A 45252-nucleotide genomic window follows, 5' to 3' on the forward strand; every position below is an offset into this window, starting at 1 on the left:
CGATGCCCGGCCCCGCATCAACGCCTCCCCGAATTGCCTCAAATCAATGATGGCAAATTTGGTTCCGGGTGACTAGCAACAATTCCCAGGTGATGGGGACTTGTTGTCCTTGGCAAAGGCTATTGGTCGCAACGAATGCAAATGGTGCGTGGCAACTGTCGTTGTACAAAGCAGCTTTCATCAGCCAAGAGCCAACGTAATCGACGTTTTTCCATTTAGACGTGATGCTTCCGAATACGCGCTCAAGGTCTTCTTTTTCTTGTGCTTCCTGTTTGCGCGCACCTTTGAACGGAGGGTTTCCGCAAATGTAGGTCTCCCCACCTTCGTTCTCGAAGTCGATCTCGGCTTGATCCACGGGTGACATGAATAGGTCGTCGGCATGATGCTTCACGCCCGTTCCCGTGGGCGGACAGATGCTCAGCCAGTCGAGCCGCAGGGCGTTGCCGCAGGTGATCCAGTTCATGGCATCGAGCGGCAGAAACTCGGCAAGCGCCTCCTTCTGCCCTCGATAAGTTACGTCGCACTGATACTCAGCGATGATCAGCGCCAGCCGCGCGATCTCGGCGGGGAAGTCTCGCAGCTCGATCCCGCGAAAGTTGGTCAGCGGGATGTCGGTGCGCCGATCAGCTTCGCCGCGCCGTTTGTTGATCTCGGCCTCAATCGCCCGCATTTCCTTGTAAGCGATGACCAAGAAATTTCCCGAGCCGCAGGCGGGGTCGAAGACCCTGATCTTGGCCATGCGGCCCCGCAGATTGAGAAGCTTGCGGGGATTGTCCCCTGCCTCGTCCAGCTTCTCGCGCAGGTCATCGAGGAAGAGTGGATTGAGCACCTTCAGGATGTTCGGCACGGATGTGTAGTGCATCCCCAAAGCGCCACGTTCCTCGTCATCGGCGACGGCCTGAATCATCGAGCCAAAGATATCGGGATTGATCTTGGTCCAGTCGAGATTGCCGATGTGCAGCAGGTAAGAACGCGCGATCTTGGAAAAGCGCGGCACGTCCGTTCCGCCCGAAAACAGCCCGCCATTGACATAGGGAAAGGCATTTGCCCAACGGGGGATGCCCGCGGCGGCGCGATCGGCCGTCTTGGTGTTCATGACCTTGAAGAGCATGCTGATGACCTCATGGGTGTTCGAGCTGTCCTTCTCGCTCATGCGCTCGATCGTGCCGGTGAACTGATCTGCTTCCGTGAAGATGTCGGTGTCTTCGGCGAAGAAGCAAAAGATCAGCCGCGCCATGAAGTGGTTCATGTCGTGGCGGCGTGCGGCGGAGCCCCATTCAGGGTTATCCTTTAAGAGTTCGACATAGAGCCGGTTGAGACGCCCCGTCGCCTTGATGTCGAAGGCGCTCTCTCGTATTTGCTTGACCGTGCTGATCCCTGCGAGGGGCAGGAAGAACCCGAAGTGATCGGGGAAGTCTCCAAAAGCGCAGGCGATCGTCTCGCCCGTGGCCAGGTCTTCGGCCTCAAGATCGGTGCCATCGGTGGCCAGGACGAATTTCGCCTTAGCCTTGGCGGTAGCCGGGCTTGCCTTGAGCTGCGCCAGGGTGGTTGTGACCTCCCCTGCCCCGCAAACCTTCAGATGGATGTTGTTGGTCTGAAGAACGCCGCCCTGGTCGGACTTGTTCGACGCGCCAGCGCGCAGACGCTTGATCGTGGCCGGTTTGTTACCGAAGGCTTCAAGAAAGGCGAACGGGAACTCTTCTGCATCGAAAAGCTGCTCGGCCAATGCCGATATGTCGATGCGTGGAGCCCGGCACCGATTACGGCAGAGCATTTCCACGCGAGGGTCTCGGATGGCAGGACGGTCACGGTCGCCGTATCGAACGATGATGTGCCCGTGGCGTTTATCGAGCTCGAGGCGGACGGTCACATCGATTGCTGCTATTGTCCCCCCGATTTCGCGGGATCGGGCGTCGGCAGGGCCCTGTTCCGACATGCTCGGTCACAGGCCATCGCAGCCGGTATCACACGGCTTACCATCGAGGCGAGCGAGGCCGCACGCCGCTTTTTTCTGCGCGAGGGCTTTCTTCTGATTGCGCGCCGGGCGTTCGAGCTACGCGGTGTGATGATCCACAACTATTCGATGGAAAAGCAGCTTGATGAGGGTGCCGAGGCCCAGGAGGCAGCATTGTAACGCCAGTCTTGCACGGGTGGCACGGGGGCTCTGAAGCAGTTCGCTGGAAACACTCATAATTTCGGGGGATGCGTCTTCCTGCAGGACCCGTCCAAATGCGCAAAGTGCGCGACACAAGGCGGCGCTCCTCAATCCATTAGGATCAATGACCTAAGTTGGAGAACGTTGGACCCCGGTCCCGTCCGCTCCGCCAGATACACCCCACGCCAAAAGCGTGGGTATTTTTGAATCCAATTTTAATCGATGGATTAGACAAGTTTTGCGCGCTTTCGACTTGAACGGATTTGCCATATCCCGAACGGTTTCCTCAGCAGGAACCGCACCATCGGTGTTGGACTGACTGCGAAAATCATGCCCCTCAAAATTGGCGCAGATCGCCGTCAGATGTTGCTTCGGATATCACGCCGCCGTCGATCTTGACGCGCATACAGGATGCAGTGCTAACCATGCTGGCCATCGGCGCAACCCTCGCGATCTGGAGTACGGCGCTTTACAATCCGAGACTATCGACCCTGGCAACTTTCTAATCATATGCAGTGCATCGGTTATTGCGTTACGATTTGCGGGGTACGGCATGAAGAAACGCGGCTTTTTCGCTTTGGCGGGCTTGGTGCTGGCCGGGGCTTTGGCATTCGGCGGCGGCTCGGGCACCCCGCGCCCCGATCAGGTCGGGTATTTCAAGTCCGAGGAAGGCAACCGCGTGATGGCCTACACCGCACCCGAGGGCATGACCGAGGCCGAGGGCCGCGCCTTTCTCGGCGAGGTAATGCACAGGCCCGGGCGGCTGACCTTTGCCGTGATCTACCCGCAAGGCACCGCGCATCCGGGGCATCGGCTGACCACGGCCCCCGATTACCTCACCGCCGCCGGGATGCTGGATTCCGCGCCGCATGATGGTTGGGTTTGGGGCGTGGTGATCGACATGGCGGGTTCCGCCAATTTCGATCTGAGGTAAGCGGCGTTGGGCAAGGTCGAGGTCGCCTACCCTTCCCCGGTCAGAACGTCGGGCAGGACGGCCGACCCGCCGGGCTGGCGATCTTTGCAGCCATCGAAGGCCTCCAAAATCCGCGCCGTCGGCACGCAGTTCCGGGCTGGAAAAGCCCCTTGGCCTTCGAGGCGCAGGCCGCGTAATCAAGCGTGACAGGTCCTCAACGAGCAGGACCCGAGCGGCTGGACGCATGCTCTTGGGGCGCGCGCTTCGCGTTCGATCGCGCAAGGCAAAGCTCCGTCACAGCGGCCAGAACAGCAGTATCGCAGGGACGCCAACGGCAAGTACGACGATTTCCAGCGGCAGGCCCATGCGCCAATAATCGCCGAAACGGTATCCTCCGGGGCCGAGTATGATGGTGTTGTTCTTGTGCCCGATGGGCGTGAGGAAGGCGCAGGATGCCGCGACTGCGACCGCCATCAGATAGGTGTCGGGGTTCGTTCCGGTGGATGCGGCCATCGAGATGGCAATGGGTGCGGCGATCAGCGTTGTCGCAACGTTGTTGAGCAAGTCCGACATCGTCATCGTGACCAGCATCAGCGCCAGAAGGGCAAACCAGGCCGGGTAGCCCTCGGTCAGATCCACGATCTGTCCTGCGATCAGGTCGGCCCCGCCGAACGCGTCGAACGCTTCTGCAAGGGGGATAAGGCTTGCCAGCAGCACGATGACCTTCCACTCGATCGACGAATAGACCTCGCGCGGGCCGACCAGACCGAACGCGACAAAAGCCACGACCGCGGCCGCAAGGGCAACCGACAAAGGCAGCCATCCGAACACGGCAACAGCGATGGCCAAAACGAAAATGGCCGCCGACAGCCCGGCTTTCCCACGCTGCATCACCTCGGTTTTGCGCCCCTCGATCCGATGCACGCCCAGCCATTCCGTGGCAGCATCGATGCGCTCAGGCGTGCCAAGCAACAAAAGCACGTCTCCGCTGCGTATCGTCAGATTCCTGACACGGTCACGAAATCTCTGTCCGCCACGCGCGACCCCCAGAAGCGTGACCGAATGACGTTGCAGCAAACGCAGCTCGAGGGCGGTCCGGTTCTGTATCCGCGCACCATCGGGAACAATGGCCTCGACCAGTGCAAGCCCGGTCGATGTGACACCGCCCTCGTGTTTCTCGGAACCGGCAAAATCGAGTTTGACCTTCCCCATGAAGCTTTCGATCGCCTTGGGATCGCCTTCGACGACCAGGAAATCGCCGGGGCGCAGAACTTCGCGATGGGCCGTGCCGGGGCGCCTGCGCCCGCCTCTGATCAGGCCGAGAATATGAATATCGGCGGCTTCGGCCTGGGGGTAGAGATCGCGCACCATCAGTTCCCCGTCGGCGGCCTCTCCTATGCGCAATTCGGCCAGGTACCGCCCCTTGCTGAGTTCCGCCCCATACGCGGCGAGCGAGGCCCGCGCCGGCAAGAGCCGCCAACCGACCAGAGAGACGAAGGCAATACCCGCGACGGCGACGGCCAGGCCGACCGGGGCGAAATCGAACATGGCGAAAGGTGCGCCGAGCGTATCCTGGCGATACTCGGATATCACGATATTGGGCGGCGTCCCGATCAGTGTGATCATGCCGCCGAGGATCGTGGCAAAGGACAGGGGCATAAGGCTCTGGCTGGCAGCGCGTTTCGCCTTTTCCGCCGCCTCGACATCAAGAGGCATGAGAAGTGCAAGCGCGGCCACGTTGTTGATGATCGCCGACAGCCCGGCGGCGAGTGTCGCCAGCACGGCGATATGAAGGGGAAGCGCGCGCGCGGGATCGACAAGGCGCATCGCGATGAGTTCGACGGCGCCGGAGGCCGACAGCCCCCTGCTGACGATGAGAACAAGCGCGATGATCGCGACGGCGGAATGTCCAAACCCCGAAAAGACATCCTGCGATGGCACAAGCCCGAGGGCCGTGGCGAGGATCAGCGCCGCGAACGCTGCCAGATCGTAGCGGATGCGGCCCCATACCAGCACGACGAAAACCGCTCCGAGAACCACGAAGATCAAAATGAGTTCTGTCGACATATCCCTGACCATAACCGGTTCGATGCAGGGAAAAAGGGGCAATCGCCTTACAGATTTTCAACCGAAGCCATGCAGTCTATTCTCGCAGGATGTTTCGGAGCCTGCTTCCCCTGACCGCCCTTTTGATGGGCTCGGCGTTTCTTCTCTTTGCCGGTGGCGTCAACTCTCTGATCCTTCCGGTCCGCGGCGAGGCAGAGGGGTTCACGGCCGCTTCGCTGGGCTTGCTCGGGACCGGCTGGGCGGTCGGCTATGTCGGAGGCTGCCTGCGCACACCTGCATTGGTCGCGCGCGTGGGCCATATCCGGGCCTTCGGGGCCATGTGCGCAATCGCGGCGATCGCGGTGTTGCTGTCGCTGGTGCTGATCACCCCGTGGGTCTGGATCCCGGTTCGGGCCTTGTCGGGCTTCTGTTTTGCCGGGGCGGCCATGATCGTGGAAAGCTGGCTGAACGAAAGAGCCGACGCGAAAACGCGCGGGCGTGTGTTCGGCATCTACACGATGGTCAACCTCGCCGCGACGACCGCGGGCCAGATGGTGCTGACACTTGGCGATGCAAACGGCTATTTCTTCTTTGTGCTTGCGGCGATGGTCTATTGCCTGGCCTTGCTGCCCACGGCGATCAGCGCCACCAACACGCCGTGGCCGCTGACCCAGGTCTCTCTCGATCTGCGCAAGCTCTGGAGCAACTCGCCAATTGCGGTCTTTTCCGTTCTGATGGTCGGGATCTCGAATGCGTCCTTTGGGACCCTGGCCGCGGTTTATGCTGCCCGGATCGGTCTGTCGCTTGGCGAAATCGCGCTTTTCGCGAGCATTCCGATCCTGGCCGGAGCGGCGAGCCAAATCCCCGTCGGCATTGCGTCCGACAGGTTCGACCGTCGGAAGGTTCTTGTTGTCATCACGGTCATCGCAATTTTCGCCGATGCCTTGTTCCTGTTCGTCGGCGTGACGAACCCGAGCGTCGCTCTGGCCCTGGCCGCATTGTTCGGCGCAACGGTATTCGCGATGTATCCCGTGATCGTGGCGCATGCTAACGATCATGCCGAACCGGGTAATTTCATTCAGGTCAGCGGGGGCTTGCTGCTTGTCTTCGGAATCGGTTCGATCATCGGACCGACGGCTGCGGGTTTTGCGATGGCCTCTGTCGGTGCGGCCGCGCTCTTTGCCGTCACCGGCCTGGCGCATATCTCGCTCGTCCTTTTCGCGCTGCTCAGGCTGCGGGTCGCGCCCGCTGTTTCCGCAGCCGACAAGGGGGTGTTCCGGGCGAATCCGCTTGCTCGCGCCTCGACCCCCGAAACGGTGGCCCTCGGCGCCGACCAGGCGGAGCTCGATGCAGATCATGAGCAAAGAGCCGCTATGGACGAAGCTGGTGCCGAGCCGACTGGCAAAGAGTAAGCGCCGGGGCTTGTTCGCGCCGCGCCAACCATCCGCTAGAATCGTCGGCGAATGCGCACGGCGGCCCCTTTTCGACCCAGACAACGCTCAGGAAATTTGGCCGTTTCCGCAGGGCCCACGAAGCGTGAACCGCCGAACCCGCAGACCAAGCCACCCTCAGCCGATGCGCATCAAAAGCGCGAGGACGTCCGAGCGGTGCAATACCCCCACGACGCTGGTGGCATTCAAGACCGGGAAAACGCGGTGACGGTGCTGAATGAACATCTCGGCGACACGGATCACTTCGTCGTCCACATCGACGGTGATCACCTCGCGCGACATGTAATCGCCCACCTGCCCGGTCCATTCCCGATGATAGCTCGCATGGAGCGCCGGCGTGAAACAGTCTTTCTGGGTCAGAATGCCAATCAGTTGTCCATCCTCGCTTAGAACCGGGGCGGCGGCAGCGCCCGCATCCACCAGGACAGCGACCGCCCGCCGGATGGGGGTTTCCGCAGAGAGGGTGGGAATATCGTCGCGCAGGATGGCGCCAACCCGGAACTCCGTCATGGCTGTGCCTTTGCCGTGGCGCGCCGTTTCAGGGGACAATCGGCGCACTGGCCTCCGGCACTCTCCGCCGCGCCGCAGCTTGTCCGCACAGGACGCTTGTTCAGCACGAGCCCGAGACCAAGACCGCCCGCCACAAGCACGAGGATCGCGAGGGTGAAAAGGAACTCCATCATGGGTGTTTATCCTTCACAGCATGAACTCCGATATCCGGCCAGTCGCCACTTGCCGCAGGCCGCCGCGGGCTTCGCTCAGGAACAGGGCGTCGATACCTTCCGCCAAGGCCAGCCGCGGGCCAGCGACGCCACCTGCCGCAAAAAGCGCGGTCGCCCAGCCGTCGGCGGCCATTGCATCGGGTGCAACAACCGTGACAGAGACCAGCCCGCCGCGCGCCGGCTCATGAGTGGCCGGATCTATGATATGGCTATAGCGGCGCGGGTTGAGCACATAGCTTTGTTCCCGAACACCCGAGGTGGCCACGGCACGGCCGCGCGGCAGGCGAAGCGCGCCGACAACCGGCCCCGATGCGATGGGCGACGCGACAGCCACCTGCCATTCCCGTCCGTCGGGGTGTGAGCCGAGCGCGATCAGTTCGCCGCCAAGATCGAGCAGCGCATCCTGGACCCCGGCGCCCTGCAACAACCGCGCCGCCCGATCGAGCGCCCAGCCCTTCGCGATACCGCAAAGGTCGAGCGTCAGATCGGCACGGTCCTTGGTGACCCCGTGGGGCCCCACGCCGATTGCCTCCCAATCGGGTTCGCCTCCGTGGTTGATCGGGCCGAACCCCCATCGCGCCACAAGCGGACCGACCGTCGGATCGAAGGCGCCTTTACTTTGGCGCGCGATCTCCAGCGCTGCCGCCGTAACCACGGCAAGCGCGGGGTCGCGTGCGTGAATGCGCGCCGGGCCGGTATTGAATCGACTGACCGCGCTGTCGGCCCGCCACGGTGACAAGCGCCGATCGATATCGTCGAAAAGCGCCTCGATGTCAGGAACCAGGCGCGCGATGCCAGCGCCCAAAGGTGCCACGATTTGCCAACCGGTTCCGAAGGCACGGCCCGAGACCAGTTCGACGTCAGTCGCCGCCGCAGCGCTGTTCATGGCCAAGGCGGCGCCGATCATGCCAAGCGCGGCGCGCCGTGAGGGATGATATCGAATCGTCATGATCGCTCAGGCTCCAAAATCGTCATAAAAGATCGAGGCGGGTTCCACGCCCAGACGTCCCAACGTCGACAGGACGGCCGAAATCATGACCGGCGGGCCGCAAAGGTAATACTCGCACTCTTCAGGCGCGGGATGTGCCGCCATCCGGGCGCGCAGCGTCTCGTGGATAAAGCCTGTCGCACCGGTCCAGCGATCCCCCGGCGCGGGATCGGACAATGCCGGGATCCAGGTGAAGTTTTGGTGGCGGCGGGCAAGCTCGGCGAATTCTTCCGAATAGAAGAGGTCAGCAGCGGACCGCGCGCCGTAGAAATACCAGATCCGGCGGGTCGTGCCGCGCGACAGCTCTTGATGGATCATCGCGCGCAGCGGCGCCATACCCACACCGCCGCCCACAAACACCATGTCGCGATCCGTCGGTTGCACATGAAATTCGCCGAACGGCCCCGAGAGCGTGATCTCGTCATCCGGCTGAACCGAAAACAGCCACGATGAAACGCGCCCCGGAGGGATGGTATCCTCTTTCCCCGCGGGCGGAACCGCGAGCCTGATGTTGAAAACTGCCCGCCGGACATCCTGTGGACGGCTTGCCAGCGAATAGGCGCGCGTGACCTCGGCATCCGACGTAACGCGCAGCGCCCGCCAGCCCGCGATCTCCCAGGAGTCGCGAAAGGCCGGCGGAATGTCCAACGTGGCGAAATCGAGCCGGTAAGGAGGGGCCGTGATTTGCATGAAGTCGCCGGCGCGGAACTCCGACGATCGGTCCTGGGGAAGATCGACCACGATTTCACGGATGAGCGGGGCCAGCATCCGGGTCGAAACGACCTTGCAGACAAAGCCTCCGCCAGCGCTCAGAATGTCGTCCGGCACCTCGACCGCGCAATCTCCACGCAGGCTTGTCTGGCAGGCAAGCCGCATATGGGCGCGACGGTCACTGGACGACAGAACGCCGCGTTCGGTCGCCTGCGCCTCGCCAGCGCCTTCGCCAGTCACCCTGACCCGGCAGAGACCGCAGGTCCCCGAACCGCCGCAGGCCGCCGGGATCGCGATCCCGGCGCCTTGCAGAACACCCAGCAAGCGGTCACCGCGTCTGGCTGCTATGTGAAAGTCATTGTTCACAACGACGTCGAGCTCGATGTCGGGCACAAGCCGCCGCCGCACCATCAACAACCCGCTTGTCAGCCCGACGATCAGGACCACGATTGTGAATGTCCCAAGAAGTGCCTCTGTCATTGCGCCGCCGCCATTTGCGCGAATGAGGCGAAGCCGAGCGACATCAGACCGGCCAGAACGAAGACAATGCCGAGCCCGCGCAAACCGTCGGGAAGATGCGCATAGGCCAGCCTCGTCCGGATCGCAGCAAGCATGGCGACCGCCACCGCAAAGCCAAAGCCGCTTCCAAGCCCGAATACAACGGATTGCGATAAGGTGTAGCTGCGCTCGACCATGAACAGGCTTCCCGCAAGGATGGCGCATTGTACGGTCAGAAGCGGCAGAAACACGCCAAACGCCCGGTGAATGGCCGGAAAGAAACGGTCGAGCACCATTTCGAGAAGCTGCACCGATGCCGCGATCACGCCAATGAACGCGATCAGGGCGAGATAGGACAGATCGAGGTCCGGCAGCCCTGCCCAGGCCCAGGCGCCCGGCGCCAGAAACCCGTGGTAGATCAGATGATTGAGCGGAACAGTAAGCCCCAGAACGCCGGTCATGGCGATACCGAGCCCAATGGCGGATTCCGGACGTTTCGACAAAGCCAAGTAGGTGCACAGACCCAGAAACAACGTAAGCGGCATGTTGTCGACAAAGGCGGCCGCCAGGAAAAGGGTCCCAAGCCCGGTCATTCCGCGGGACCCGTCGCAAGGGGCGGCGTGTGCTCGGGCGCCTCGACCTGATCCGGATAGAGGCTCCGCACCGTCCAGACCAGAAAACCGAGAAGGAAGAAGGCAGATGGCGCAAGCAACATCAGGCTGAGCGGTGTGAACCAGCCTCCGGCATCGGCCATCGGCAGCACGCCATAACCGAACAATTCGCCTTTCCCGAAGAGTTCGCGCACGGCGCCTATGACGATCAGGATGAAGGAATACCCAAGACCATTGCCGAACGCATCGACCATCGCGGGCATTGGCGAATGATGGCGGGCATAGGCCTCTGTCCGGCCAAGAACGAGGCAATTGGTCGTGATAAGCCCGACATAGACCGACAACGCCCGGCTGATATCCGCGAAAAACGCTTGCAGGACCTGATCGATCACGATCACCAGAGAGGCGACGATCAGGATCTGGATGATAAGCCGGATGGTGTCGGGAATATGCCGCCGGATGAGGCTGACAAGGCCGGCCGCAAGGGTCAGAACGACCGTCAACGACAGCGACATGGTCACGGCGGTGGCCAAGGTCGTCGTCACCGCAAGGGCCGAGCACAAGCCGAGGATCTGAAGCGTCACCGGGTTTTGCCGGATCAGCGGGTTCGTGAGCGTGGCCCGGAAGTCAATGCGCTCGCCCATCGCTCAAAACTCCCCGTCTTTGACGGCCTCCAGAAAGGGCCCGTATCCATCCTCACCCAACCAGAAGCGCACCATGTGCGTGACGCCCCGTCCGGTTCGTGTCGCGCCTGTGATCCCGTCGACCTCATACTCCCCGGAGCCCGGTCCGCGGGCGACCCTGAAGCGCACGTCGCCGCGTTCATCCGCCACCTTCGTGCCGGGAAAGCTCGCCAGCCAGGCGGGCTCTTCGATCCGGCCTCCCAAACCCGGGGTTTCGGACTGGCCAGTGATGGCAAGACCCGCGACCGTGTTCATGTCAGCCCCGAGCGCCAGTATCGCGTCGATCCGTCCGCCATAGCCCTGACCCGATATCGGCAGAAGCACCAGCGAGATGCGATCACCTTCGCGAAGCAGGAATATCTGCACGAAATCGGGCCGTTGACCGAGCCCGGCCAGATCCTGCCCGGCATCGAGCACTGTCCAGTTGTCAGGATCGGCGAGCGCCGCATTCAAGGTTTCTGGCGCCACCTCTGCCGCGGCACGGCCGGTTTCCAGATCGATGACGACAGTGGAAAGCGTGCCCCCAGAGCTCTCTAACAGCGTCGCCATGCCGGGGATCCCACGGACCAGCGCGGTGATCCGGGCCTCTTCCTCGGCCGCCCGGTTGGCCGCCTGGATCGGGCGCAGATAGACCGTGGCGCTGCTGACAAGCGCGGCACAAACGGCCGAGACCAGGAAGGCGATGAAAAGCGTCTTGGCCCGGCTTTCGTTGGGCAGCGCCAATATGCGCCGGAGCGGGTTCCAATCATGATCGGCCATGGCGTTTCCTCCGTTGCGCGACCCATACGGACAACGCGGCCTCATCCAGAAGCGGTGCAGAAAGCGAAGACAGGAAAGCCGCGGCCACGGCGATCTGCACCCCAGCGGCCCCGGCCCAGCCGTTTGCGAATAGCACCACGAGAGCGGCGAAAACTACGCCGTTGAGCCAGCGGCCCAGCGATGTAGACGCGCTCGTGACGGGATCGGCAACCAGCAGGACAAGCACAATCGCCGAGGCCACCACCACCGGTTCGGACAGATATCCAGCGGCAACGGCGCCTGCCCCCAGGATCCCCGCACCCATCAACACCGATACCGGCATCGTTCCTGTTGCGATCCCGATCAGTGCGGCCGGAATCGCGGCCCAGGCGACCGGCAGATCGAAAACCGGCCACTCGAATGACGGAAATCCGAAGCCAAGAAAAGACAGGGTAACCGTCGCCGGGTTGACCACGTTCCGCCCCCAGCCGCCAAAGACCAATTCCCCCATGACAACGCCGAAACTGAGCGCGAGGGCCATGCGAAACACGCCAATTTCCTCAGGCGCCAGGATGGCCACGGCAAGTGCTGTCGCAAGACCGTAAAGCGACGGAGGCTGCGCGCGGGCCAGCATGAAAACGAGATGCCAAATCGCAACCACAAGAAGCGAGAGGCCAAGCCTTGAAAAGGCCTCTTTGCCCTCGTGCCCCACCCAGATCAGCGCTATCGGCAGATACGCCGCGAGGAGAATCGCGGCGACCGTCTCGCGGTTCCAAAGTCCGCGGATCATGCTGCGAACTCGTTCTGGATGCGGTCCAGCATGCCGCGAAGCTCGGCGGCGAGCTGACCGCCTTCGCTGAGAACATAGTCGGCGAGCGCGATGTCCTCCTCAAGCAGAGACAGGACACCCAGCTTCATCGCGGTCTCGTCGTCGCCCGCGCTGAGCGCGCGCACGAATGGCGTGGCTGGCAGCACGGCGCCGAACGCGTGGGTCAAGGCCGCCGTCGGAATCGCCGGTCGTCCCACCACCGACCTCGTCAACGCCGCCACCAGCCAATGCGCGGCACGCGGCGACGTCTCGGCGCGGGGAAGCACAGTGACCTGCCGGTGGCGCGGCGCAAGCCAGCGTGCCGCATGCCCGTCCAAGGGCGATCCGGACATGAGCAGGTGCGGGCTTGGCAGAACGATGCGCTGCGTCAGTTGCCTCAGGTCGGCGCCGGGATGGGTGCGGACCCAGCACGACCTGCGAAGCGCGCTGCCTGAAATATGGACGAGCCGGGTCATCGGCAATGTCCCGCGCGCCAACAGAGCCCCCAGGGCCGCGACGTCCTCGGCATGTACGTCCCAGACCGGCGCATCCAGACCGGCTGGAAAAAGCTGGTGGATACGAATGCCCGCAGAGCCTTGGGGGTGGCGCGCGCCGCAGATGACCTCGTGTATCCTGGCATCCCCGGACATGCCGGCGAGCATCGGGGGGCCGGCTGTCCGGCAGAAAAAGACCGGGCCTGCCGTCAAGCGGGCCAGCGCCGCCAGTCCCCGGGCGAGATCCTCTTCGCGCCCCTTGAGAGCGAGGCGGGGATCGGGGGCGAAGGGACGCGTATCGGCTGCCATGACAAGGATGGCCGCAGGCGTTTCGGCGTGATCGGGCATGCCGCCAAAGGGCCGCCGCCTGAGCCTGGGCCAGAAACCGGCGCTTTGCATCAGACGTTGCAGGCCGCCCGGGGTCGCTGCCCTGTCCGTATCGTGGTGTTCGACGGCGTCGCTCTCTTCCCGGAAAAGCACGATTTCCGACAGTTTCCGGCCCGGCAAAAGCGAAACCCTCCCAACCCGTCCCGCAAATGGGGCAACGAAACAAACGTCGGGCGCATGGCGCAAGCACGCGACGGCGGCGCCTTTTGCGACAAAGTCGTTCTCTGCCACCAAAGGCGTCACCCGCAGCGATTGACCGGTTTGCGTTCGGACCGCCGCCTCTTCGGTCACGATGTCCTCGATCTCCGAAACCTCGGGCGGAGAGCGGAAATCTGGCGTCAATCCTGCCCCGAACGCGAGAAAAGCCATGTCCAATCAGGCTCCCGTCATCTCCCTGGCAGGCGTCCGCCTTCAAGGAGTTACAAAAAATTGCTGAAACCGTAGCATATTTGTGGTCCCTTGGAAGGCACCGCAAAAATTTTTCAGCGAGAGACGATATGACAAGGATTTTGACTTCAACCCGTTCCTCAATGCTGCTGGCCATTGCGATTGCGGCCGCCTTATCGGCCAACACAAGTCTGGGTCAGAACCAGGCCGAAGAAGACACCGCAGAAAATGAGGAAGCGATCATACCATTCGCGCTGCCGAAATCCGGCCCCTTTACCCCGGCAGAGATCAGCATCGACAACAATCAGGCGATCACCGACTGGTTCCGCTCGGCGCATGCCAATTCGGCGGCCGAAGCGTTCAGTCATTGGGACGAGGATGGCGAGATCCGCCCTGCCTGCGCGACGTGCCACTCGGGCGAAGGGTTTCGCGATTTCCACGGGCTCGACGGAACCGAGGCGGGTGTGGTCGACGGTCCCATCAATGTAGGTGGCGTCGTCGATTGCGGAACGTGCCACAACGCAGGGCTGGCCGATATCAAGGAAGTTACCTTCCCCAGCGGACTGGTACACCCGGTTCAGGGTGTCGAGGCATCCTGTCTGACCTGCCACCAAGGCCGCAGCGCCGGCGTGGACGTCGAGACAGCCATCGCAACGCTGGACCTGGATCAGCCAAGTCCGGAACTGAGCTTTATCAACCCGCATTATGCGACCGCAGGGGCGACCTGGCTGGGCGGCTATGGCGGCGCGGGTTATCAGTATGATGGTCTTGAATACTCGGGAAGGTTTTTCCATGCCCGTCCGGTTTCCAGCTGCAACTCATGCCACGAACCGCACACTCTCGAGGTGGCCTTCGAGCCGTGCACAACCTGTCATCAGGCCGACAATCCCCGGGACATCCGCATCGCCCGGCAAAGCTACGATGGCAGTGGCGACACCTCTGTCGGCATCCGGTCGGATATCGACGCCAATGCCAGCAGGCTTCTGAACATGATCCGGGCCTATACCGGCGATGTCGTGGGCGTGCCGGTCATTTACGACGGCTCGCGGTATCCGTATTTCTTTTCAGATGCGAATGGCGATGGGATCATCGACGTCGAAGACGGCGCGCCTGTGCGCTACGGGTCCTGGACACCGCGAAGCCTGAGGACCGCCTACAACTGGAAGCTGGTCACGGCGGATCCGGGGAACTATGCCCACAATCCCGAATATTCTCTCGAGCTTCTGTACGACTCGATCGCGGACCTGAGCGGCCCTCTCGGAATCGATCTGGAGGACCTCGATCTTCGGCGTTGAACATGGGTGCGGGGTCATCGTTCGGGATTTTAACTGGCAGAATGCCTGATGGGGGCGTCATCGCCGTGCGTCCCTCTTAAACCCTTGTGTGCCAGAGCGATAAGAATGTTCCCCGGCTGCCGCTGCGATATCGTCGGTCGGTATTTCGACTTGCGGCCCGGCGGAGAAATGACCCATGCGCACCGGCCTCGCCCACGCTCTCCAGATCGCCGCCGTGGCGGCAGCGGGCTGGGATCCGGCCCTCGGGCTACGTGGCGGATACGCTGGAGCCCGCGTTCTGGAGCGTGGAACGCTCTGGTGGGTCGGGGTCCACAAGGTGGTTCTGTTCAGGGTTTCATGCGCTACCCGACGCGTCCTCGGCCGCCGTCATCCGCCCGGGAGGACACCAGCGTCCGCATCAGGTTGATCGCCGCTTGCGTGCCGTCGATCACCGGCACGGGGCAGTCCCGCGCGAGGCTGGTTGCCAAGCCGGCCAGCGGCCCCCCGCCCAGAACGATGCTCGCCGCGCCGCGTGCGCACATCTGCCGGCAGAGCGCGGCCAGGTCGTCGCGATAGCGATCCTGCACGGTCCCGGGGTCGCCGAAATCGTCGCCGGGTACGTACGTAATCCCCAAGAGCGCCTGCCCCAGCCCGGATTCGTCCACCTGGGCCTGCAAGCCCGGCACAAGCTCCTTGCCGAAGGTCACGATCCCGAAGGGGCCGCCAAGCGCGCGCACGGCGCTGAACGCCGCGCTGGCGATGCCGAAAACCGGAATGTCGCCCCGCAATGCGCGTACATCCCTTGCCCCGGTATTGCCGAACGAGGCCAGCACGATGCCGTCGCAGGGGGCGGTGTAGCCTTTGACCGTATCCACCACGGCGCGTCTGGCCTCTTCGGCATCCGCCTCGGTGACGATCAGTTCGGGGCCGTCGGCCGGGCAGATCGTCGTGAAGGCATCGCCCGGCAGCGCCACCGCCTCGGCGGCCGCTCCGATGCGTTCGGTCACGCCGCGCGACGTATTGGGATTGAGGATCAGCAACCGCATCACAGGATCACCGAAGGCAGCCAGAGCGACAACGCCGGAATGAGGTTGATCAACACCAGCGCCACCAGCATCGCGCCAATGAACATCAGCATCGACGGTACGATTTTGGCGATGGAGATCTTGGCGATGGCGCAGGTGATCAGCACCACCGACGCCACCGGCGGCGTCTGTTGCCCGATCCCGAGGTTGATCGTCAGGATCAGGCCGAAATGCACCCGGTCGATGCCCAGTTGATCGGCCAGCGGCAGAAAGATCGGCACCAGCATCAGGATCGCGGGCGTGCCGTGAATGATCGTGCCCGCAAGCAGGAAGAAGACGTTGATGGCCAGCAGCACCACCCAGTAATTCTCTGAAATCCCCAGGATGCCCTGCGCGATCTCCTGCGGGATGCGCTGGTTCGTCAGATACCAGCCCAGAAGGGTCGAAGTCGCCACGATGAACATCAGCATGGCCGAGCGTTTGCCCGCGATGCGCAGCGTATCCACCAGCGTGCCCAGCCGGACGGTTCGGTAGACCACCATGGCCAGCACGATGGACCAGAAGGCGGCGATGGCCCCGGCCTCGGTCGCGGTGAAGACGCCGCCAAGGATGCCCGCGAGCACCAGGATCGGCAGCGTCAGCGGGATCGCCGCATCCTTGCCCGTCTCGACCACGCGGGCCAGCGAAAAGGCGCCCTCGGTCGGGTAGCCCCGCTTGACCGCGATGGCATAGGCCGTGCCCATGAGCAGCCCGCAGACCAGAAAGCCCGGCACGATGCCCGCCGCGAAAAGCTCGGCGATAGAGGCGTTGGCGACATAGGCGTAGAGGATCAGGTTGAGCGAAGGCGGCACGATGATCGCCATCGTGGCCGAGGTCGAGGTCACCGCCGCGGCAAAGGCCGCGGGATAGCCGCGCTTGCGCATCTGCGGGATCATCACCGACCCGATGGCGGCGGCATCCGATGTGGCGGTGCCCGAGATTTCGGAAAAGAAGAGCGAGGTCAGGATGTTGACATGCGCCAGCCCGCCCCGGATGTGACCCACCAGCGAAGAGGCGAAGGCGATCAGCTTTTCCGCGATCCGGCCCTGGTTCATGATCTCACCCGCGATCATGAAAAGCAACGCCGCCACCAGCAGGTAATTGTTGGCCCCGCCGAAGGGGATAAGGCCGATGATCTGCGGCACGACCGCCGGGTCGAGCAGGATCATCACCGCCGCCGTGACCCCCAGCACGAAAGCGATGGGAAGACCCGCAATCAGCAGGGTCACAAGCAGGATCAGGATGATCCATCCGGGGTCCAGAAACATCACGCGTCGCTTTCGGGCAAAAGGTCCAACGGGTCGATCCGGCCTGTCACGATCCCCACCAGCCGGGTGGCGCAGAAAAGCGCGATCAGCGCGCCGCCGAGCGGCATCGCTCCGCGAAAGAGCAGCATCGGCGCGTCGATCGAAATCAGCGAGCGGCCCGCGAAACTGGCCGCGGCGATGCCGCCGTACCACGCCAGCATCGCGCCGAAGCCCCCCATCAGGATCAGGTTCAGCGCGGTGACGGCCCGCTGCAGGCCCGCGGGCATCACCCGCAGGACCGCGTCAAAGCCCAGATGCTCGTTCGTGCGGGTCAGGTAGGCCGCGCCGATGAAGGTCAGCATGGCCAGCAGATGGGCGGGCAGCTCCTCGCCCCAGGACACGCTGTCGTTCAGGACGAACCGGGCGAAGACCGCCCAGTTCAGAAGCAGCAGCAGCAGACCGGCAAGCGCCACCACCATCGCGTCCAGAAGCGCGCCAAGCCAGCGGTCGAGCGTGGCTATGATCGTATCCAGACGCATGAAGATGGCCCCTGCCCCGCCGCTTACTCGATACCGAGCGCGGTCTTGGTCGCCGCGATCATGTCGGCGCCGATGACATCCACGAAGGTTGGGCTTTCGTAAAGCGGGGCGGCGGCGGACTGGAACGCGGCAAAGTCGATCTCGTTGATCTCCAGCTTGTCGGCCAGCGCGGCGATGGTTTCGGTGTCTGTCGTCTCGCCCCAGTCAAAGGTCCAGGACGCCATGTCCTTGGCCACCGACATCACGGTGCCCTTAAGATCCGCGTCAAGCGAGGCGAGGAACGGCTCGCCGATCACCAGGAAGGTCGGCAGATAGACGTGGTTGGACAGCGACATATACCCCTGCACTTCGTAAAGCTTGGCGGTATCGACGACGTTGGCGGGGTTCTCCTGCCCGTCGATGGTGCCCTGATCCAGCGCCGAATAGACCTCGCCAAACGACAGCGGCGTGGCGTTGGCGCCCAGCGTGTTGAACATCTCGACCCGCTGGCGGTTCGTGGGCGTGCGGATCTTGAGCCCTTCGAGGTCGGCGGGCGTCACGACGGAGCGCACGTTGTTGGTGATCTGGCGGAACCCGTTGTCCCACATGGCGGCCAGCACCATGCCGGAGCCGTCGAACCCGTCGGCCAGCATCTCGCCCGCGGGGCTGTCGATGAAGGCCTGCACGGCGGCGCGATCCTCGAAAAGATAGGGCAGATCGAAGATCGAGGTGCGGTTGTTGATCTGCGACACCGCAGAGGCCGAAAGCGATGCCTGGTGCGTGCCGAAGCCCAGCCCCTGCAGCACGTCCTCTTCCTTGCCCAGCGTGTTGGACATAAAGATCTGCACGTCGATTTCACCGGGGGCCGCGGCCTCGAGGCGGGTTTCGTATTCCTGCAGGAAGACATGCGCGAATGAACCCTCCGGCAGCGAAGAGTTGATCTGCATGACCGCCTGCGCCGACGCGGCGGCAGGCAGGACGGCGGCGCTGCAAAGCGCGAATAGGCTAATACGGGAAATGGTCATGGCACGGTCCTTTCAATCGGGATGAGGCGGAACGATTCGAGTGTCTTGCGTGAAATTGATTTTCCACAAGACGAGTCTATGAAAAATGTTTTTCCGGGAGTTTACACGACGCGGCTCCTCAACTGCCGCGAAATGCGGCAGACCGAGGGTCATGCGTCACTGATTTTGTGCGCCGCGCGAACGCTCGGCGCGGTCCCCGACAAACCGTCACAACTCGTCAAAGCGCCTGTGGGCTTCTTCGATGGCGGCCATGCGCCCCCGGCCCGAGGCACCGGAAAGCTCGATCGTGCGGGCGCCGACAAGATTGCACACCGCCATGCAACCGACGTGATTCATCAGGGGCCCGCTGGTCGATGTGGCGCAGGTCAGATGCCAGTCGGCCTCGGCCAACGCGGGGTCCGGCCTGTCCTCCAGCACCGCAAGCGCCGCCTTCGAGGCGCGGACGGCCGCGGCGACGGCGCCCACCAGGCGCGGCTTGCGGCGCAGCGCGATCAGGATGACCACGTCCCCGCCCGCCAGCGAAACCAGGCTTTCGGCCATCGTCTCGCCCGCGCGCGGCAGAACGGTGACGTTGGCCAGAACCTGCGAGGTCTGCCAACCCAGATATTGCGCAAAGGCCTGCCCCGCGCGAAACCCGATGAACCACACCCGCGGCGCGGCGATCATCGCCTTCGCCAGATTGTCGATCACCGCCTCGTCCAGCGCGCCGTAGGTCAGGTCCAGGTTCTGCTGCGACGTCTCGAAGTGCCGCGCGACCGCCCCGTTGCCCGTCGGCATATCCGACGAAAACCGCAGCAACGCGGTCCCGGCCCGCTGCTCGTCGCGGACCGCGCGGCGCGCCTCGTCAAAGGACGCATATCCGATCCGGCGAACGAACCGCGACACGGTGGCGTTCGACACATTGGCAAGTTCGGCGATCTCGGTCGCGGTATAGCCGGCCATTTCCCCGGGAAAATCCAGAACCAGATCGGCGAGCTTGCGCTCGCTGCGGTTCAGTTCTGGCAGTGCATCGCTCACGCGGGCCAGAAAGGGTTTGTTTGCATCAGTGGTCATTCGCGCACGTTGCGTGGCTTGCGCAGGCGCGTAAACAGATTTCTGACCAGAGCGCCGCGGATCGCAGGTCTTGGCGGCGCGCACGTAAGCGGCAAATGCAGCCACCCCGCGCAAGCAGGGTCGCATCCGCACCGAAAGCGCCATGTATCAATCCCGCCCGGAGTATGGCACAATTCCGCAGCGAACAGAGGGAGGACGCAATGACAATCCGGAAGACACAAGGGCGCGGACGCCTCTACGACAGTATTCTCGACACCGTGGGCGACACGCCTTGCATCCGCGTGAACCGGCTCGCGCCGGACCACGTGACGGTCTATGTCAAGTTCGAGGCGTTCAACCCGGCGGGTTCGGTCAAGGACCGGCTGGCGCTCAACATCATCGAGTCGGCCGAACGCGAGGGACGGCTCAAGCCCGGTCAGACCGTGGTCGAGGCGACATCGGGAAACACTGGGATCGGGCTTGCGATGGTCTGCGCGGCCAAGGGCTATCCCTTGGTGGTCACCATGGCCGACAGTTTCTCGGTCGAACGGCGCAAGCTGATGCGCTTTCTGGGCGCCAAGGTGGTGCTGACGCCGCGGGCGCAGAAGGGTTTCGGCATGTACACCAAGGCCAAGGAACTGGCCGAGGCGAATGGCTGGTTCCTGGCCAGCCAGTTCGAGACGCCCGACAACGCGGCCATTCATGAAAACACGACCGCGCAGGAAATCCTGGGGGATTTCGCGGGCAAACAGCTGGATTACTGGGTGACCGGCTATGGCACCGGCGGCACGGTGACCGGCGTGGCGCGCGTGCTGCGCAAGGAACGGCCCGAGACCAAGATCATCCTGACCGAGCCCGCCAACGCGGCCATCGTCAGCTCGGGCTATGTCAACACGCGCAACGAGGCCCATCAGCCCACCGAAAGCCATCCCAATTTCGAGCCGCACCCGATCCAGGGCTGGACCCCCGATTTCATCCCGTGGGTGCTGCAGGAAACGCTGGACAACGCCTTTTACGACGAGCTGGTGCCGATCCCGGGCCCCGAGGGCATCGAATGGTCCCGCCGTCTGGCCGCGCAGGAGGGCATCTTTACCGGCATTTCCGGTGGCTCGACCTTTGCGGTGGCGATGCGCCTTGCCGAAACCGCGCCCGAGGGCTCGGTCTTTCTGGTGATGCTGCCCGACACCGGCGAGCGCTATCTTTCGACCCCGCTTTTCGAAGGGGTCGAGGAAGAGATGACCGACGAGGAACGCGCGATTTCCATGTCGACACCCTCGGCGCAGATGGCGGCCGAGTAACGCGCCCCACCCCGCGCCGGTTCAGTGCATCGGCGCGGGCGAGGCTGCCTCGAAAGTGGTGGGATAGGTCACCGTGGTCGTGTCCTCGGCGAAGTCCTCGAAGGATTTCAGCCACATGGTGCCCGGCCAGCGCAGTTCGACCTGGTGGCGCAGCGGGTGATAAGCCGCCGTGTAAAGCGTGCCGAAGCCGCGGTCGAAGGCCAGCGAATACAGCGGCGGCTTTAGAAAGGCGCTGACGAAACGGTCCTGCGTTTCGGGATGCAGGGTCAGCCTTTGCAGCAGAAAACGCTCGCGCTCGACCGTGGCGGTGACGCGTGCGTGGCTTTTCCACTCGACCCGTTCCTGATGGTTCGTGGCGACCGCGGCACGGGTGATCACCGGCGGCCGGTCTGGCGCCAGATAAGCGGTCAGAAAGCGGCGCTTGGCGTCCAGGATCGTGACGTTATAGCTCATGTGGCAGGGCACGCGTTCCAGCACGCGGCGGGCCTCTGCGGTGGTGGTGCAGGTCTGCAGGATGTAGCGCAGGATCAGCGGCACGCCGAACCCCGTTCCCGCCTCTTGCCGCCCGCCGAAGGTCAGCGAAGCCACCAGCCCCGCGTCGTTCATCCCGTCCACAAGGCCGAAAAGCCCGTCTGACATGCCGATGACCTGCCGCCCCTGCCAGCGCGTGCGCAACAGCACCGCGTCGACCGCGTGCGGGTTGTAATCGTAGTTCCGCACCAGCAGCGGCTCGTCCCCCGACCAGATCGCCTGGCTGCATCCGGTCAGATAGCGCGGCGGGCAGTAGACGCTGAGAAACCGCGCCTCCACGTCGCCACCGCCGGCCAGTTCGCACAGCCGGTCGTAGATCGGCATCAGTTCGGGCATGTGGGTTTCCAGCGCGCGGCGGCATTCCAGATAGGTCGGCCGGCCGGTCAGCCCCTCGCGCGCCCACCAGGCGAGATAGGCGGCACGGTATTCGGCAAAGAGCCCGGCCCACTTGGGGCCAGGCTCGTCTTCCGAGATCGCTCTGAAGGTCAGGGACATGCCACCTACATTATCTTGAACGCCGGGTCCTGGAAAGCCTGCGCCGAGGGCAGCGGACGTGCCGAGAAGGCCGACTTGATGCCGTCGATCCACTTTTTCGACTTGTCCGTCAACTGGAAGTTCTTGGTCATCGACCGCCCGCGTGTCACCAGGATCCCCAGATCCGCGCCCTCGTAACGGTAATCGCCGATATCCGAGATGCGCAAAAAGAACGCCTCGTCCTCGGTTTCCACAGCGCGGCGGTGATAGTCGAAGCGGTCATAGACCACACGCCCGTCCGGCAGCATCTTGTAGATGCCCGATTGCGGCGCGCCGGTGATGATGTCCACGCTGTCGTCGGTGTGCTTGATCACCATCTGAGACCAGCTGTCGATCATGTCCGGGTCGGCCCAGCGGGCGTTCAGTTCCTCTACATCCAGCTTGAACGGCTTTTTCGAAAACTCCAGCAGATGGAACAGGAAAAGCGGCGCGTCCGCATGGGCAAAGGCCGCGTGGTTGGTCATCGACGAGGCGCCGGTGATGCGCGGGTTCAGCTCGCCCAGCCAGATATCGCCGGTCTTCTTGTCGATCAGGAAATCGAGCTCGAAATACCCGCGATACCCTTCCTTGCGCAGCTGCTCCCCGAATTTGAAGGTCAGCTCGCGCGCCTGCTGGCGTGTCTTGGGCGGGAAGGCGGTCGAAAAGATCTCGTTCCCGCACCAGCCGCCGCGATAGGGCGTCAGTTCGTTGAAGCCCACAAGTTCCGTCATCAGCGGGCCGACGATGGTGCCTTCGGAGGTGGCGCAGGCCTCGATCGCCGAGCCGCGGCAGTCGATCCGCTTCATGATCTTGATCTCGCCCTCGCCGACGATCTCGTGCTCGTGCTTGCGGAAATCGGCCTCGGACTTGATGAAGAACGTCGTGTGGCCTGAGTCGCCGAAGGCCGATTGCAGCACCAGATCGTGGCCCAGCCCGGCCTTTTCGCAGACCTCGCGGAGGTGTTCGTAGCTTTTGACCTCGGACAATGTGTTGGGCACCGAGGGCACGCCCGCCTTGTTGCCGACGCGCACCGTCTCGATCTTGTTGTCCATATGCGTGCGCAGCTTGGCCTTGGGGAACCAGACCTCGCCGCCCAGCTCCTTGACCAGCTTCTCGGTCTTTTCGTCGAACATCAGGAAGACGAATTTCGGCTTGCCGCCGCGCGCCTTGACGTAATCGACCACCTCTTTGTGCTGCAGCAGATAGTTGTTGATGTCTTCGATGGACTGAAACTCGTCATGCGGCAGTTCCGAGGGGCACAGCACGTTGGGATGCCGGCCGTCGAAGCAATCCATGTAACAGATATACTTGAAGTTCTTCACCCACTCGTCGAGACCGAGCAGGTTGAAGTTGGTGGCCGACACGAAATAGATCGGGTCGTTGTTGGTGTGGAAGTACCGCCGAATCTCGGAAATGTTCTTAAGTGTCTTCTTCGGCATCTTTCATCCCTCTCCGTTGTTTTTCTTCATAACTTTCTCCAGGGCCTCGGGCGTGAACACGCGCAGGCCCAGGTCCGGGCGGAACCCGTGAATCTCGCTGACATCGAGCGCCCGCATGAAGGTCATGATCTCGGGGCTGATGACCTGGCCGGGCACGAGGATCGGAAAGCCCGGCGGATAGGGGATGATGAAACTGGCCGAGACCAGCTCCTCCCCCGCCTCGAGCCGCTTGATCAGCGCCTCGTCCAGCGCGAGGTAGTCGCAATTGTCCTCATCGTAGGACAGAAAGAACGCCTCGCGGATGTCGCCCTCGGGCGTGTCGGCGCCAGAGCGGAACGCATCGTGGAAGCGGCTGAAATCTGGCAGCGGCGGGACGTGTTCGACCAGCGCCGCCACGCGGTTCTCGAACGACCGCTTTTCCATCTTCGAGGCGTCGTCCAGCAGATCGTCGAGCTCGTTGGCGATCTCGACCAGCACCTCGATCAGATAGGCGACCGAGCTGCGCGTGGTGCCGATATTGGTCATGAAAAGGACCGTGTTGCGCGACGTCTTGTTGATCTGGATCCCGTATTTGTCCATCAGGATCTTGGTCTTGAACGTGTCGCCGTCCCAGCCGGTGCCGCCCACCGCAAGCGTGATGCGCGTGGGGTCGAGCACGAATTCGTCCTGCCCCCAGGTGGCCCATTTGTCGATCCAGCCTTCCTTTGGGTCGTAGTAGGATTCGATCCCGCTCTGGCGGTATTCCTCGGGGATCATGTGGCCCGAGGTCAGCACCTTGAAATACTTCTGCAAAAGCGGATGCGTGGCCACCGCGCGGCGGATGGACATCGCGCTTTCGACCTGGCGCTGGACGAATTCGAACCCTTCCAGCTCGACCTGACGGCGGCCCACGTCAAGCGACGCGATGATCTGATAGTTCGGGCTGGTCGAGGTGTGGGTCATGTAGGCTTCGTGGAAGGCCTGTTCGACCTCGCCCTTGAAGTCCTGATCGTTGACATGGATCATCGAGCCCTGCCGCAGCGAGGTCAGCGTCTTGTGCGTCGATTGCGTGGCGTAGACCCGCACGCGCGCATCCGGCGGCGGCACCAGGCGGGTGTCCAGCCAGGTCTCTTCGTCGGCGTCCTCCAGCTCGGCCTGCTGGCGCTCCCAGGCCTCGGCGGTGTCGGGCTGGCGCAGGGTCTCGCGCAATGTGTTGGCCACGCCCATGGCGGTGCGCTGGCGGTAGGTGGGGCTGAAGCGCGCGAAGGCGAACCACGCCTCGTCCCAGAGAAAGATCAGGTCTTTCTTGATGGCCAGGCATTCCTCCATCACGCGCTGCACGTTGTAGACCAGCCCGTCAAAGGTGCAGTTGGTCAGCAGAACCATGCGCACGCGATCCAGCTTGCCCGCCGCCTTGAGCTTGAGCAGATGATGCTTGATCTCGCGCACAGGGACGGCGCCGTACATCGAATATTCGTGCAGCGGATAGCTGTCCATGTAGACCACATTGGCCCCGGCCAGCACCATGCCGTAATGGTGCGACTTGTGGCAATCGCGGTCGACCAGCACGATGTCGCCCGGCCTGACCACCGATTGCACCACGATCTTGTTGCAGGTCGAGGTGCCGTTGGTGGCAAAGAACGTGTGTTTCGCGCCAAAGGCGCGCGCGGCCATGTCCTGGGCTTCCTTGATCGGGCCGCGCGGCTCGAGCAGGCTGTCGAGGCCTCCGCTGGTGGCCGAGGTTTCGGCCAGAAAGATGTTGGGGCCGTAGAACGCGCCCATGTCCTGGATCCAGTGGCTGCGGCTGATGGATTTGCCGCGGCTGATCGGCATGGCGTGAAAGACGCCGGTGGGCTGGCGGGAATATTCCTTGAGCGCGGTGAAGAACGGCGTCTTGTAGCGCCGGTTCACGCCCCGAAGGATGTTGAGATGCAGCTCGAGGAAATCCTCCTGATTGTAGAACACCCGACGGCAGCGCCCCAGATCGAGCCCGGCGATATCCTCGGCCGAGCGGTCGGTGACCAGATAGGCGTCAAGCTCGGGGCGGATCTTGGCGATCAGGCGACAGGCCTCGGGGCCGTATTCATGCGGCTCGATCGTATCGACGCCCTCGTCCTGCTGAAAATGCTTGAGGTACTGGCCCAGCACCGGCAATTCGTTGCGCGACTTCAGCGTCAGCCCCGGGCGCACGACCACGGCTTGGACGTTGTAGTTGAACATGATGCCGATCAGCGCATCCTCAAGCGAGGGCACGACCACGGGTTCGTAGATGAACGGATCCTCGGTGCGGCGCATTCGCAGCAGGTTCTGCCGCAGGAAACGGTCCTGATGTTCGTTGACCTCGTCGACGATCATCACCTCGAAATAGGGCCGCCCCAGCGCGCGTGCCTCGGGGCTGAGCGAGGATTCGTCCTCATAATCCTCGTTGTCGCTTTCACCGGCGCTCAGCGGGATCGTGCGGCGGCGATAAGCGCCCGAGGTCAGCGCGCGCGCCACGCGCCGCACGCCGGTCGACAATTCCTCGATATTGCCGTTGTGCAGCTGCCGTTGCAGGTGCTCGAAGGCTTGCGCGCCCGGAAACGCCCAGTAGCGTTCGATGGGTTCCAGCGCCTCGAAGAGCGCCTCGGCTGTGGCGATCAGTTTCTTGCCCCGCCGCCCGTCCGCACCGTGGCGGTGCAATCCTTCCGCCGCCTCGCGCAGGGCGCTCCAACGGTCCGAACGCAATTGCGTCGCGCTGTAGTAGTCACGGATGGACGAAAGCTTTCCGCCCGAAGATTGCACGTTCATGTCTTTCCTCCCTGGCGGGTCCGGCGGGTTGCGCCGGACCCTTTCTTCAATCCGCTCCCGTCTTGCCGTGGAATACGGAGAAATTATGCGGCGGCACCGCCGGCGTCTCGACGTAGCCCACAGCCGTTCTGGGATCGGCGGCGGCGAGCCCGCGCGCGCTGCCCTGACGCGGCATCTCGAGCGGGCCCAGCGTCTGCAGATAGGAATCCGCGCCGCTGGTGCGGTCGTAGACGGTGAAATCGGCATCGCGGTCGCGGAAGCTCTTGAGCACCTGGCCCAGCCCCTTCATCCCGGTTTCGCGCTGGCGGCGGACCTGGTCGAGATCGACCTCGATGGGGAACATGTCCTCTTGTCCTGCCGACTGGTGCAGCACCGTCGCCGCCGGATCGACGACCAGCGACCGCCCCACCCCACCGGCCGCCAGGCCGTTGACGTCGAAGACGTAGCACTGGAACTGCGCGGCGGTGGCGCGCGCGATGGCCAGCTCGGCGTCGCGGTCGGTGGTTCCGGTCAGCACCGGGTGCAGCAGCACCTCGACACCGGCGCTGGTCAGCTGGCGCGTGGTTTCGGGGAACCAGATGTCATAGCAGATCGACAGGCCGAACCGGCCCACGCCGGGCACGTCGAAGACGCAGAATTCGGTGCCCGCGCTGATCCCGGCCTCGTAAGGGCGGAACGGGAACATTTTGGAATATTTGGCGACGATGTCGCCATCGGGGTTGATCACCACCGAGGTGTTGAAGATCCGCCCGTCCTCGGCCTTTTCGAACATCGAGCCCGGGATCAGCCAGATGCCGTAGCGCCGTGCGTCGTCCTGAAACTGCGACAGCGCGTCGTTCGGGAACGGCTGGGCGTATTTGTCGAGCGGGCCATAGGGTGCCAGTTCCGAGAAAAGCACCATCTGCGTCCAAGGGAACCGGGCCATCAGAACGTCGATCCTGTGGCGCATCGCCTCGACATTGGAATGAAGCGCCGCGACGTGCATCTGAACGCCGGCAATCGCGAAGGGGGTCATGTTTTCATTGTCTCCGTTGGCGGGGAACTGCTCTGTTCCTCCCCGCAAACCATTGTTGTTTTCAAGCGATGGCGCGCTGGTGTCAGCGCACCACCAATACGGGGCGATCCGCGTGGCGCACGACCCGGTCGGCATTCGACCCCACGAGGAACGTCATCAACTCGTCCGGCGGATGAGACGCCATGACGATCACGTCGGCGCCCACATCGCGGGCCGCCGACAGGATATGTTCGGGCACGTGCCCGTGGCCCACATGGGCCTCGGCCTTGGTGCCCTCGGGCACATGCTCGGCGACGAAGGCATCCAGATCGGCCTTCATCTTTTGCAGCGCCTGTTCCTCGAACCCTGCGGGCAGGTACGACGCGATGGCCGCCGCGCCGAGGTCATGCACGATCCCCAGAAGGTGAAGCGTGCCCCCCGCGCCCACCAGCTTGAGGCTCATGGGCAAGGCCTTTTCCCAGGATGCGGGGTGATTCAGGTCGATCGGCAGTAGCACATTGTCGAACATGGTCGGGCCTCCTTCAGGCGGTTGCGCTCTGCGGCTGCGACCGGCGGCGCTGCATCAGCACCACCAGCCCCAGCACCAGCAGCGCCGGCAGGTACATCAGGTATTTCGACGGCTGCGAGGCCGGGACCTGCACCTGCGTGATCTGCTGATCCCAATCGAGACCAGCGGCCTGCGCCGGGCTGCCGAAGGTGACGTTGTCGATCATGATAACGCCGCCGTTGTCGATATATTCGACCCCCGCCGTCAGCAGCCGGTCGGCGCCGGTCTCGCCCTCGGGCACCGGCAGAAGCGCGGTGAACGTCACCGGATCGCCCACGGCATTCAGCCCGTCGATGGTCAGCCGGATGTCCTGTCCCGGCTCGGCATCGGCCATGGCCTGCTCGATCTGCGCCGGGGGCACGTCCGCGAACGGCGACACGACCATGTCCATCCAGAAGCCCGGACGGAAGAGCGTGAAGGCCACCAGCAGCAACAGCACCGTTTCGTGGATCATGTTGCGCGCCAGGAACCAGCCCTGCGTCGCCGCCGCGAACAGAAGCATCGCGACGGTCGCCGTTATGAAGACGAAGATGCCGTGTATCCAATCCACATCGATCAGCAGAAGATCGGTGTTGAAGATGAAGAGGAACGGCAGCGCGGCGGTTCTGAGCGAATAGAAGAACGCCACAACCCCGGTGCGGATCGGATCGCCGCCCGACACGGCCGCCGCCGCAAACGACGCCAGCCCCACCGGCGGCGTCACGTCCGCCATGATGCCGAAGTAGAACACGAAGAGGTGCACCGCGATCAGCGGCACGATCAGCCCGTTCTGCTGGCCCAGCGTCACGATCACCGGCGCCAGAAGCGCCGACACCACGATGTAGTTGGCCGTCGTGGGCAGACCCATGCCGAGGATCAGCGACAGGATCGCCGTCAGCACCAGGATGGCCATGATATTGCCGCCCGACAGCACCTCGACCACATCCGCCAGCGCCGAGCCGACGCCGGTCTGGCTGACCGCGCCCACGATGATGCCGGCGGTCGCCGTGGCGATGCCGATGCCGATCATGTTGCGCGCGCCCGCGACCAGACCTTCCAGAAGGTCGATAAAGCCCTGGCGGAACGCCACGCCGATGTCACCGGCGTTGCGCATCACCGCAAGGATCGGGCGCTGCGTCACTAGGATGAAGATCATGAAAGACGCCGCCCAGAAGGCCGAGAGGCCCGGCGACAGACGGTCCACCATCAGCGCCCAGACCAGCACCACCACCGGCAGGATGAAATGCAGACCGGATTTCACGGTCGGCCCCGGCTTGGGCAGCTGGGTGACCGGCGCGTTCGGGTCCTCCAGCTTGAGCTCGGGCTGCTGGGCCGACACCCACAAGAGCGCGACATAGACCGTGACCAGCAGCACAAAGACGATATAGCCCGCCGTCTCGGGGAAGGCCGGACGGATCCAGCCCATCAGGTAATAGACCGCGAAGGACAGCGCGCAAATGGCCGCGATGATGAACGAGGTCGAGATCAGCCAGGCGACCAGCGGCTTGGGCTCGACCGCGCGCGGCAGGCCCTGCATGTTCGCCTTCATCGCCTCAAGGTGCACGATGTAGACCAGCGCGATGTAGCTGATGACCGCGGGCACGAAGGCGTGCTTGACCACGTCGAAATACGGGATGCCCACGTATTCGACCATCAGGAAGGCCGCGGCCCCCATCACGGGCGGCATGATCTGGCCGTTGACCGAAGAGGCCACTTCGACCGCGCCGGCCTTTTCCGAGGAAAAGCCCACCTTCTTCATCAGCGGAATGGTGAAGGTGCCGGTGGTGACCACGTTGGCGATCGACGAGCCCGAGATGAGCCCCGTCATGGCCGAGCTGACCACCGCCGCCTTGGCAGGTCCGCCGCGCATGTGGCCCATCAGCGAAAACGCCACCTGGATGAAGTAATTGCCCGCGCCGGCCTTATCCAGCAGCGAGCCGAAGAGCACGAAGAGGAACACGAACGAGGCCGAGACCCCCAGCGCGATGCCGAAGACACCTTCGGTCGTGATCCACTGGTGGTTCACCACTTCGGACAGCGAGTTGCCCTTGTGCGCGATGATCCCGGGCATGTACGGCCCGAGGAAGGTATATGCCAGGAACACCGTCGCCACGATCATCAGCGCCGGGCCAAGCGACCGGCGCGTCGCCTCGAGCAGCAGCAGGATGCCGATCACGGCAACCACGTAATCCTGCATGATCGGCGCGCCGACCCGCGTGGCGATGTCGTCGGAAAAGACGATGATATACAGCGACGATGCGGCGCCGAGGATGGCCAGCGCCCATTCCCAGGACGGGATGCGATCCTTGGGCGAGCCCAGCAGAATCGCGCCGATCACGCCAAGCCCGATCAGCGGTACCCACCAGACCGGCGTTCCCACCTTGGCGCCGACCATGAAGAAGACGGTCAGCAGCGCCGGGATGACCAGCGCCAGGCCCATCTGCGCGGGCGTGCGCTGCGACGGATAGGCGAGGAAGGCCAGAAACAGCGCAAAGGCCAAATGGACAGACCGGGTGTCGGCCTGGTTGAAGACGCCGAAATTGAACATGAACGGCAGCGGCGAGGCGACCCAGAGCTGGAACAGCGACCACGCCAGCGCAGTCACCAGCAGAAAAGTGCCGATCGGTCCGGACGGGCTGCGCCCCCCGGTGTCGGTGGAGGCGACCAGTTCGTCCAGTTCCTCCTGCGACAGACCGCCTTTTCCGGCAGCCTCCTGTTCGACGGCAGCGGATTGAAACTGCTTGTCGTCATCGCTCATGGCGTGTCCCTTTCATCGCATCCGGTCCGGCGCAGGTTGTTCCAAGCGCATCTTTGCCGTTATTGGCCAAAGCACGCCGAGGGGCTTCGGCAAGGGCGAGGGGCCGGGACGGCCCCCCGCAAGCGCAGAGTTTCGGCTGCGGCCGATTACATCCAGCCGCGCTCTTTGTAGTACTTTTCGGCGCCCGGGTGCAGCGGAGCCGACATGCCGGTCGAGATCATGTCCTCTTCGGTCAGGTTCTCGAACGCGGGGTGCAGCCCCTTGAAGCGGTCGAAGTTCTCGAAGACGGCCTTGACCACCTCGTAGACCACGTCATCCGGCACGCTGGCCGAGGTCACGAAGGTCGCCTTCACGCCGAAGGTCTTCACCGGATCCGGGTTGCCCTTGTACATGCCGCCGGGCACGGTCGCCCAGGCGTAATAGGGGTTTTCCTCGACCAGCGTCGCGATCTCGGGCGTTTCGACCGGGATCAGCTTGGCGTCGACCGTGGTCGTGGCTTCCTGGATCGAACCGGCCGGGTGACCAACGGTAAAGATGATCGCGTCGACGTTGTTGTCACCCAGAGCGGCAGACTGTTCGGCCGACTTCAGCTCGGAGGTCAGCGCGAAATCGTCGGTGCTCCACCCCATCGCGTCCATCACGACGTCCATCGTGGCGCGCTGGCCAGACCCGGGGTTGCCGACGTTGATCCGCTTGCCCTTGAGGTCGGTAAAGCTCTCGATGCCGCTGTCCGAACGCGCGATCACGTTGAACGGCTCGCCATGCACCGAGAACACGGCGCGCAGGTCGGGGAAGGCGTCGCCTTCAAACTGCGACGAGCCGTTATAGGCATGGTACTGCCAGTCGGACTGGGCCACGCCCATGTCCATGTCGCCCGCCTTGATAGCGTTGATGTTGGCGATCGAGCCGCCGGTCGACGGCGCGGTGCATTTCAGATTGTGATCCGCCGATCCGCGGTTCACCAGACGGCAGATCGACTGCCCCACCACAAAGTAGACGCCGGTCTGCCCGCCCGTCCCGATGGTGATAAAGCGTTCCTGCGCGGCCGAGGCCGTCGCGGTTATTGCAAAGGTCGCGGCCAGTGCCGCTTTCGTGAACTTGTTCATTAGTCTCCCTTTCTTGCGCTTTTGTTTTGACTTCGGCAAAGCGCTGCCGCCTGTTAGCGTATCACCTCGGAACGGTAGTGCAACCGCGCTCGCCGAAAACGACCCCACAGCACCCGTTTGCGACACTCGTCCTGGGCGAAACGACCATTTACTCGACGTCATCCGCCTAAAAACTCGGCGGCGTGCAGGTGCTGACGATCACGCATTTGCCGTCGCCGATGTTGCGGAACCGATGGGGGATTCGGCTGTCGAAAAGATAGCCGTCACCGGGGTTCAGCACGCGCACGCTGTCGCCCACCGTGACCTCTATGATGCCTTCGATGACCAGCCCCGCCTCTTCGCCTTCGTGGGCCAGCATGTCGGGGCCGGTATCCGCGCCGGGCGGATAGACCTCGTGCAGCATCTGCAACGCGTGGCGCGACGCGTCGCCCACCTGCCGCAGCGACACCCGCGCGGCCCCCTTGCCCAGTCCGATATCCTGCGGCGACAGCTCGACCAGTTCGTCGGCGGTGTAGAAATATTTGGGTACGCCGGCCTCTTCGACCTCGATGAAGAATTCCGACATGGTCATCGAAATCGCGTCCAACAGGCTTTTGAGCGAGGCGACCGAGGGGCTGGATTTATTCTGTTCGATCAGGGAAATCGCGGCGCTCGTCAGGCCCGCGCGCGCGGCAAGGTCGCGTTGCGACATGCCTTTCGTCTCGCGGATTGCCCTCAGCCGGCCACCAATGTCCATGCACGATTCCCCTTTGCGGACCGATAAGAAAACTTGACAGCGGAGCGTGACCAAGGTCAAGCGTTTTTTAACCGCCTGTTTTCCATGCAAAATTAGCGCGAAAAGATGAAATTGACAAATAAACTCGCCATACGATAAGGATTCTTATCATCGACCATCCCGAACCGGAGTGTCCCGCCATGACCGCCACCAAGAAAACCGCCAAGCCCCGGAGCCGCGCAAGCACTGCCGCGAAGGCCAAGAAGGCATCCGCCAGCACGGCCACCAAGGCCAACGCCGCCGTCGCGCCCGAGATCGTCACGCCCGAGGCCGCACCGGCCGTCGCCGCAGTCGCGCCCGCGCAAACAAACGCCGCTCTCTGGGCCCGCCGCGAGGCCGCCGTTGCGCGCGGTGTCGGATCGGCCGCTCCGGTCTTTGCCGCCCGCGCCGAAAACGCCGAACTTTGGGACGTCGAAGGCAAGCGCTACATCGACTTCGCCGGCGGCATCGCCGTTCTGAACACCGGCCATCGTCATCCGGGCGTCATCGCCGCGGCCAAGGCGCAGGAAGACCTCTACACCCACACCTCTTTCCAGGTCGTCCCCTACGAGCCTTACGTCGCGCTGGCCGAAAAGCTGAACGCGCTGGCGCCGGGCGATTTCGCCAAGAAGACGCTGCTGGTGACCACCGGCGCCGAGGCCGTCGAGAACGCGGTCAAGATCGCCCGCGCTCACACCGGCCGCCCGGGCGTGATCGCTTTCAACAGCTCGTATCACGGTCGCACGCTGCTGACGCTGGGAATGACCGGCAAGGTCAACCCCTACAAAAAAGACGTGGGTCCCTTCCCCTCCGACATTTTCCGCGCGCCCTTCCCCGATGACCGCGCCGGAATCACCGTCGAGGATTCGCTGAAGGCGCTCGAGATGCTGTTCCTTACCGATGCCCAGCCCGACCGGGTCGCCGCGATCATCCTGGAACCCGTGCTTGGCGAAGGCGGCTATCACCCGGTGCCCGCCGAGATGTGGCAGGCGCTGCGCGCGATCTGCGACAAACACGGCATCCTGCTGATTTCGGACGAGATTCAGGCGGGCTTTGGCCGCACCGGCACGTGGTTCGCCATCGAGCATTCCGGCGTCGCGCCTGACCTCATCACCTGCGCCAAGTCGATGGCGGGCGGCTATCCGGTGGCAGGCGTCATCGGCCGCGCCGAGGTGATGGACGCGCTGGCCCCCGGCGGGCTGGGTGGCACCTATGGCGGTAACCCGGTCGCCTGTGCCGCCGCCCTCGCCGCCATCGAGGCAATCGAGACCGAGGGCCTGCTGGCCCGCTCCACCGCTCTGGGCGAGACCATGCGCGCGCGCTTTGCCGACATGGGTGCCCGCGTCGCCCCCTACCGGATGTGGGACATCCGTGGGCTGGGCGCGATGCTGGCGGTCGAATTCGTGACCGATTTCGACACCGCCGTGCCGGACGCCGCCTTTACCAAGTCGGTGATCGGCCACGCGCTGAACCGCGGTCTGATCCTGCTGGCCTGCGGCATGCACGGCAACGCGGTGCGTATCATGGTCCCGCTGACCGCGTCGGACGCCATCATCGAAGAGGGCATGGCCATCTTCGAGGCCGCGCTGGCCGACGCCGTGGCCGCTGAATTCCAGCACGCCGCCGAGTGATCCAGGATAAAGGGCGCGGGTCCTGACTCCGCGCCCTTTGCCACAACGCTTCGTCCGCATAAACTGTGAGAGTCGCGCGACGACCATCACAGGAGACGCCCCATGTCCCACATCTTTCCCCGCCACACCCGCCAGCAACCGCCCGTCGCTGTTGGCGGCGACGGCTGTTACCTGATCGACGCCAGCGGCAAGCGCTATCTCGACGCCTCGGGCGGCGCGGCGGTGTCCTGCCTTGGGCACAGCGACCGCGCCGTCGTCGACGCGATCAAGACCCAGATCGACACGCTGGCCTTTGCCCATACCGGCTTTTTCACCTCGGAACCGGCCGAAAAGCTGGCCGATCTGCTGATCGCCAACGCGCCCGGCGATCTCGACCGGGTCTATCTGGTGTCCGGCGGGTCCGAGGCGACCGAGGCCGCGATCAAGCTCGCGCGCCAGTATTGGGTCGAAAAAGGCGAGCCCAAGCGCGGCCGTCTCATCGCCCGCAAGCAAAGCTATCACGGCAACACCATCGGGTCGCTGTCGGCGGGCGGCAACGAATGGCGGCGCGCGCAGTTCGGGCCGCTCTTGCTGGACGTCAGCCACATCGACCCCTGCTACGAATACCGCTACCGGCGCGACGACGAGACCGCCGAGGATTACGGCCTGCGCGCCGCCCAGGCGCTGGAGGACGAGATCCTGCGCCTGGGCCCGGAAACCGTGATGGCCTTCATGGCCGAGCCCGTGGTCGGCGCCACCGCCGGCGCGCTGGCGCCCGCGCCCGGCTATTTCAAACGCATCCGCGAGATTTGCGATAAATACGGCGTGCTGCTGATCCTCGACGAGGTCATGTGCGGCATGGGCCGCACGGGCTCGCTCTTTGCCTGCGAACAGGACGGGGTCGCGCCCGACATCGCCTGTATCGCCAAGGGGCTTGGCGCGGGCTACCAGCCCATTGGCGCGATGCTCTGCACCTCTGAAATCTACGGCACGATCGAAGCCGGATCAGGCTTTTTCCAGCACGGTCACACCTATGTCGGCCACCCGACCGCCGCCGCCTGCGGGCTGGCCGTGGTGGGCGCGATCCTCGACCGCGGTCTGGTGGCGCGGGTCAACGAACAGGGCGACAAGCTGGCCGCGCGGCTGCAAGACCGCTTTGGCCAGCACCCGCATGTGGGCGATCTGCGCGGGCGCGGGCTCTTCCGCGGGATCGAGCTGGTGGTCGACCGCGACAGCAAGACCTCGTTCGATCCCGCCAAGGGTGTCGCGGGCAAGATCAAGAAGGCCGCCTTCGAGGCCGGGCTGATCTGCTATCCGATGTCGGGCACCATCGACGGCAGGACCGGCGACCACGTCCTGCTGGCCCCGCCCTTCATCATCGAGGATCACCAGCTCGACGAGCTGGTCGACAAGCTTTCGGGCGCCATCGAGGCGGCGATCTGATGCTGAGAGAACATCAGCGCTACGCCACCTTCGCCGGCGCGGCCGTTCTGACGGTACTGTCTTTCCTCGGGCTCTTCATTAGCGGCTGGTTCGTCCTGCCGCTGGCGCTTTTCGGCGTGTTGACGGCGATGGGCATCTACGATGTCACCCAAACCAGACACGCCATCCTGCGAAATTACCCCGTGCTGGGGCATATGCGGTTCCTCTTCGAGGGCATCCGCCCCGAGATCCGCCAGTACCTGATCGAGAACGACGCCGACGAAGAACCCTTCTCGCGCGAGCAGCGCAGCCTTGTCTATCAGCGCGCCAAGGGGGTCGAGGACAAGCGCCCCTTCGGTTCGCGCCGCAGGGTCTATGACGCGGGCTACGAATGGCTGACCCATTCCGCCATGCCCACCAGGATCGACGACAAGGATTTCCGCGTTCGCGTCGGCGGGCCGGACTGCAAGCAGCCTTACGATCTGTCGCTCTTCAACATCTCGGCGATGAGCTTTGGCGCTTTGTCGGCCAACGCCATTCTCGCGCTCAACACCGGCGCGGCGCGGGGCGGCTTTGCCCATGATACCGGCGAGGGCGGCATCTCGCGCTATCACCGGCAGGGTGGCGGCGATCTGATCTATGAAATCGGCTCGGGCTATTACGGCTGCTGCACCGACGACGGGCGTTTCGATCCAGAAAAATTCCGCACACAATCCGCCGATCCGCAGGTCAAGATGATCGAGCTGAAGCTGAGCCAGGGCGCCAAGCCCGGCCACGGCGGCATGTTGCCCGCGGCCAAGATCACCCCCGAGATCGCCGAGGCGCGCGGCATCCCGATGGGGCGCGACTGCATCTCGCCCGCCGCGCATCCCGAGTTTTCAACCCCCACCGAGATGATCGAGTTCATCGGCCGGCTGCGCGATTTGTCGGGGGGCAAGCCGGTGGGTTTCAAGCTCTGCATCGGGCACCGGCGCGAATTCATGTGTATCGTCAAAGCGATGCTGGAGACCGGCATTACCCCCGATTTCATCGTGATCGACGGCAAGGAAGGCGGCACCGGCGCAGCCCCCGTGGAATTCGCCGATCACATGGGCATGCCGCTGGTCGAAGGCCTGACCTTCGCGCACAACACCCTGCGCGGTGCGGGTCTGCGCGACCGGATCCGGATCGGCGCGTCGGGCAAGCTGGTGTCGTCCTTCGCCATCCTCAAGATGATCGCTCTGGGGGCGGATTGGGCCAATTCCGCGCGCGGCTTCATGTTCGCGGTCGGTTGCATCCAGGCCCAGGCCTGCCACACCAACCATTGCCCCGTCGGCGTCGCCACCCAGGACCCGCTGCGCCAGAGGGCGCTCGACGTGGGCGACAAATCCGAACGGGTCGCGCGCTTTCACGCCAACACGATGCACGCCGTCGCCGAGCTGACCAGCGCGGCGGGTCTGATGCATCCGGGCGAGTTTCTTCCGCATCACCTGCTCTTGCGCGAGGGCGAGCGCACGATGGTCACTGGCAACGAAATCTATCCCTATATGCCCGAGGGTTTCCTGCTGGACGATAGCGAAGATGACCGTTTCGGCTACAAGATGCGCTGGCGCCGCGCGGCGGCCGACAGCTTTCAGCCGTTCGACACCGAAACGCGGCGCGGGCCATGAGCAGCCGGTTGCCGCCGCTGGACGACGACGCCTGGTCTGCCGAGATCGCCGACATGAAGGATGGCTTCGCCGGGGGGCTCAACGTCTATCGCGTCATGGCCCATCACCCCGCGCTGCTGCGCGCCTGGGCGCCGCTGCGCGCCCATGTGGTGACCCGCGCGGCCTTGGGTCCGCAGCTGTCCGAAGTCGCGATCCTGCGCACCGGCCACCGGTTGGGGTCGTCTTATGAGTGGCACCAGCACATCGACCGCGCGCGACGGCGCGGGCTGGAGGATGCGCGCATCGCCTCCATCGCGGGGCTGCTTGAAGGCATGGCGCCGGTTGATGCGCTCGTCGCCGGGGCCGTCGACGAACTGATGGACGACCATAAACTTTCGGCGGGCACTGCCGAGGCCCTGTTCGCCAAGCTGGGCAAGGACGCGACGCTCGACCTGATTGCGACGGTGGGCTTCTATTCGGTGCTTGGCTGGATCCTGAACTCCTTCGACGTGCCGCTCGACGACGACATCGCCGAGGCCTTGCGGCAGCACCCGTTCGCCCACTGAGAGACGGCGCGCCGTTTCGCCCCGGTTCTCGCAACGCAAACTGCGCCCCTGAATTGTCGCCCGTCGAAATCCGGAACCGGACGGAAGGGTCTGCCGCAATGTCCTTCGCTCTGGATCAGATGCTCGCCGAGGATTGCGCCGGAATGCGGCGGCGCGCCGCCAACATGACCAAAACGCGCGCGATCCCATTACGCGTGGCCACATGCTCAGGCCGCGCGGGCATTGGCGACGTCTGGGACATGCACCGAGGTGGCGTCGTCGTTCAGACGAAAGCGCTGCACCAGCGTGGCCAGGTTGCCCGATTCGGTGCGCAACCGATGGGCGGCAGCGGTCGTTTCCTCGACCATCGCGGCGTTTTGCTGAGTGACCTGGTCGAGGTTTCCGACGCCGATGTTGATCTCCTTGATGCCTTGCGCCTGCTCGTTGGCGCCTGTCGCGATGCCGCTGACGAGTTCCGAAATTTCGTTGATCCGGGTCACCACATCGTTGAGGTCGGTGCCCGCCTGACCCACCAGAAGCGCGCCTTCCTTGACCCGTTCGGTGGAGCCGTCTATCAGCGCCTTGATCTGCCCGGCCGCGTCGGAACTGCGCTGCGCCAGCGCCCGCACCTCAGAGGCGACCACGGCAAAGCCCTTGCCCGAGCTGCCCGCGCGCGCCGCCTCGACGCCCGCATTCAGAGCCAGAAGGTTGGTCTGGAAGGCGATATCGTCGATCACCACGATGATCTCGGCGATCTGTTCGGAGGATTTCTCGATCTGGGTCATCGCCGACACCGCCGATTGCATCACGGTTTCGTTGCGATGCGCCATTTCCGTGGCGTCTTTGACCCGCTGATCGACCGCCTTAGCGCTTTCGGCGGCCGAGGTCACGCTGGCCACCAGTTCGTCGAGCGCCGCGGCGGTCTGTTCCAGCGTGGCGGCCTGGGTTTCGGTGCGGTGCGACAGGTCATCGCTGGCGCCGGCGATTTCCTTGGACCCGCTGCGCATGCTGTGGGCGTTGTCGCGCACCTCGCGGATTGCGTCGTGCAGACTGTGCACCGCCTTGTTGTACGTCTCGCGCAGGGCGGCATATTCCGCCGGGAATTCGTCGCCCAGCGACCGGGTCAGAACCCCGCCGGCGAGCGCCGTCAGCGCCTCTTCCAACATGGCGACGACCTTGGCCTGGGTCTCCTGATCCGCCCGCTGGGCGGCCTCGGCGGCCTTGCCCCGGGCCAGACGTTGGGTCAGTTCCGACAGGTGGCGGGCGATGTCGCCGAAGGCGTCCGCGCGCCCCTGCATCGGGATCTCGTCATCGTATTTTTCCTCGGAGATCCTTTCGATGCTCGCCGTCACCAGGGCCAGCGGCCGACCGAGGATCCAGCGCAGCACCAGGATCGTGGCAACGAAGAGCCCGACGAAGATGGCGCCCACCTCGGCCAGTATATAAAGAATACTGGTTCGAAGATCGTCCATCCGGGCGGCGACGCTCGCCTCCATCGCCACGACACCCAGAACGGGGCCGTCGGCGGTCTTGCGGATCGGATGGGCGGTGATCAGCCCGTTGTCACTGCGCGCCACGTCGCCCGAGGCCAATGCCCGCGTGACCAACCTATCCAGCAGCGCCAGGCTGGCGGCGGGACCGACCTGCGTCAGAACCTCGCCCGCGGCGCCCCGAACCGACATCGAAACCCCGTCCTCGCCCGCCGCGCTGACCTCTTTATCCACAAGCTCCTGGATCTTGGGCGTGGCGTTGAACCTGACCGCGTCCGCCAGCCCCAGAGAGGCGCTTTCGGTCGCGCGCAGCGCCAAATCCGCCACATTCCTCGTCTCGATCCTTTCGACCATTTGAATGGCCTGATACCCGAGCAACAAGGCAAGAAGCAGCGTGGACACCGCCATGACGCCTGCGCATTTCACGAAAACCGACGATTTGAAGATGGAGAACCGGTTTTTCAAGCTGGTCACGGTCATGGCGATATCCCTTTTATGTTCAGACAGGCGTTACATCAGCGAGTCGGCGTTCACGCCGACCGTCATTGCGCCGATCACCTTGCCGGTGGCCGGATCGGTCACCGCGACCGAGATCTGCGCCTGATAGCTCTGACTGGATTCGTCGAACTCGATATCGCCGTAATGCACCGCCCCCGGCCCCATGCCGTAGGTCTTCTGATGCTTGTCCTCGTCCCCCTGCCAGTAATCAGAGGTGACGCCAGAGGTGGCGACGTTCAGCCCGACCGCGTCCATCAAAAAAATCCCGGTGATGGTGCCGCCCGAGCCATTGACGATCTCGCGCAGGAAATCCGAGGTCGGATTGGCCAGGACCGGCGTGATGGTCGGCGTGTCTGCACCGCCGATTTCGCCGCGCCAGGCCTGATCGAGCGCGTCGATCCCGGCGGCGTCGAGGGCCGACGTCATGTCGTTCTGGGCCAGGATCGAGACGACGATGCGCTCATCCCCCGCCCAGGGCATGATGTTGCCGTCAAGATAGCTTTCCAGCGCGGTGCGATAGTCGACGGCTTGCGCCGCCACGGCGCCCGTCAGGACAAGCGCGGAGGCCAGAAGGGTGGATTTCAGCATGATAGGTTCCTCAGGATTCGATTGTGTCCGATGGCGCGCCACAAGGCGGCACACCCGGCGCGACCCTAGACGCCAATCTCCTGCCGCAAGGTTAATCCCGCCGCGATCCCATCAAACTTGATCGATTTTTCGCATTCACGCGCCGAAACGTCGGAAAACGACGTCTTGTCGCATTTTTACAAGACCCCGGGCAAAGCGCGCGGAAGGCTGCGAAGACGTCAGATCGGAAACCGCATGGCCGCGATGCAGAGCACCATCGTTCTTGTTCTCCGCACCATCGGTGCGCGGCGGGGGCGCGCGGCGCGGGGGCGCCCGGACAGGGCCACCGCCCTCTTTCCAACCCTCTGACGGAGAACATACATGAACGCCCAACCCCCTCGCCGCTCCGGTGGACGCGCCGCGCGCCACAAGGCCCGCAACGCGCCGCTGGCCGAGCACCTTCAACCCATTCGCGCCGGCATGCCGGGCGGCGTGCTCAAACCGCTGAGCGACGCCGATTGCGCGCGTATCCACGAAGCGGCGCTCGAAGCGCTGGAAACCATCGGCCTCGCGGACGCGCCCGCCAGCGGCATCGCCGCGATGACCGCCTTGGGCGCCCGACAGGGCGAGGACGGCCGGCTGCGCTTTCCCCGCGCGCTGGTCGAGGACGTGCTGGCCCAGGCCAACCGAAGCGTGACCCTGCATGGGCGCGAGGCGCGCCACGATCTGACGCTGGCGGGCAGCGCGGTGCATTACGGCACCGCCGGCGCGGCGGTGCATCTGGTCGACATGGCCACCGGGACCTACCGCGAAAGCACCCTGGAGGATCTGCACGACGCCGCGCGGATCGCCGACAGGCTGGACAACATCCATTTCCTGCAGCGCCCCATGGTGGCGCGCGACATCCCCGACAGCCGCGAGCTTGACCTCAACACGGTCTATGCCTGCTGCGCGGGCACCACGAAACACGTGGGCACATCGTTCACCGATGCCTCCTTCGTCGAGGATGCGCTGGAGCTGCTGCACCTGATCGCTGGCGGCGAGGACGCATGGCGGGCGCGGCCTTTCGTGTCGAACTCGAACTGCTTCGTCGTGCCGCCGATGAAATTCGCCACCGAAAGCTGCCTGGTGATGGAGGCCTGCATCCGCGGCGGCATGCCGGTTCTGCTGCTCTCGGCGGGTCAGGCCGGGGCGACGGCGCCGGCCTCGATCGCAGGGGCCATCGTGCAGGCCTGCGCGGAATGCCTGGCGGGGCTGGTCTATGTCCACGCCATCCAGCCCGGGCACCCGGTGATCTTCGGCACCTGGCCGTTCGTGTCGGATCTGCGCACCGGGGCGATGTCGGGCGGGTCGGGCGAACAGGCGCTGCTGACGGCGGGCTGCGCGCAGATGCATCGGTTCTACGGCATTCCCGGCGGCGCGGCGGGCGGCATCGCCGACGCCAAGCTGCCCGACATGCAGGCGGGATGGGAGCAGATGTGCTCGAACGTGATGGCGGGACTGTCGGGGCTGAACATGGTCTACGAGGCGGCGGGGATGCATGCGTCGCTGCTGGGCTTCTGCCACGAGTCGCTCATTCTGGGCGACGACCTGATCGGGCAGGCCTTGCGCTGCGTGCGCGGGATCGACGTGGACGAGGATGCGCTGAGCCTTGAGACCATGCGCGCCACCTGCCTCGGCGGGCCGGGGCATTACCTGGGCTCGGACCAGACGCTGTCGCGGATGCAGACCGATTACGTCTACCCTTCGCTGGGGGACCGGTCCTCGCCCAAGGAATGGGAGGAGAAAGGCCGCCCCGACCTGATCGCGCGCGCCACCACCCGCAAGGAAGAGATCCTGTCGCACCGCGCTGCCGCGCGCTTCGATGCCGCGAGCGACCGCGCCATCCGCGACCGTTTCCCGATCCACCTGCCGGCCTGACGCAACCCAACCCCGGGCCCGGCCCCGGGTCCAGGCTGCGCTTGACGCCAGGCGCCGCGCGGTGTGTCTGGAGCCTGCGCAGCCCGGAACGGAGTCCCCAATGCCCTATCTCACCCTCGCCCTGGCCGTTCTGGCCGAAACCATCGGCACCACCGCGCTGCAGGCCAGCCAGCAATTCACCCGGCCCCTGCCATCGATCGTCGTCGTCGTCGCCTATGCCGCGGCCTTCTACCTGCTGGGCAACGCGCTGAAATTCTTTCCCGTGGGCATCGCCTATGCCATTTGGTCCGGCCTCGGCATCGTCCTGATCGCCGTCATCGGCTTTGCCGTCTTCGGCCAAAGGCTCGACCTGCCCGCGATCCTCGGGATGGCGATGATCCTGGGCGGCATTCTGGTCATCAACCTCTTTTCCGGCACCGCGACGCATTAGGGGGTGGCCTTTCCCGCGCTGCCCGGCTACGCCGCGCGCAACCCGAGACAAAGGCATACCCATGGACCTGCGCAACATCGCAATCATCGCTCACGTCGACCACGGCAAGACGACGCTGGTGGACGAGCTTCTCAAACAATCCGGCGCTTTCCGCGAAAATCAGGCCGTGGCCGAGCGCGCCATGGACAGCAACGACCTTGAGCGCGAGCGCGGCATCACCATCTTCGCCAAGCCCACCTCGGTCGAGTGGAAGGGCACGCGGATCAACATCGTCGACACCCCCGGCCACGCCGATTTCGGCGGCGAGGTCGAGCGGATCCTGTCGATGGTCGATGGTGTGGTTCTGCTGGTGGACGCCGCCGAAGGCCCGATGCCGCAGACCAAGTTCGTCACCTCCAAGGCGCTGGCCCTGGGCCTGCGCCCCATCGTCGTGCTGAACAAGGTCGACAAGCCCGACGCCGAACCCGACCGCGCGCTCGACGAATGTTTCGACCTCTTCGCGTCGCTCGACGCCGACGAGGACCAGCTCGATTTCCCGCATATGTACGCCTCGGGCCGCAACGGCTGGGCGGACGCCGATCTTGACGGCCCGCGCAAGGATCTCTCGGCGCTTTTTCAGCTGATCGTCAACCACGTGCCCGCGCCACGCCAGATCAAACATCAGGACGAGGATTTCCGGATGCTGGCCACGACGCTGGGCTCTGACCCCTTCGTCGGCCGTTTGCTGACCGGCCGGGTCGAATCCGGTCGCGTCAAGGTGGGCCAGACGGTGCAGGCGATCAGCCGCATTGGCCAGAAGATCGAACAATTCCGCGTCACCCGCGTGCAGGCGTTCCGCGGCCTCGGCCAGCAGGACATCGACCAGGGCGAGGCGGGCGACATCGTCAGCCTTGCGGGCATGACCAAGGCCACCGTGGCCGACACGATCTGCGCTTTGGCAGTGGACGAACCGCTCGACGCCCAGCCCATCGACCCGCCCACCATCACCGTGACCTTCGGCATCAACGACTCTCCCCTCGCAGGCCGCGACGGCAAAAAGGTGCAGTCCCGCGTCATCCGCGAGCGACTGATGAAAGAGGCCGAGGGCAACGTCGCGATCAAGGTCGCCGACACGCCGGGCGGCGAGGCTTTCGAGGTCTCGGGCCGGGGCGAATTGCAGATGGGCGTTCTGATCGAGAACATGCGCCGCGAGGGCTTTGAGCTGTCGATCTCGCGCCCGCAGGTCATCATGAAAGAGATCGACGGCCAACTGATGGAGCCGGTAGAAGAAGCCACCATCGACGTCGACGACGAATATTCGGGTGCTGTGATCGAAAAGCTGACCGGCGCGCGCAAGGGCGAACTGGCCGAGATGAAGCCCGCCGGCGCCGGCAAGACCCGGATCGTGGCGCATGTGCCGTCGCGCGGGCTTATTGGCTATCACGGCGAGTTTCTGACCGACACGCGCGGCACCGGCGTTCTGAACCGCGTCTTCCACGGCTGGACCCCGCACAAAGGCCCGATCCCGGGCCGCCGCGCGGGCGTTCTGATCTCGATGGAAAACGGCGAGGCCGTGGCCTATGCGCTGTGGAACCTCGAAGATCGCGGGCGCATGTTCATCGGCGCGCAGGCCCCTGTCTATACCGGCATGATCATCGGCGAGCACAGCCGCGAAAACGATCTCGAGGTGAACCCGCTCAAGGGCAAGAAGCTGACCAACGTGCGCGCCTCCGGCACGGACGAGGCGGTGCGCCTGACCACCCCGATCACCCTGTCGCTGGAAGAGGCCATCGCCTATATCAACGACGACGAGCTGGTCGAGGTCACGCCCAACGCGATCCGCCTGCGCAAGCGCTATCTCGATCCGCACGAACGCAAACGGATGGCGAAAAACGCCTGACCCCTTCACTTTCCCTCATTCCTCTGGCTAGACTGTGCTTATGCGGGCGGTTCTGGCGGTGACATTGGGGGTTGTTTCAGGCTTTGCGCAGGCTGGGGAACTGGCCTGCGACAACGGCATCGTGCAGGCCACGGCGGAAAATGCCGACACGGCGGCGGCGATCTGCGCCGCCTCGGACGCGGCGCTGGCGCAGCTTGGGCGCTGCGACCTGCCGATGCCCAAGGCCCCCCTCTCCATCGTCACGCAAGAGGATCTGGGCGACAATTGCGTCGGGCTCTTTCATTGCGGCGAAAGCCTGATCGAAATCCTGCCGCCCGAAAAATTGTCGGAAAAGCGCTCCGAGCTCGGCCTGTTCCAGGCGCTCTCGGACGAGCGGCTTTTCGAAAGCGTGATCCAGCACGAGATCGCCCATGCGGTCTACGACCGAACCCCCTGCCCGATCGACACCTGCATCGCCAGCAGCGAATATTTCGCCTATGTGGTCCAGATCATGGCGCTGACCGATCCCGAGCGCGACGCGGTTCTGGCCGATCTGGACGAAACGGTCCAGATCGGGCGCGACGTGATCAACCCGTTTGTTCTTTTCATGGCGCCGGACCGCTTTGCGCTGTTGTCCTGGCAACACATCAGCCAACGCGGCGACCGCTGCGCCTATCTCCGACAAGTGGTGGACGGCAGCATCGTCTTCGACCGCGAACACCCCTGACCCGGGGCGGCCTGCCCGCGCTTAGAGCGTCGTCCATTTAATCTGCAACATATCCGGCAGCCTTGAAGAGGTTTCTGCACTCGTTTGGCGGGAAGAGAT

39 protein-coding genes and 1 pseudogene are annotated in these 45252 nt (G+C 64.2%); 14 read left to right on the forward strand and 26 right to left on the reverse strand.

Annotation, left to right across the window (positions count from 1 at the left end; genetic code table 11):
• Positions 1–55: 55 nt before the first annotated feature.
• Positions 56–1774, reverse strand: a pseudogene (locus RXV88_RS17435) (DNA methyltransferase); the annotation flags it as partial.
• Between RXV88_RS17435 and RXV88_RS17440 the strand changes: the two are divergent.
• Positions 1760–2134: a GNAT family N-acetyltransferase gene (locus tag RXV88_RS17440; RefSeq protein ID WP_410468839.1), complete on the forward strand. Its 375-nt coding sequence runs from the start codon at positions 1760–1762 to the stop codon at positions 2132–2134. The pseudogene RXV88_RS17435 and the gene RXV88_RS17440 sit on opposite strands and share 15 nt — an antisense overlap.
• A 574-nt stretch (positions 2135–2708) precedes the next feature.
• Positions 2709–3089, forward strand: coding sequence for a hypothetical protein (locus RXV88_RS17445; RefSeq protein WP_316294776.1), 381 nt, complete (start codon positions 2709–2711; stop codon positions 3087–3089).
• 273 nt (positions 3090–3362) lie between these two features.
• On the opposite strand, the gene RXV88_RS17450 is transcribed toward RXV88_RS17445, so the two are convergent.
• Entirely contained in the window at positions 3363–5135 is a 1773-nt protein-coding gene (locus RXV88_RS17450; protein ID WP_316294777.1) for an SLC13 family permease, read from the reverse strand.
• An 89-nt stretch (positions 5136–5224) separates the two neighbouring features.
• On the opposite strand from RXV88_RS17450, the gene RXV88_RS17455 reads away from it, so the two are divergent.
• Positions 5225–6526 (forward strand): MFS transporter, encoded by a 1302-nt coding sequence (locus RXV88_RS17455; RefSeq protein WP_410468838.1) that lies wholly within the window; start codon positions 5225–5227, stop codon positions 6524–6526.
• A gap of 156 nt (positions 6527–6682) precedes the next feature.
• On the opposite strand, the gene RXV88_RS17460 is transcribed toward RXV88_RS17455, so the two are convergent.
• Genes RXV88_RS17460 through RXV88_RS17500 form a run of 9 tightly spaced genes read right to left on the reverse strand, consistent with a single transcriptional unit; the run spans position 6683 to position 13574 of the window.
• Positions 6683–7075 carry a CBS domain-containing protein gene (locus RXV88_RS17460; protein ID WP_316294779.1) on the reverse strand — a complete coding sequence of 131 codons (393 nt, stop codon included), beginning with the start codon at positions 7073–7075 and terminating at the stop codon, positions 6683–6685.
• Positions 7072–7248, reverse strand: coding sequence for a hypothetical protein (locus RXV88_RS17465; RefSeq protein WP_316294780.1), 177 nt, complete (start codon positions 7246–7248; stop codon positions 7072–7074). Before RXV88_RS17465 ends, RXV88_RS17460 begins: the two co-directional genes overlap by 4 nt.
• A gap of 13 nt (positions 7249–7261) precedes the next feature.
• On the reverse strand, positions 7262–8194 hold the full coding sequence (locus RXV88_RS17470; protein ID WP_316294781.1) for an FAD:protein FMN transferase: 933 nt from the start codon (positions 8192–8194) through the stop codon (positions 7262–7264).
• A gap of 48 nt (positions 8195–8242) precedes the next feature.
• A complete protein-coding gene (nqrF, locus tag RXV88_RS17475; protein WP_316294782.1) occupies positions 8243–9466 on the reverse strand; it encodes an NADH:ubiquinone reductase (Na(+)-transporting) subunit F in 1224 nt (407 codons plus the stop codon).
• The gene (gene nqrE, locus RXV88_RS17480) at positions 9463–10077 is read right to left on the reverse strand and encodes an NADH:ubiquinone reductase (Na(+)-transporting) subunit E (protein ID WP_316294783.1); all 615 of its coding nucleotides are present in this window, start codon (positions 10075–10077) and stop codon (positions 9463–9465) included. The genes nqrF and nqrE overlap by 4 nt, the downstream gene beginning before the upstream one ends.
• The gene (locus RXV88_RS17485) at positions 10074–10739 is read right to left on the reverse strand and encodes an NADH:ubiquinone reductase (Na(+)-transporting) subunit D (protein ID WP_316294784.1); all 666 of its coding nucleotides are present in this window, start codon (positions 10737–10739) and stop codon (positions 10074–10076) included. The genes nqrE and RXV88_RS17485 overlap by 4 nt, the downstream gene beginning before the upstream one ends.
• A gap of 3 nt (positions 10740–10742) precedes the next feature.
• Positions 10743–11537, reverse strand: a complete 795-nt coding sequence (locus RXV88_RS17490) for an FMN-binding protein (protein ID WP_316294785.1) — start codon at positions 11535–11537, stop codon at positions 10743–10745.
• Positions 11524–12306, reverse strand: coding sequence for an RnfABCDGE type electron transport complex subunit D (locus RXV88_RS17495; RefSeq protein ID WP_316294786.1), 783 nt, complete (start codon positions 12304–12306; stop codon positions 11524–11526). Before RXV88_RS17495 ends, RXV88_RS17490 begins: the two co-directional genes overlap by 14 nt.
• The gene (locus RXV88_RS17500) at positions 12303–13574 is read right to left on the reverse strand and encodes a Na(+)-translocating NADH-quinone reductase subunit A (RefSeq protein WP_316294787.1); all 1272 of its coding nucleotides are present in this window, start codon (positions 13572–13574) and stop codon (positions 12303–12305) included. The genes RXV88_RS17495 and RXV88_RS17500 overlap by 4 nt, the downstream gene beginning before the upstream one ends.
• A gap of 161 nt (positions 13575–13735) precedes the next feature.
• On the opposite strand from RXV88_RS17500, the gene RXV88_RS17505 reads away from it, so the two are divergent.
• Positions 13736–14887 (forward strand): cytochrome c3 family protein, encoded by a 1152-nt coding sequence (locus RXV88_RS17505; protein WP_316294788.1) that lies wholly within the window; start codon positions 13736–13738, stop codon positions 14885–14887.
• A 341-nt stretch (positions 14888–15228) separates the two neighbouring features.
• Here the strand turns inward: RXV88_RS17505 and RXV88_RS17510 are convergent, their stop codons facing one another.
• From RXV88_RS17510 to RXV88_RS17530, 5 genes are all read right to left on the reverse strand, one after another.
• Positions 15229–15912 (reverse strand): aspartate/glutamate racemase family protein, encoded by a 684-nt coding sequence (locus RXV88_RS17510; RefSeq protein ID WP_316294789.1) that lies wholly within the window; start codon positions 15910–15912, stop codon positions 15229–15231.
• Complete coding sequence (locus RXV88_RS17515; RefSeq protein WP_316294790.1) at positions 15912–17198, reverse strand: TRAP transporter large permease; 1287 nt, start codon at positions 17196–17198, stop codon at positions 15912–15914. Before RXV88_RS17515 ends, RXV88_RS17510 begins: the two co-directional genes overlap by 1 nt.
• A complete protein-coding gene (locus RXV88_RS17520) occupies positions 17198–17716 on the reverse strand; it encodes a TRAP transporter small permease (RefSeq protein WP_316294791.1) in 519 nt (172 codons plus the stop codon). Before RXV88_RS17520 ends, RXV88_RS17515 begins: the two co-directional genes overlap by 1 nt.
• Before the next feature lie 23 nt (positions 17717–17739).
• Positions 17740–18720, reverse strand: coding sequence for a TRAP transporter substrate-binding protein (locus RXV88_RS17525; RefSeq protein ID WP_316294792.1), 981 nt, complete (start codon positions 18718–18720; stop codon positions 17740–17742).
• Between the two features lie 207 nt (positions 18721–18927).
• Positions 18928–19773 carry a MurR/RpiR family transcriptional regulator gene (locus RXV88_RS17530; protein WP_316294793.1) on the reverse strand — a complete coding sequence of 282 codons (846 nt, stop codon included), beginning with the start codon at positions 19771–19773 and terminating at the stop codon, positions 18928–18930.
• Between the two features lie 200 nt (positions 19774–19973).
• Between RXV88_RS17530 and RXV88_RS17535 the strand changes: the two genes are divergently transcribed.
• On the forward strand, positions 19974–21050 hold the full coding sequence (locus tag RXV88_RS17535; RefSeq protein ID WP_316294794.1) for a PLP-dependent cysteine synthase family protein: 1077 nt from the start codon (positions 19974–19976) through the stop codon (positions 21048–21050).
• 21 nt (positions 21051–21071) lie between these two features.
• Here RXV88_RS17535 and RXV88_RS17540 read toward each other — a convergent pair whose 3' ends face one another.
• The 8 genes from RXV88_RS17540 to RXV88_RS17575 form a co-directional block, all read right to left on the reverse strand.
• Positions 21072–22076, reverse strand: coding sequence for a C45 family peptidase (locus RXV88_RS17540; protein WP_316294795.1), 1005 nt, complete (start codon positions 22074–22076; stop codon positions 21072–21074).
• Positions 22077–22081: 5 nt separating this feature from the next.
• Positions 22082–23533: a biotin carboxylase gene (locus RXV88_RS17545; RefSeq protein ID WP_316294796.1), complete on the reverse strand. Its 1452-nt coding sequence runs from the start codon at positions 23531–23533 to the stop codon at positions 22082–22084.
• 3 nt (positions 23534–23536) lie between these two features.
• On the reverse strand, positions 23537–26299 hold the full coding sequence (locus tag RXV88_RS17550; RefSeq protein WP_316294797.1) for an aminotransferase class I/II-fold pyridoxal phosphate-dependent enzyme: 2763 nt from the start codon (positions 26297–26299) through the stop codon (positions 23537–23539).
• Between the two features lie 46 nt (positions 26300–26345).
• The gene (locus RXV88_RS17555; RefSeq protein ID WP_316294798.1) at positions 26346–27314 is read right to left on the reverse strand and encodes a carbon-nitrogen hydrolase family protein; all 969 of its coding nucleotides are present in this window, start codon (positions 27312–27314) and stop codon (positions 26346–26348) included.
• A gap of 82 nt (positions 27315–27396) precedes the next feature.
• Positions 27397–27822, reverse strand: coding sequence for a universal stress protein (locus RXV88_RS17560; protein ID WP_316294799.1), 426 nt, complete (start codon positions 27820–27822; stop codon positions 27397–27399).
• Between the two features lie 13 nt (positions 27823–27835).
• Positions 27836–30598, reverse strand: coding sequence for a TRAP transporter permease (locus RXV88_RS17565; protein ID WP_316294800.1), 2763 nt, complete (start codon positions 30596–30598; stop codon positions 27836–27838).
• A gap of 146 nt (positions 30599–30744) precedes the next feature.
• On the reverse strand, positions 30745–31704 hold the full coding sequence (locus RXV88_RS17570) for a TAXI family TRAP transporter solute-binding subunit (protein WP_316294801.1): 960 nt from the start codon (positions 31702–31704) through the stop codon (positions 30745–30747).
• A gap of 166 nt (positions 31705–31870) precedes the next feature.
• Positions 31871–32440 carry a cupin domain-containing protein gene (locus RXV88_RS17575; RefSeq protein WP_316294802.1) on the reverse strand — a complete coding sequence of 190 codons (570 nt, stop codon included), beginning with the start codon at positions 32438–32440 and terminating at the stop codon, positions 31871–31873.
• Between the two features lie 179 nt (positions 32441–32619).
• Between RXV88_RS17575 and gabT the strand changes: the two genes are divergently transcribed.
• The 4 genes from gabT to RXV88_RS17595 all read left to right on the forward strand — a co-directional run bounded on the left by gabT (position 32620) and on the right by RXV88_RS17595 (position 37684).
• Positions 32620–34089 (forward strand): 4-aminobutyrate--2-oxoglutarate transaminase, encoded by a 1470-nt coding sequence (gene gabT / locus RXV88_RS17580; protein ID WP_316294803.1) that lies wholly within the window; start codon positions 32620–32622, stop codon positions 34087–34089.
• A gap of 102 nt (positions 34090–34191) precedes the next feature.
• Positions 34192–35511, forward strand: a complete 1320-nt coding sequence (locus RXV88_RS17585; RefSeq protein WP_316294804.1) for an aspartate aminotransferase family protein — start codon at positions 34192–34194, stop codon at positions 35509–35511.
• Positions 35511–37139 carry an FMN-binding glutamate synthase family protein gene (locus RXV88_RS17590; protein WP_316294805.1) on the forward strand — a complete coding sequence of 543 codons (1629 nt, stop codon included), beginning with the start codon at positions 35511–35513 and terminating at the stop codon, positions 37137–37139. The genes RXV88_RS17585 and RXV88_RS17590 overlap by 1 nt, the downstream gene beginning before the upstream one ends.
• Positions 37136–37684 carry a carboxymuconolactone decarboxylase family protein gene (locus RXV88_RS17595; protein ID WP_316294806.1) on the forward strand — a complete coding sequence of 183 codons (549 nt, stop codon included), beginning with the start codon at positions 37136–37138 and terminating at the stop codon, positions 37682–37684. The genes RXV88_RS17590 and RXV88_RS17595 overlap by 4 nt, the downstream gene beginning before the upstream one ends.
• 206 nt (positions 37685–37890) lie before the next feature.
• Here RXV88_RS17595 and RXV88_RS17600 read toward each other — a convergent pair whose 3' ends face one another.
• Both RXV88_RS17600 and RXV88_RS17605 read right to left on the reverse strand, forming a co-directional pair.
• Positions 37891–39633, reverse strand: a complete 1743-nt coding sequence (locus RXV88_RS17600; RefSeq protein WP_316294807.1) for a methyl-accepting chemotaxis protein — start codon at positions 39631–39633, stop codon at positions 37891–37893.
• A gap of 30 nt (positions 39634–39663) precedes the next feature.
• On the reverse strand, positions 39664–40239 hold the full coding sequence (locus tag RXV88_RS17605) for a hypothetical protein (protein ID WP_316294808.1): 576 nt from the start codon (positions 40237–40239) through the stop codon (positions 39664–39666).
• Between the two features lie 117 nt (positions 40240–40356).
• On the opposite strand from RXV88_RS17605, the gene RXV88_RS17610 reads away from it, so the two are divergent.
• From RXV88_RS17610 to RXV88_RS17630, 5 genes are all read left to right on the forward strand, one after another.
• A complete protein-coding gene (locus RXV88_RS17610; RefSeq protein WP_316294809.1) occupies positions 40357–40587 on the forward strand; it encodes a hypothetical protein in 231 nt (76 codons plus the stop codon).
• A gap of 12 nt (positions 40588–40599) precedes the next feature.
• Positions 40600–42138: a trimethylamine methyltransferase family protein gene (locus RXV88_RS17615; RefSeq protein WP_316294810.1), complete on the forward strand. Its 1539-nt coding sequence runs from the start codon at positions 40600–40602 to the stop codon at positions 42136–42138.
• Between the two features lie 100 nt (positions 42139–42238).
• Positions 42239–42568 (forward strand): SMR family transporter, encoded by a 330-nt coding sequence (locus RXV88_RS17620; protein WP_316294811.1) that lies wholly within the window; start codon positions 42239–42241, stop codon positions 42566–42568.
• A gap of 61 nt (positions 42569–42629) precedes the next feature.
• Positions 42630–44447, forward strand: coding sequence for a translational GTPase TypA (gene typA, locus RXV88_RS17625; RefSeq protein WP_316294812.1), 1818 nt, complete (start codon positions 42630–42632; stop codon positions 44445–44447).
• 40 nt (positions 44448–44487) lie between these two features.
• Positions 44488–45153, forward strand: coding sequence for a DUF6639 family protein (locus RXV88_RS17630; protein ID WP_316294813.1), 666 nt, complete (start codon positions 44488–44490; stop codon positions 45151–45153).
• Positions 45154–45252: the final 99 nt, after the last annotated feature.

It is taken from the genome of Aestuariicoccus sp. MJ-SS9 (assembly GCF_032586235.1).
GTDB lineage: Bacteria > Pseudomonadota > Alphaproteobacteria > Rhodobacterales > Rhodobacteraceae > Aestuariicoccus.

Coding starts and splice junctions, on each gene's coding strand:
- RXV88_RS17445 (WP_316294776.1), top strand. CDS start 2,709: ATGAAGAAACGCGGCTTTTTCGCTTTGGCGGGCTTGGTGCTGGCCGGG.
- RXV88_RS17450 (WP_316294777.1), bottom strand. CDS start 5,135: ATGTCGACAGAACTCATTTTGATCTTCGTGGTTCTCGGAGCGGTTTTC.
- RXV88_RS17455 (WP_410468838.1), top strand. CDS start 5,225: ATGTTTCGGAGCCTGCTTCCCCTGACCGCCCTTTTGATGGGCTCGGCG.
- RXV88_RS17460 (WP_316294779.1), bottom strand. CDS start 7,075: ATGACGGAGTTCCGGGTTGGCGCCATCCTGCGCGACGATATTCCCACC.
- RXV88_RS17465 (WP_316294780.1), bottom strand. CDS start 7,248: ATGATGGAGTTCCTTTTCACCCTCGCGATCCTCGTGCTTGTGGCGGGC.
- RXV88_RS17470 (WP_316294781.1), bottom strand. CDS start 8,194: ATGATCGGCGCCGCCTTGGCCATGAACAGCGCTGCGGCGGCGACTGAC.
- nqrF (WP_316294782.1), bottom strand. CDS start 9,466: ATGACAGAGGCACTTCTTGGGACATTCACAATCGTGGTCCTGATCGTC.
- nqrE (WP_316294783.1), bottom strand. CDS start 10,077: ATGACCGGGCTTGGGACCCTTTTCCTGGCGGCCGCCTTTGTCGACAAC.
- RXV88_RS17485 (WP_316294784.1), bottom strand. CDS start 10,739: ATGGGCGAGCGCATTGACTTCCGGGCCACGCTCACGAACCCGCTGATC.
- RXV88_RS17490 (WP_316294785.1), bottom strand. CDS start 11,537: ATGGCCGATCATGATTGGAACCCGCTCCGGCGCATATTGGCGCTGCCC.
- RXV88_RS17495 (WP_316294786.1), bottom strand. CDS start 12,306: ATGATCCGCGGACTTTGGAACCGCGAGACGGTCGCCGCGATTCTCCTC.
- RXV88_RS17500 (WP_316294787.1), bottom strand. CDS start 13,574: ATGGCTTTTCTCGCGTTCGGGGCAGGATTGACGCCAGATTTCCGCTCT.
- RXV88_RS17505 (WP_316294788.1), top strand. CDS start 13,736: ATGCTGCTGGCCATTGCGATTGCGGCCGCCTTATCGGCCAACACAAGT.
- RXV88_RS17510 (WP_316294789.1), bottom strand. CDS start 15,912: ATGCGGTTGCTGATCCTCAATCCCAATACGTCGCGCGGCGTGACCGAA.
- RXV88_RS17515 (WP_316294790.1), bottom strand. CDS start 17,198: ATGTTTCTGGACCCCGGATGGATCATCCTGATCCTGCTTGTGACCCTG.
- RXV88_RS17520 (WP_316294791.1), bottom strand. CDS start 17,716: ATGCGTCTGGATACGATCATAGCCACGCTCGACCGCTGGCTTGGCGCG.
- RXV88_RS17525 (WP_316294792.1), bottom strand. CDS start 18,720: ATGACCATTTCCCGTATTAGCCTATTCGCGCTTTGCAGCGCCGCCGTC.
- RXV88_RS17530 (WP_316294793.1), bottom strand. CDS start 19,773: ATGACCACTGATGCAAACAAACCCTTTCTGGCCCGCGTGAGCGATGCA.
- RXV88_RS17535 (WP_316294794.1), top strand. CDS start 19,974: ATGACAATCCGGAAGACACAAGGGCGCGGACGCCTCTACGACAGTATT.
- RXV88_RS17540 (WP_316294795.1), bottom strand. CDS start 22,076: ATGTCCCTGACCTTCAGAGCGATCTCGGAAGACGAGCCTGGCCCCAAG.
- RXV88_RS17545 (WP_316294796.1), bottom strand. CDS start 23,533: ATGCCGAAGAAGACACTTAAGAACATTTCCGAGATTCGGCGGTACTTC.
- RXV88_RS17550 (WP_316294797.1), bottom strand. CDS start 26,299: ATGAACGTGCAATCTTCGGGCGGAAAGCTTTCGTCCATCCGTGACTAC.
- RXV88_RS17555 (WP_316294798.1), bottom strand. CDS start 27,314: ATGACCCCCTTCGCGATTGCCGGCGTTCAGATGCACGTCGCGGCGCTT.
- RXV88_RS17560 (WP_316294799.1), bottom strand. CDS start 27,822: ATGTTCGACAATGTGCTACTGCCGATCGACCTGAATCACCCCGCATCC.
- RXV88_RS17565 (WP_316294800.1), bottom strand. CDS start 30,598: ATGAGCGATGACGACAAGCAGTTTCAATCCGCTGCCGTCGAACAGGAG.
- RXV88_RS17570 (WP_316294801.1), bottom strand. CDS start 31,704: ATGAACAAGTTCACGAAAGCGGCACTGGCCGCGACCTTTGCAATAACC.
- RXV88_RS17575 (WP_316294802.1), bottom strand. CDS start 32,440: ATGGACATTGGTGGCCGGCTGAGGGCAATCCGCGAGACGAAAGGCATG.
- gabT (WP_316294803.1), top strand. CDS start 32,620: ATGACCGCCACCAAGAAAACCGCCAAGCCCCGGAGCCGCGCAAGCACT.
- RXV88_RS17585 (WP_316294804.1), top strand. CDS start 34,192: ATGTCCCACATCTTTCCCCGCCACACCCGCCAGCAACCGCCCGTCGCT.
- RXV88_RS17590 (WP_316294805.1), top strand. CDS start 35,511: ATGCTGAGAGAACATCAGCGCTACGCCACCTTCGCCGGCGCGGCCGTT.
- RXV88_RS17595 (WP_316294806.1), top strand. CDS start 37,136: ATGAGCAGCCGGTTGCCGCCGCTGGACGACGACGCCTGGTCTGCCGAG.
- RXV88_RS17600 (WP_316294807.1), bottom strand. CDS start 39,633: ATGACCGTGACCAGCTTGAAAAACCGGTTCTCCATCTTCAAATCGTCG.
- RXV88_RS17605 (WP_316294808.1), bottom strand. CDS start 40,239: ATGCTGAAATCCACCCTTCTGGCCTCCGCGCTTGTCCTGACGGGCGCC.
- RXV88_RS17615 (WP_316294810.1), top strand. CDS start 40,600: ATGAACGCCCAACCCCCTCGCCGCTCCGGTGGACGCGCCGCGCGCCAC.
- RXV88_RS17620 (WP_316294811.1), top strand. CDS start 42,239: ATGCCCTATCTCACCCTCGCCCTGGCCGTTCTGGCCGAAACCATCGGC.
- typA (WP_316294812.1), top strand. CDS start 42,630: ATGGACCTGCGCAACATCGCAATCATCGCTCACGTCGACCACGGCAAG.
- RXV88_RS17630 (WP_316294813.1), top strand. CDS start 44,488: ATGCGGGCGGTTCTGGCGGTGACATTGGGGGTTGTTTCAGGCTTTGCG.